Source organism: Candidatus Omnitrophota bacterium, from assembly GCA_023227985.1.
Taxonomy (GTDB): Bacteria; Omnitrophota; Gorgyraeia; order Gygaellales; family Profunditerraquicolaceae; genus JALOCB01.
Window position 1 is genome coordinate 1 of sequence record JALOCB010000004.1, and the last position, 57,529, is coordinate 57,529.

General features: G+C 49.4%; 60 protein-coding genes, 1 tRNA gene and 1 riboswitch (1 of these 62 cut by a window edge). Of the genes, 1 reads left to right on the forward strand and 60 read right to left on the reverse strand.

What is annotated here, in order from left to right; translation table 11 throughout:
* Window positions 1–96 precede the first annotated feature (96 nt).
* The 49 genes from M0R35_01275 to budA all read right to left on the reverse strand — a co-directional run bounded on the left by M0R35_01275 (window position 97) and on the right by budA (window position 44,884).
* Window positions 97–168, reverse strand: a tRNA-Phe gene (locus tag M0R35_01275).
* 75 nt (window positions 169–243) lie between these two features.
* Window positions 244–663: a DUF3568 domain-containing protein gene (locus M0R35_01280; GenBank protein MCK9594292.1), complete on the reverse strand. Its 420-nt coding sequence runs from the start codon at window positions 661–663 to the stop codon at window positions 244–246.
* Window positions 664–760: 97 nt separating this feature from the next.
* A complete protein-coding gene (locus tag M0R35_01285) occupies window positions 761–2,323 on the reverse strand; it encodes a sodium-dependent transporter (GenBank protein ID MCK9594293.1) in 1,563 nt (520 codons plus the stop codon).
* Between the two features lie 263 nt (window positions 2,324–2,586).
* A complete protein-coding gene (locus M0R35_01290; GenBank protein ID MCK9594294.1) occupies window positions 2,587–3,246 on the reverse strand; it encodes an NAD(P)H-hydrate epimerase in 660 nt (219 codons plus the stop codon).
* Window positions 3,243–3,704 (reverse strand): hypothetical protein, encoded by a 462-nt coding sequence (locus M0R35_01295; protein ID MCK9594295.1) that lies wholly within the window; start codon window positions 3,702–3,704, stop codon window positions 3,243–3,245. Before M0R35_01295 ends, M0R35_01290 begins: the two co-directional genes overlap by 4 nt.
* A 77-nt stretch (window positions 3,705–3,781) precedes the next feature.
* A complete protein-coding gene (locus M0R35_01300; protein MCK9594296.1) occupies window positions 3,782–5,842 on the reverse strand; it encodes a patatin-like phospholipase family protein in 2,061 nt (686 codons plus the stop codon).
* On the reverse strand, window positions 5,778–7,010 hold the full coding sequence (locus M0R35_01305; protein MCK9594297.1) for a glycoside hydrolase family 1 protein: 1,233 nt from the start codon (window positions 7,008–7,010) through the stop codon (window positions 5,778–5,780). The genes M0R35_01300 and M0R35_01305 overlap by 65 nt, the downstream gene beginning before the upstream one ends.
* Window positions 7,011–7,103: 93 nt before the next feature.
* A riboswitch (cyclic di-GMP riboswitch) is annotated at window positions 7,104–7,283 on the reverse strand.
* Window positions 7,284–7,331: 48 nt separating this feature from the next.
* On the reverse strand, window positions 7,332–7,802 hold the full coding sequence (locus M0R35_01310) for a peptidoglycan-binding protein (protein ID MCK9594298.1): 471 nt from the start codon (window positions 7,800–7,802) through the stop codon (window positions 7,332–7,334).
* Between the two features lie 67 nt (window positions 7,803–7,869).
* Window positions 7,870–8,325: a GatB/YqeY domain-containing protein gene (locus M0R35_01315; protein ID MCK9594299.1), complete on the reverse strand. Its 456-nt coding sequence runs from the start codon at window positions 8,323–8,325 to the stop codon at window positions 7,870–7,872.
* A gap of 283 nt (window positions 8,326–8,608) precedes the next feature.
* Window positions 8,609–9,508 carry a PfkB family carbohydrate kinase gene (locus tag M0R35_01320; GenBank protein MCK9594300.1) on the reverse strand — a complete coding sequence of 300 codons (900 nt, stop codon included), beginning with the start codon at window positions 9,506–9,508 and terminating at the stop codon, window positions 8,609–8,611.
* Between the two features lie 18 nt (window positions 9,509–9,526).
* The gene (locus M0R35_01325; GenBank protein ID MCK9594301.1) at window positions 9,527–10,273 is read right to left on the reverse strand and encodes an undecaprenyl-diphosphate phosphatase; all 747 of its coding nucleotides are present in this window, start codon (window positions 10,271–10,273) and stop codon (window positions 9,527–9,529) included.
* Window positions 10,274–10,291: 18 nt separating this feature from the next.
* The gene (locus M0R35_01330; protein MCK9594302.1) at window positions 10,292–12,103 is read right to left on the reverse strand and encodes a CPBP family intramembrane metalloprotease; all 1,812 of its coding nucleotides are present in this window, start codon (window positions 12,101–12,103) and stop codon (window positions 10,292–10,294) included.
* A gap of 4 nt (window positions 12,104–12,107) precedes the next feature.
* The gene (locus M0R35_01335) at window positions 12,108–12,731 is read right to left on the reverse strand and encodes an RluA family pseudouridine synthase (protein ID MCK9594303.1); all 624 of its coding nucleotides are present in this window, start codon (window positions 12,729–12,731) and stop codon (window positions 12,108–12,110) included.
* 19 nt (window positions 12,732–12,750) lie between these two features.
* Window positions 12,751–13,674 carry a quinolinate synthase NadA gene (gene nadA, locus M0R35_01340; GenBank protein MCK9594304.1) on the reverse strand — a complete coding sequence of 308 codons (924 nt, stop codon included), beginning with the start codon at window positions 13,672–13,674 and terminating at the stop codon, window positions 12,751–12,753.
* 61 nt (window positions 13,675–13,735) lie between these two features.
* Window positions 13,736–14,521 (reverse strand): DUF3108 domain-containing protein, encoded by a 786-nt coding sequence (locus M0R35_01345; GenBank protein ID MCK9594305.1) that lies wholly within the window; start codon window positions 14,519–14,521, stop codon window positions 13,736–13,738.
* Window positions 14,522–14,528: 7 nt separating this feature from the next.
* Entirely contained in the window at window positions 14,529–14,972 is a 444-nt protein-coding gene (locus M0R35_01350) for a DUF296 domain-containing protein (GenBank protein MCK9594306.1), read from the reverse strand.
* 11 nt (window positions 14,973–14,983) lie between these two features.
* Window positions 14,984–15,940 (reverse strand): biotin--[acetyl-CoA-carboxylase] ligase, encoded by a 957-nt coding sequence (locus tag M0R35_01355; GenBank protein ID MCK9594307.1) that lies wholly within the window; start codon window positions 15,938–15,940, stop codon window positions 14,984–14,986.
* 58 nt (window positions 15,941–15,998) lie between these two features.
* Window positions 15,999–16,406 (reverse strand): 4Fe-4S binding protein, encoded by a 408-nt coding sequence (locus M0R35_01360; GenBank protein MCK9594308.1) that lies wholly within the window; start codon window positions 16,404–16,406, stop codon window positions 15,999–16,001.
* A complete protein-coding gene (locus M0R35_01365) occupies window positions 16,403–16,624 on the reverse strand; it encodes a NifU family protein (GenBank protein ID MCK9594309.1) in 222 nt (73 codons plus the stop codon). Before M0R35_01365 ends, M0R35_01360 begins: the two co-directional genes overlap by 4 nt.
* Before the next feature lie 52 nt (window positions 16,625–16,676).
* Window positions 16,677–17,879: a homocysteine biosynthesis protein gene (locus M0R35_01370; GenBank protein ID MCK9594310.1), complete on the reverse strand. Its 1,203-nt coding sequence runs from the start codon at window positions 17,877–17,879 to the stop codon at window positions 16,677–16,679.
* A gap of 132 nt (window positions 17,880–18,011) precedes the next feature.
* Entirely contained in the window at window positions 18,012–20,129 is a 2,118-nt protein-coding gene (locus tag M0R35_01375; GenBank protein ID MCK9594311.1) for a sodium-translocating pyrophosphatase, read from the reverse strand.
* Window positions 20,130–20,256: 127 nt separating this feature from the next.
* Complete coding sequence (fusA, locus tag M0R35_01380) at window positions 20,257–22,359, reverse strand: elongation factor G (protein ID MCK9594312.1); 2,103 nt, start codon at window positions 22,357–22,359, stop codon at window positions 20,257–20,259.
* Window positions 22,360–23,512: 1,153 nt separating this feature from the next.
* The gene (locus M0R35_01385; GenBank protein ID MCK9594313.1) at window positions 23,513–23,989 is read right to left on the reverse strand and encodes a glycine zipper domain-containing protein; all 477 of its coding nucleotides are present in this window, start codon (window positions 23,987–23,989) and stop codon (window positions 23,513–23,515) included.
* 20 nt (window positions 23,990–24,009) lie between these two features.
* Window positions 24,010–25,113: a SufD family Fe-S cluster assembly protein gene (locus M0R35_01390; protein ID MCK9594314.1), complete on the reverse strand. Its 1,104-nt coding sequence runs from the start codon at window positions 25,111–25,113 to the stop codon at window positions 24,010–24,012.
* A complete protein-coding gene (locus tag M0R35_01395; protein MCK9594315.1) occupies window positions 25,091–25,816 on the reverse strand; it encodes an ATP-binding cassette domain-containing protein in 726 nt (241 codons plus the stop codon). Before M0R35_01395 ends, M0R35_01390 begins: the two co-directional genes overlap by 23 nt.
* Window positions 25,817–25,889: 73 nt before the next feature.
* The gene (gene lgt / locus M0R35_01400) at window positions 25,890–26,690 is read right to left on the reverse strand and encodes a prolipoprotein diacylglyceryl transferase (GenBank protein ID MCK9594316.1); all 801 of its coding nucleotides are present in this window, start codon (window positions 26,688–26,690) and stop codon (window positions 25,890–25,892) included.
* Between the two features lie 3 nt (window positions 26,691–26,693).
* Window positions 26,694–26,930: a glutathione S-transferase N-terminal domain-containing protein gene (locus tag M0R35_01405; protein MCK9594317.1), complete on the reverse strand. Its 237-nt coding sequence runs from the start codon at window positions 26,928–26,930 to the stop codon at window positions 26,694–26,696.
* A 14-nt stretch (window positions 26,931–26,944) separates the two neighbouring features.
* Window positions 26,945–27,445, reverse strand: a complete 501-nt coding sequence (locus M0R35_01410; protein ID MCK9594318.1) for a pyridoxamine 5'-phosphate oxidase family protein — start codon at window positions 27,443–27,445, stop codon at window positions 26,945–26,947.
* The gene (locus tag M0R35_01415) at window positions 27,412–27,807 is read right to left on the reverse strand and encodes a class II SORL domain-containing protein (protein ID MCK9594319.1); all 396 of its coding nucleotides are present in this window, start codon (window positions 27,805–27,807) and stop codon (window positions 27,412–27,414) included. Before M0R35_01415 ends, M0R35_01410 begins: the two co-directional genes overlap by 34 nt.
* Before the next feature lie 152 nt (window positions 27,808–27,959).
* Window positions 27,960–28,118 carry a rubredoxin gene (locus M0R35_01420; GenBank protein ID MCK9594320.1) on the reverse strand — a complete coding sequence of 53 codons (159 nt, stop codon included), beginning with the start codon at window positions 28,116–28,118 and terminating at the stop codon, window positions 27,960–27,962.
* 9 nt (window positions 28,119–28,127) lie between these two features.
* The gene (locus M0R35_01425) at window positions 28,128–29,312 is read right to left on the reverse strand and encodes a flavodoxin domain-containing protein (GenBank protein ID MCK9594321.1); all 1,185 of its coding nucleotides are present in this window, start codon (window positions 29,310–29,312) and stop codon (window positions 28,128–28,130) included.
* 1 nt (window position 29,313) lies between these two features.
* Entirely contained in the window at window positions 29,314–30,006 is a 693-nt protein-coding gene (locus M0R35_01430) for a rubredoxin (protein MCK9594322.1), read from the reverse strand.
* A 14-nt stretch (window positions 30,007–30,020) separates the two neighbouring features.
* Window positions 30,021–30,977 carry an L-lactate dehydrogenase gene (locus tag M0R35_01435; GenBank protein MCK9594323.1) on the reverse strand — a complete coding sequence of 319 codons (957 nt, stop codon included), beginning with the start codon at window positions 30,975–30,977 and terminating at the stop codon, window positions 30,021–30,023.
* 14 nt (window positions 30,978–30,991) lie between these two features.
* Window positions 30,992–31,876 (reverse strand): VIT1/CCC1 transporter family protein, encoded by an 885-nt coding sequence (locus tag M0R35_01440; protein ID MCK9594324.1) that lies wholly within the window; start codon window positions 31,874–31,876, stop codon window positions 30,992–30,994.
* Window positions 31,855–34,572 (reverse strand): calcium-transporting P-type ATPase, PMR1-type, encoded by a 2,718-nt coding sequence (locus M0R35_01445; GenBank protein ID MCK9594325.1) that lies wholly within the window; start codon window positions 34,570–34,572, stop codon window positions 31,855–31,857. The genes M0R35_01440 and M0R35_01445 overlap by 22 nt, the downstream gene beginning before the upstream one ends.
* Before the next feature lie 71 nt (window positions 34,573–34,643).
* Window positions 34,644–35,654 (reverse strand): AmmeMemoRadiSam system radical SAM enzyme, encoded by a 1,011-nt coding sequence (amrS, locus tag M0R35_01450; GenBank protein MCK9594326.1) that lies wholly within the window; start codon window positions 35,652–35,654, stop codon window positions 34,644–34,646.
* Window positions 35,655–35,800: 146 nt separating this feature from the next.
* Entirely contained in the window at window positions 35,801–36,055 is a 255-nt protein-coding gene (locus M0R35_01455) for a Smr/MutS family protein (protein MCK9594327.1), read from the reverse strand.
* On the reverse strand, window positions 36,042–36,515 hold the full coding sequence (locus tag M0R35_01460; protein MCK9594328.1) for a hypothetical protein: 474 nt from the start codon (window positions 36,513–36,515) through the stop codon (window positions 36,042–36,044). The genes M0R35_01455 and M0R35_01460 overlap by 14 nt, the downstream gene beginning before the upstream one ends.
* Before the next feature lie 201 nt (window positions 36,516–36,716).
* Window positions 36,717–37,712, reverse strand: coding sequence for a tRNA 4-thiouridine(8) synthase ThiI (locus tag M0R35_01465; GenBank protein ID MCK9594329.1), 996 nt, complete (start codon window positions 37,710–37,712; stop codon window positions 36,717–36,719).
* Between the two features lie 29 nt (window positions 37,713–37,741).
* A complete protein-coding gene (locus M0R35_01470; protein MCK9594330.1) occupies window positions 37,742–38,485 on the reverse strand; it encodes a ZIP family metal transporter in 744 nt (247 codons plus the stop codon).
* 148 nt (window positions 38,486–38,633) lie between these two features.
* Window positions 38,634–39,380, reverse strand: coding sequence for a hypothetical protein (locus M0R35_01475; GenBank protein ID MCK9594331.1), 747 nt, complete (start codon window positions 39,378–39,380; stop codon window positions 38,634–38,636).
* Between the two features lie 11 nt (window positions 39,381–39,391).
* Entirely contained in the window at window positions 39,392–40,000 is a 609-nt protein-coding gene (locus M0R35_01480) for a hypothetical protein (GenBank protein ID MCK9594332.1), read from the reverse strand.
* Window positions 40,001–40,033: 33 nt separating this feature from the next.
* Window positions 40,034–40,681 carry an HAD family hydrolase gene (locus tag M0R35_01485; protein ID MCK9594333.1) on the reverse strand — a complete coding sequence of 216 codons (648 nt, stop codon included), beginning with the start codon at window positions 40,679–40,681 and terminating at the stop codon, window positions 40,034–40,036.
* A gap of 97 nt (window positions 40,682–40,778) precedes the next feature.
* A complete protein-coding gene (locus M0R35_01490; GenBank protein MCK9594334.1) occupies window positions 40,779–41,429 on the reverse strand; it encodes a hypothetical protein in 651 nt (216 codons plus the stop codon).
* A 92-nt stretch (window positions 41,430–41,521) separates the two neighbouring features.
* Window positions 41,522–42,088, reverse strand: coding sequence for a biotin transporter BioY (locus M0R35_01495; protein ID MCK9594335.1), 567 nt, complete (start codon window positions 42,086–42,088; stop codon window positions 41,522–41,524).
* Window positions 42,089–42,259: 171 nt separating this feature from the next.
* Window positions 42,260–42,472, reverse strand: a complete 213-nt coding sequence (locus tag M0R35_01500) for a hypothetical protein (protein MCK9594336.1) — start codon at window positions 42,470–42,472, stop codon at window positions 42,260–42,262.
* Window positions 42,473–42,619: 147 nt separating this feature from the next.
* Window positions 42,620–43,537 (reverse strand): lysophospholipid acyltransferase family protein, encoded by a 918-nt coding sequence (locus M0R35_01505; protein MCK9594337.1) that lies wholly within the window; start codon window positions 43,535–43,537, stop codon window positions 42,620–42,622.
* Between the two features lie 15 nt (window positions 43,538–43,552).
* Window positions 43,553–44,038, reverse strand: a complete 486-nt coding sequence (locus M0R35_01510; protein ID MCK9594338.1) for an adenosine-specific kinase — start codon at window positions 44,036–44,038, stop codon at window positions 43,553–43,555.
* Window positions 44,039–44,101: 63 nt separating this feature from the next.
* Window positions 44,102–44,884, reverse strand: a complete 783-nt coding sequence (budA, locus tag M0R35_01515) for an acetolactate decarboxylase (protein ID MCK9594339.1) — start codon at window positions 44,882–44,884, stop codon at window positions 44,102–44,104.
* 143 nt (window positions 44,885–45,027) lie between these two features.
* Here budA and M0R35_01520 point away from each other — a divergent pair, with 143 nt between their 5' ends.
* The gene (locus M0R35_01520; GenBank protein ID MCK9594340.1) at window positions 45,028–45,918 is read left to right on the forward strand and encodes a cation diffusion facilitator family transporter; all 891 of its coding nucleotides are present in this window, start codon (window positions 45,028–45,030) and stop codon (window positions 45,916–45,918) included.
* Here M0R35_01520 and M0R35_01525 read toward each other — a convergent pair.
* The 11 genes from M0R35_01525 to murJ all read right to left on the reverse strand — a co-directional run.
* Complete coding sequence (locus M0R35_01525; GenBank protein ID MCK9594341.1) at window positions 45,915–47,057, reverse strand: MFS transporter; 1,143 nt, start codon at window positions 47,055–47,057, stop codon at window positions 45,915–45,917. The genes M0R35_01520 and M0R35_01525 overlap by 4 nt on opposite strands.
* Window positions 47,050–48,624, reverse strand: coding sequence for an apolipoprotein N-acyltransferase (gene lnt, locus M0R35_01530; protein MCK9594342.1), 1,575 nt, complete (start codon window positions 48,622–48,624; stop codon window positions 47,050–47,052). Before lnt ends, M0R35_01525 begins: the two co-directional genes overlap by 8 nt.
* A complete protein-coding gene (gene secA, locus M0R35_01535; protein MCK9594343.1) occupies window positions 48,609–51,467 on the reverse strand; it encodes a preprotein translocase subunit SecA in 2,859 nt (952 codons plus the stop codon). Before secA ends, lnt begins: the two co-directional genes overlap by 16 nt.
* A 105-nt stretch (window positions 51,468–51,572) precedes the next feature.
* A protein-coding gene (gene prfB / locus M0R35_01540; GenBank protein ID MCK9594344.1) for a peptide chain release factor 2 occupies window positions 51,573–52,683 on the reverse strand; the annotation gives its coding sequence in 2 pieces (ribosomal slippage) (window positions 51,573–52,622 and window positions 52,624–52,683; 1,110 coding nt in all).
* 12 nt (window positions 52,684–52,695) lie between these two features.
* Window positions 52,696–53,769, reverse strand: a complete 1,074-nt coding sequence (locus M0R35_01545; GenBank protein ID MCK9594345.1) for a PilT/PilU family type 4a pilus ATPase — start codon at window positions 53,767–53,769, stop codon at window positions 52,696–52,698.
* 100 nt (window positions 53,770–53,869) lie between these two features.
* Entirely contained in the window at window positions 53,870–54,151 is a 282-nt protein-coding gene (locus tag M0R35_01550; GenBank protein ID MCK9594346.1) for an MGMT family protein, read from the reverse strand.
* Between the two features lies 1 nt (window position 54,152).
* The gene (locus M0R35_01555) at window positions 54,153–55,397 is read right to left on the reverse strand and encodes an excinuclease ABC subunit UvrC (GenBank protein ID MCK9594347.1); all 1,245 of its coding nucleotides are present in this window, start codon (window positions 55,395–55,397) and stop codon (window positions 54,153–54,155) included.
* 16 nt (window positions 55,398–55,413) lie between these two features.
* On the reverse strand, window positions 55,414–55,713 hold the full coding sequence (locus tag M0R35_01560) for a zinc ribbon domain-containing protein (GenBank protein MCK9594348.1): 300 nt from the start codon (window positions 55,711–55,713) through the stop codon (window positions 55,414–55,416).
* The gene (locus tag M0R35_01565) at window positions 55,710–56,285 is read right to left on the reverse strand and encodes a flavodoxin family protein (protein MCK9594349.1); all 576 of its coding nucleotides are present in this window, start codon (window positions 56,283–56,285) and stop codon (window positions 55,710–55,712) included. The genes M0R35_01560 and M0R35_01565 overlap by 4 nt, the downstream gene beginning before the upstream one ends.
* Before the next feature lie 12 nt (window positions 56,286–56,297).
* Window positions 56,298–57,011: a hypothetical protein gene (locus M0R35_01570; GenBank protein MCK9594350.1), complete on the reverse strand. Its 714-nt coding sequence runs from the start codon at window positions 57,009–57,011 to the stop codon at window positions 56,298–56,300.
* Window positions 57,012–57,141: 130 nt separating this feature from the next.
* Window positions 57,142–57,529, reverse strand: the final stretch of a protein-coding gene (murJ, locus tag M0R35_01575) for a murein biosynthesis integral membrane protein MurJ (protein ID MCK9594351.1). 1,196 nt of this gene lie beyond the right edge of the window; only the last 388 of its 1,584 coding nucleotides appear in the window; its start codon lies off the right edge, out of view; the stop codon is at window positions 57,142–57,144.

A 57,529-nucleotide genomic window follows, 5' to 3' on the forward strand; every position in this document is an offset into this window, starting at 1 on the left:
CACGCGGAGGAAATCTTCCCCCGCGCCCCTTTCGGCGTGGGGGGACGACGCCCCTCTAAATGAAAAAGCCCCGAACAATGTTCGAGGCTAAAAAAATGCCGAGGGAGGGAATCGAACCCCCCACGCCGGCCTTTTCAGGGCCGCGCTCTACCAATGAGCTACCTCGGCGATAAAAATTCAGGAATTAACTCGTGTTATATAATAACATAAAACGCCTAAAAAGCAAACCAGAATATTCGCCTCTTACCTGACCGGCTCTACCGCTGGAGATGTTTTTGCTTCTTCCAGTATCTTGATCAGCATATCCTGGGCCAGGTTTATATTAGGCATATGCAGCTTATTGCGGCTGGAGACCCTGATCCGTGTAGTAGCCGCGGTCAACTTGCTGAATCTTACCCAGACCTTTGAACCGGAAACTTCGACTTCAATATTCCCGCCGCCGTAGTTATCCTGCTTGATCGTGCCTTTTATCCTGCACACCCTTATAGCCGCGTCCCAGAGTTGGTCATATGCGGTATCCGTATCCCCTTGGATAGTATCCTTGCCGGCCGCGTACATACCGACCCCACCCGCAGCCACACCCAGCAATAAAGTCTCCACGCATCCCGCGGCGCTTACCGACAGAACAACCAGAACCAGCCCTGTTAACCACTTACTCTTCATTTAAGCTCCTTTTTTGAAAATACCTTCATGAAACAAAAGGTTGCTAATATTATTATGATGCCCCAGGTAACACCAAATAACAGCCAACCGCCCGCGTTCATACCTTACTTTCTGCCTGGCGCTTTTTCTTTTTCCAAGCGATCTTTATCAAAACCGCTAAAACCGCGATAATTAAAAAGATCCCGATCCTAACAGCTAAAACAAACGGCCGGTCAACCGCATTTACTTTCTGCATGGATATGATCGGGATCCATTCCTGCCATAACCAAGCCCCCAGTATCGCCAATAAAAATAACGGAGTAATGTACTTGATGATAAACTTGTATATCCTGGGGATATTCAGGTCCGCCCCCTTATGTATTTCGTCCCAGGCCTTATCCATGCCAAAGACCCAGACAAAAAGCACTGTTTCTATGGCGGCGCATAATACCAGGAAGAATGTCCCGCCCCAGAAATCCAGTTCATCCACCACCCCGTTCTTCAGAAAAAATATTGCCGGCTGGCAGAGGATGAATGTGACCACGCCGAATATCACCACAGCCTTCTTCCGGCTTATATTGAATTCATCTTCCAGGAATGTAACTGCCGGCTGGGCCAGAGACACGGCGGAAGTGATCCCGGCCAGGAATAATAAAAAGAACCAGATAAAACCGAATATCGCGGGCCAAGGCAGTTTATTCAAAACAAGCGGCATTGTCACAAACCCCAGGTTGAACACCCCGGACCTGGCTATAGACTGGATATCCCCCGGGCCGAAGAAAACAAAAGCCGCGGGAATAATAATACTGCCGCCCAGAATAACCTCGGCTATTTCATTAGTGCTGGCCGCGGTCAACCCGGATAATACCACATCGTCGCCTTTCGACAGATAACTGGCGTACGTAAGTATAACACCTATGCCTACGCTTAAGGTGAAGAATATCTGCCCTGCAGCCTCCAGCCAGACCTTGGCCGAGAATAGCGCCGAGAAATCGGGGTTCCACATAAATCCCAGGCCGTTATAGATATTCCAATCCGGCTTTGCCGGATCAGGCGCGCCCAGAGTAAAGACCCGCAGCAACAAAACCACGCCGCAGATGAACAAAAGCGGCATTGCCCATTTGCAGAACCGTTCTATCCCGCCTTTGATCCCGTTATAAATGACCCATATGTTCAGGGCAAAAGTAATGACAAAGAACAGATACGCCGGGCCCAGGCCGTTAAAATATTGGTTATGCTCGATCCCCTGAAAACCCCTTAAGAAACTCTGCATCCCGGCCTGATCTGCCAACCCGCTGTATCTGCCGGTCAAGGAAAAAACGCTGTAAGCCAGGGTCCAGGATTCAATGAAGGCGTAATAGGTGAATATCACCAGCGGTCCGAATATACCGATCACGCCGAAATATTTAATGAACCTGTTTTTTTGCAGAAGATTATGGAATATTCCCGGGGCAGTGCCGTGGCCGAACCCGCCGCCGAATCTGCCCAGCGTCCATTCGATCCATATCAACGGAATGCCCAAAAGGAACAAAGCTACCAGATACGGGATCATGAACGCGCCGCCGCCGTTGGAAGCGGCCTTGGCAGGGAATCGCAGAAAATTACCCAGGCCTATGGCAGAGCCGGCTACAGCCATAATTATACCTAAACGCGAACCCCAGTTTTCCCTTTTCTGCGCCATCTCCCCTCTTAACTGTCTCGCTTCATTATATATACCAACTTCTGTTTTTTCAAGCACTTAATAAACCAGCCCTGAATCTACGGTCATACCAAACAACACCCGGAACAGTTTCGCTATAGTGACCAGCCCTTTCTGGTCCCCTACCCTAACAAGACCCGCAAATCTTGCTTATAGATAGTCAACGGGGTTGTGCGGCGTGTTTTGAGCGGCACATAAGGAAATCAAGCGATGACGCGAGAAATATGCCGCCAACCCCTTAATTTTTATAAAGGCACTCCTATATCCGCGACCACAATCTTTCCGCAATAACGCGGCCCGGCGCCAATGGTCATCCCGCGCTTCATGGCCGCAAAAGTAATGGTCTTATCCGCCTTAACGCATGAACCGAGGACTTTCCCGGTTGTCGCGTCCAGGCCGGAAGGGATATCAACGGAAAGGATGTAAGCCTTGGAAAAATTTATCAGATCGATCAACTCTTTGTATATGCCCCGCGCTTCACCGGACAACCCCACGCCCAACAACGCGTCAATAACCGATCCGTAATCAAAAAACCCGCGCTTTATTAAACGCAGGTCCCTGGCGCCGACTTCGACAACCTTCTGTTTCAGCCTTATGAGTATATCCAGATTGGTTCTTGCCTGGCCGGCAACATCGTCGATCTTCCCGGCCAGGAATACCGTTGGCTTTATCCCAAGCGATAGAAGATGCCTGACAGCGACGAACCCGTCACCGCCGTTATTCCCCTTACCGCAGACAACCGCGATCTTCCCTTTAGAAAATTTACCCGCCTCAACCGCTACCGCCCTGCCGGCATTCTCCATCAGGGTCAAAGTGGATATGCCCAGATCCATCTGCGCCCTGCGGTCTATCTCTTTAGACTGCCTGGCAGTAAGCAACCGTTGCCCGGATTTGTTCACGCTCATTTCTTTAAAGTATCCGCGGATCCTTCTTCCACCCTCTTAAGCTCCACATCAACCTTTTTTGCCTTTAGCGATTTGTCCAAAGCCCCGAATAATTTAGCCGAGAACGATTCCCTGGCAAATGTGCTTGGGGAGCTAACCTCGATCTTTGTCCTGCCTGAAGATGCCGATGTTAAGAACAACCCCACAGGGGTAGTATCGGTAGAAGTGACATAAACAGCGATAAAACTCCTGTTTTTATCCTTGGCGTACACATACGCTTTCATATCTTCCAATATAGACATCACCTTTTTATAACAAACAGGGTGATCATAGGCGAATTCTTTTGCCACAGCCTTGGGCCTGCCTTCCTCGAGCACCTTAGTGGAAGTGCCGGCAAACCCTCTCCAGACTTCTTTAGGGCTGGCGCATCCGCTAAAAATAAATACCCCGAAAAACATTACCAGCGCAAATCTTTTCATTTAAGACTCCTCAAATTTGAGTTGTGACAACAACAAGAATTTTACTCCGGGTCCGCCAACGGACGAGGAGTCCATCATTACTCCCCGATCAATTTCCATATCTTATCCAGTTTAGCTCTGGTTTCTTCTTCGCCCCTTTGGGCGAATTCAGCCGAACGATGCAATTCCAGCCAATGCAGGCCGGCAGTATCCGGATGCAGGACAAGATCGGCGAATTGCGCCTCTTTCAAAGCCACCTCTGACTGCATTATCTCGAAACTGCTGAAGATTATATCCAGGATATTGTTCTTCAGCTTTTCCTTCAGGAAATTCTTCAGATTGAACCAATCTTTCGGGATAACGCCTTCCGGGCTGGCCACCTTTGATTTCAATTGTTCATACTGCCTCAGAATATCTTCCCGCGAAGGGGTAACATTAACAGCAATGATCTTCTTGACCCCCATCTCAAAAAGCGGCTCGGTAGGCAACGGGTTGATCACGCCTCCGTCAAAGAGCATTTCTTCCTTCATCTTAAAAGGAGCGAAGACCCCGGGCATAGAGCAACTGGCCATAAGTGCGTCCACAAGAGACCCTTTGTCAAAAACCCGCGGCTCTTTCCTTTTCACGTCGCTGGCGATTATCTTCAACGGGACCCGGACATCATAGAACGTCTTGCCCCCCAGATGCCGTTTCAGGAAATTATATAATTTATTCCCCTTGATGAACCCCAACAGAGGGAAGGTGAAATCCAGCAGGCTCCAGATATATTTTGGCTCCCGGAATTCCCGGGTTATTTCCAGGATCTCCCCGCTGGACTTTCCGATAGCCCAAAGGCTGGCGATGACCGCGCCCATACTTGCCCCGGAGATCACATCAATAGGGATCTTTTCATCCTCGATAACTTTAAATACGCCGATATGACAGAAGCCGTAAGCGACTCCCACGCCCAAAGCCAGGCCTACCAGGCAGTCGCCTTCCTGCCTGGAAATACGGCGGATCACCTTGGAATACTCAAAATCCGGCTTTTCCAATACCAGCCTGCCGGAAACACGACACTCTATTTTGGGGAGGCTGGCGAAGATATCATGCCCCAGCAGAACGGATTTTTCGTCGCAGACGCTCTTCGACGGGCTGTTCCGGTTAATGATCACTTTTATCTTTTCCGCCGGGAAGTAAAAATCCGCCTGCAGGCGTTTTATCAGTTTTGCGCTGCTTTTCAGGTCAGGGGCCCTCGGGCTGGTCAGGATATGGATTATATCCGCCTGGTTCAATACCGCCAAAACCCCTTTTTCCCTTGAACAAGGCAAATCCAGGATAACATAATGGTAATCATTGACCAGAAGACTCAATATATCTATAACAGCCCCGGCGTTAAGCTCTTTTTGCTTATCATAGGCCAGATAAACCAGGTCGATACCGAACTTGTCCTTTAATATGTAATCCTTTATGTCTCTCGGGCGGGCCGACCTGCCGGATAAATTAAAAACGCGGTAATCAGGAGGGGTCTTTAAAAGCCTGGGCATGCGATGGCACTTGTCCTGCGGACAGATATCCACTATTACCACGGACTTATGCGCCTCCCTGGCAATGCTGAACGCGAGGTTAGAAGCATAGATGGTCTTTCCGGCATGAGGATACGAGCTTAGCGCGGCGATAATAGTGCTTTCGAAGATCTTTTTCTGGTGCAGGTCCTTGCGTTTGAGCCTGCGGGAAAGGGTCTTGCTAAGGTCGATCCCAAGACGGGGTATCCTTTTCATAAACCCTTCAAAATCTTTTCTGGAAATGGTCAACAACAGGCAATCGTTCAAAGCCCGGGCAGTGACCGAATGCGCCTCCGCCGTCAATACGGATATTATGCCGAAATATTTGCCCCGGTGCAGGTATTCCAGTACCGTCTGTTTGCCATAATGGTCCTGCGAAGAGATGACCACCCGGCCGCGGATGATAAAATAAAGATACCCGGCGGCAGAGCCCTCCTTATAAATGACCTGGCCTTTCTTGAATTCAACTACCCCGGACTTCATCCGGATGACCCTGCGCTCCTGGCGGCTAAGCCCGGAAAAAAGAGGCAGCTCTTTTATCACATAATCAAGATTAACCCTTTTCATCATCCAGCCTTCCTGAGGCGCAAACCTGCGCAAAACTTTTCGCGCTTTCACGAACCGAGCGTTGCTGGTCCCGGTAATCCACGGCGATCAACCCGAAACGCGGAGCAAATCCTTTATCCCATTCAAAGTTATCCATCAACGCCCAGTAGATATACCCTCTGACCTGAACACCCGCGCTGATCGCCCGGGAAACGCTGGTCAAATGTTCCCGTATATATTCCCATCGCAAAGTATCGTCCTCGGTACAAATGCCGTTCTCTAAGATAAATACCGGGAGTTTATGCCTGCGTAAAGATAAAAGGAGATAGAACAATCCACGAGGATATATCTCCCACCCCAATGAATTCTTTTTGAGACTGTCGTGCCCCCGGTCACAGACACTGCTTAGCAGATCATCCACGGTCCAGGCCCGGGTATCCACCAGCTGCCTGGTGTAATAATTAATCCCTATGAAATCAAGCGATCTGCAGCGGATCAGTTTATTGATGAAACAATGATTAAAGAAATAATTCCTCAGATGAGCCCCCAATCTGTCCCGTATACTCCTGCTGCAGGGAACAAACGCGATCATATTATGGGCTATACTAACCATGGGAGAAGTAAGGCCATTCTTGAGGTAAAGCTTGTGGATCAACCGAAATGCGCGGATATGGCTTTCAGCGAGGTTGGTTTTGACCTTCCGGGCCTTGGCATAGGATCTCTCCTGGGGGGGCCAGTCGCCTTTGATGTAGGAAAAATAGGTATAAACCATCGGCTCGTTTATGGTAACCCAGAATCTCACCTCTGAAGCCAGACGGGCGACTACATATTCAACGTAATGCAGGAAGTATTCAACGGCTTTCTTATTCTCCCAGCCGCCCAGGCGCAGAAACCATATAGGATTGGTAAAATGATGCAAGGTGACTATCGGCTCTATATTGCGCTTTTTTAAAGCACAGATCACCTGGCGGTAATGTTCTAACGCCTCCTCGCTGAATTCCCCCTCGGCAGGCTGGATCCGGCTCCATTCAATGGAAAAACGATGGCAGTTGTGATTCAGGCTTTCAGCCAGATCGAAATCCTGTTCATAATACTGATAATGCCGGCAAGCGTCTCCGGAAAGGCCTTTCCCTCCGCCAGCCTCTTCCCATTGCCACCAGTCGCAGTTCTTGTTACCGCCTTCAACCTGGTGAGCCGAGGTAGCCGCGCCCCAGAAAAAATCTTTTGGGAATTCGATCATAGGTTTTATTATAACACGGGCCAAAAAAAATCCCAACATTTCTGTTGGGATTGTTTTAAAATAAGCCGATAAAGGCATTGCTGCCTTATCTGTAGCGGTAACCCAGCCACCATATTAACCGCCCGCCAAAAACAGCGGGGATAACTTAGGTCTGTGGCTTTGCCCCCGGAGCGGAAGAAACGGATCGCGCCGCTCCAGGAGTCCCGACGATATGTTCAACCATCGCCTCGATCGGGACGCCCCCCGGTTTCCCAGGGTTTGCCTTTATCGGCATATTAAATATAACATAGAACTGCCGGTTTTTCAAGCCCCCGAGGGTTTTTATTCGCCGCCCTGAGCATCACTTTCCGCTGAAGCCTTGTCCATATACTGGCTCAGTACGCTCCAGGTCTTAGGGCCGACCTTTCCGTCTACCGTAAGACTGTTAGCGGCCTGAAATTCTTCGATGGCTTTTTTGCTCTTCGGACCGAGTTTTCCGTCTATAGAACCGCCGTAATAACCTGCGCTCCTGAGCGCGGACTGGATCTCTTTAGCCGCCGGCTTGTATGGCCCGGACGGGGGCAAAGATCCCATTTTGGCTTCAGTAGTAGATATCACCGAAGCTACGGGCTGCGCCTCTTGGAAGGCGTCCGCGGAAGAATCTGTTACTGCGATGGTCTCGGTTTTAAGCCTGTTCAGGTCCTCGGGAGACATCGGTTGCTGTAATTCTTCAAGGGTAGGCTCATTTTTAGAGCAACCGCCAAGCGAAATACCCAGGGCTAAAACTAAAATAATAAATCCGTATTTTCTCATCTTTTCTTTATTCCCCCTTTCTGATAATTCATTTTAATGCCTGTCTTGAAAAAATCAAGGTAAAATATTACGCGGCCGGGCCGGCCAGCCTCTGCCTGACCAGTTCGCTGACCAGTTTACCGTCAGCGCTACCCGCGATCCTGGCAAGGACTTCTTTCATCACCCTGCCCATATCCTTTATCCCTGACGCCCCTAAAGACGCCGCTGTTTCCTCGACGATCTTCTTTACCGCCTCAGCGGAAAGCTCCTCAGGCAAATAGGCCTTTAATATATCCAGTTCTTTTTTTTCTTTCTCCGCCAGTTCGGGGCGGCCTCCGGAGGTAAATTGTTCAATGGAATCCTGGTGCTGTTTGATCATTTTTTTCACCACTGCCAGCGATTCCGCATCCTCCAGCTTGTCCTTCTTCTTTTCCAGCGCCGCATAGCTTATCTGGGCGCGCAGAAAACTCAAGGTTGAAACAGCCAAAGCATTCTTGTTCTTCAACGCATTCTTATAATCGATCATTAACTTTTCTTCAAGCATAGTCATCTCCTTGAGCACGGGCTCAACACCGACTTTTCCGATAAAGTCGGGTGTAAAATACCTCGTACTTAACACCAACCTTTCCAATCAGGTTGGGTGTAAATACCTTTGACTCAACACCGACTTTTCCGATAAAGTCGGGTGTAAAATACCTCGTACTTAACACCAACCTTTTCAATCAGGCTGGGTGTAAAATACCTTTGACTTAACACCAACCTTTTCCCGCAAAGGCGGGATACTGGCGTAACCATTTACGCCAGGTGCCAATTAGGCCGGGTGTATATTAGAATAACACCAGCTCGCGGAAGGCCCTCAGCCTTTTTTCCAGGTCATTGAGCCGTAACCTCGCGGTCTTTTCCACCCCAAACCCTTCCACATTGAATGAGGCGGCGATCGTCCCGTATCCCAGGGCCCGTTTAATGCTCATACGATCAAGCTTCTTCCTGGTCGAAAGGTAGCCGATGAACCCGCCGGCAAAGGTATCTCCCGCGCCGGTAGGATCGATCACTTTATCCACAGGATAAGCCGGCAGGCAGAAAACAGAACTGCCGCCGCAAAAAATCACCCCGTGCTCCCCCTTTTTTATCAGAACCATCTTAGGCCCGAGCTTTTCCAGACAGCGCCCCGCTTTTATCAGGTTACTCTCCCCGGTCAGATCCCGGGCTTCCTGATCATTAGCCACATAGATATCCACGCGCTTAAACAGCTTTAAAAGGGCCTGTTTCTTGTTATGTATCCAAAAATTCATGCTGTCCAAACCGATCAGCCGGCTATCAGGCATATAATCCAAGAGCCTGGACTGGATATCCGGATCCACATTGGCCAGGAAAATATTTTTTATCTTGCTCTGCCTCGGCTCGATCCTTGGGGAAAAACCCAGAAGCACCCCTAACTGCGTATCTTTGGTCAAGGCACAATTCAGGTCGCCTTCATACTCCCCCTCCCATTTAAAGGTCTTGCCGCTTGAACGGATCAGCGAATCCAGGATCACGCCTTTTCTTCTCAAGAATTCGATATGCCTGGCAGGGAAATCTTTTCCGACTATAGCCGACAAATGCACGTCGGTAAAAAGCCTGGCGGACATTGAAAAATGCACCGCCGAACCACCGAGCATATGTTTGCGCAGGCCATGCGGGGTTTTGACCGTATCCAGAGCCACTGTTCCTAAAACCAGAATGCTCATTATCTTCTCCTAAACAGATCAATGAATGAATAAAAAAACCGCCAGAGAGACCGCGATACAGTAATAGCCGAAATAATGAAACCCGGCTTTATCCATAACCTTCTTCAATAACGCCAAAGCCAATAGCCCGGATAGAAAACTGACCGTAAAACCGATAGCCATAACCAACAGGTTCCCTTTTAAGACGGACCCGATATCCTTTGCCTCTAAGATCCCTGCTCCTAAGATCACCGGCAATCCTACTATGAATGAAAGAACAAAGCTGGCGGACCGATCCAGCTTGCGGAATAACAGCGTGGATATGGTCACCCCTGAACGCGAGATCCCGGGGATGATCGCGATAGCCTGGGTAAAGCCCAGCACGGTCGCGTCTTTAAGATTGATCTCTTTTCTCTTTCCATCCATTGCTTTCTTGGTAAATAAAAGCAACAGCCCGGTGGCGAACCAGGCCAAGGCAACCGCCCGGGGGCTGGAAAACAAACCTTCAAAAAACTCTTTCCCTAATAAACCCGCCGCCCCGGTAATGAACGTCGCCAGCAAGATCAATAATATCAATCTGGCATTACTGAACGCCTTCAAGATCTCCCGAAAAAAGAAAACCAATATCGCCAGCAATGTGCCTATGTGCAGGATCACGGATAAAGCCACTTCTTGCCCGCTCAAACCTAAAAGCCGCTGGCAGATCACCAGATGCCCGGAGCTGCTTACCGGCAAGAACTCGGTCAACCCCTGAATCAAACCTAAAATAATGAATTTAAAGACCATCTCTCGGATAATAGGATTTTATATCTGGCTCATTGCTATTTCTACCAGGCCGGGATCCCAGCCATGGCCGACCAATTCAGCCTCTATCTGGCGAAGCTCCATCCCTTGTTCTTTCTTGCGGGAAATAAACACCGCTAAAACAGTAAGATTGTACCTCTGGTTGGCGTTCAAAGCCAGTCTTATTTCTTGGGCTTTTTCCGGGCGGTTAAGCAGGTAAGCAATTACCGCAAATCCCAGCGGGATAAGCATCAGCGTTAAAGATCCCCAAAATAGATACCCCGGGCTTTTCCCCAATATATACGCGGCGGCGGCCCAGAATACGTCAAAAAGGTAATGCGCGACGATCAGGGGAATAAGCCCGTATTTGATAAAAATAAACCCGAGAAATAACCCGATCAGGGTAACCTCTATTCCCCTGAACCATACGGGGAATATCGCGTATTGCGTGTGGCCAAACCCCCAGATCGCCGCGCTCACGCATACGGCGATCAGGGTGCTGCGCAGGTATTTCCTGAGCCAGGTTATTCCGAAGAGCCGAAAGACTATCTCTTCGGTAAAGCTGGCGGTCAGGCCGATCGCCAACGCGCTCAAAAAGGGTATATACGCCGAAGAAAACTGGGTTAATTTCAGCCATTGCTTCCAGACCCCGAAATACTTCTGCCCTATGAAGAATAAACCGGCCTGCAAACCGATCATTATCAGGAATATCAGATAACCCAAGGCGATATTCCCCGCCATGCCCCTGCCCCAAAAAGTAGACCGTATAAAATAAAAAAACGTGTTCCCCTGGCGCAAGCCCGGCGCGTCCTGATGCAAGGACTCCCCCGCCATCCCCGGAATGATAAAGATCACGCTTATGAACAGGACATTCATCAAAGAACGCAGGAAATATATGCCCAGGTATGAAGACAAAGATACGCTGGTAGAGTAATTGCTGAACACGGCCTGGAGATTATTGAAGGCCGCAGCGATATTTACTGCTGCCAGAAAAAACGCCAGATAAATAAACCATTTTCTGGAAGTGGCTATCACTATGCCCGAAAGCCTGGTGATAGTATGGATTATTGCCATAACCACCAAAGCGATGAACATAATATAAGAAAAATTAAAAACGTATTCGCCCACCGCCAGTTGCCGGTCAAGATAACGGTAAAATTTCTCCGGGATATCCAGTATATTGCGATAGAACGACCTTACCTCATCGCCCGAAACAACAGCCCCGATAATTACTTTTGCCCCGCCCTCATTCTGGCCCCAGGGCAGATAAACGCCCTTCTTCTCCCAGGAAAAGCTGTAATCAACGCGATTATCCAGCTTCTTCGCTTTTTCCTCGTTAAAGTCATAATCCCGGGGATTAAGCCCGCAATTCGTCTTAAGGAAATCTTCGGCTATCGCCCTGGCGTTCTCTTTGCCGTTATCCGGCCTTGATTCTATATCATCGATTCTGTGCTCAAAAAAGAAGACATCCCCGCTTTTCGGGCTGATCTCCAGGGTATATTCTTCTTTTTGCAATTGCCGGAAGAACCTTACCCGCCAAAAGAACAATTCGCCGCCGTGTTCCCTGAGGAATTTCTCCTCGTTTTCCGGGCCGACGGTCTTCTGCAAATAAGTATCCGCCCAGTCATTGGCCAGGAATATCACGGACCTAAGATAACCCCGGCAAACCACGCCTTTGCCGTTCAAATATTTTTCCGCCCTGGCCAGGGCTTGCTTCTTATCGATCGACAGGTCAACGAATGAAAATTCCGGGTAAGCGCACTTTAGCCACACCGCCAGGCCCAAGGCCGCGATTACCGAGAACAAGGCCCACTCTTTGAAGGAGATCTTCATATTTTTATTTGCGGGACGCCAGGAATCTATCCAGGTCCTCCGGCAGGTCCGCCTGAAGCCGTAAGCATTTGCCCGTTACCGGGTGTGTAAAATCCAGGGAAAACGCGTGCAGGCACAGCCGCTTATGTCTCAATGCGTAATCCTTGCGAAAAGCGAACTTGGTTTCGCCGACGATAGGATGCCCTATTCCTTTAAAATGTATGCGTATCTGATTTGTCCTTCCGGTTTCCGGGCTGACCTTGACCACGCTGAAATCCCCGCGTCTTTCCAGCACCTCGAACCTGGTAACCGCCTGTTTGCCTTCAATCGGAACGCGGATATTTCCGCCGGGCTGGTTTATTCTTTTCTGGACAAAGGCGATATAGGTCTTTTTTACTTTATGCCGGCGAAAAAGGTCCATAATCTGGTCCTGGATCGGCCGGGATTTGGCGTAGATTATCAAGCCGGATGTTTCGCGGTCCAGGCGATGGCAGGGATAAAACCGGTTTTTTCCGGAGGCCTGGCTCTCTTCATTCAATATGCTGGTCAGCGTGCGGGATTCGTTCTTGGGGGTAGGTACGGTAAGAAGCCCGGCAGGTTTATCCAGAATGATCAACCAATCATCTTCATATACAACCGGGATATTCATTAATTAACGTGTATAAAACCTAGATTATCTCAAGCATCTTGTCGATAGCATGCCTGGCGCGCTTGCGGATATCATCACAGACGCGCACCTCCATCTGCATGTTCTGCAGGGCCCAGAGTATCTTCTCCTGGGTGGTGCGTTTCATATTCGGGCAGACCGCTCTTTCCGAAGCCGGATAAAATTCCTTATCCGGGTTATCCTGCTTCAGCCGGTAAACCACCCCGACCTCTGTACCGACAATAAACTCTTTTGCGTCGTTTTCCGCGGCAAACTTTCCCATCTGGCTTGTGGATAACACGGCATCGGCCATGGCTACCGCTTCAGGCAGGCATTCCGGATGCACCAGGACCTTGGCCTGGGGATGGAATTTCTTTTCTCTCTTTATGTCTTCCGGGAGTATCTTTACATGCGTGGGGCAAAACCCATTCCAGGTTATCAGTTTTCTGCCGGTTTTCTTGGCCACAAAATCACCCAGGTATTTATCCGGGACGAAGATTATCTCTTCTTTGTCTTTAAAGGCGTTGACCACTGCTACGGCATTGGTCGAAGTACAACAGACATCCAGCTCCGCTTTTACCTCGGCGGATGTATTCACATAACCGACCACTACGGCTTTAGGATGGTGCTTTTTGAGCTTCTTCAGGTCCTCAGCGGTCATCATATTAGCCATAGGACAGCCGGCAAGGACATCCGGAACAATGACTTTTTTGTCCGGGCAGAGTATCGAAGAGGTTTCCGCCATAAAATGCACCCCGCACAACACGATCACCTTAGCCGGGCTCTTAGCGGCAATACGGGCCAACTCCAACGAATCCCCGCGGAAATCCGCCACCTCCTGCACCTCCGGAAGCTGATAATTATGCGCCAGGATCACCGCATTATGCTTTTTCTTTAATTCAGCGATAGCCTTGCTGAAATCGGCTTTGAATTTTTTTTCTGTCATCTTGATCTAATCCTTTTGCTTATGATTATACCGTATCATTACCACGGCCGCAATCCCCTTATTAAGACAAGGGCATTTTATCAAAAATATATTCCCGCATCAACAGCACATAACCTATCCCGCCCGATCCTTTTATCTTCAAAGGGATCTTGCGCTGATCGGCGCTGATCCATATTTCAAACCGGCTGGGTGAGCTCTGAAAATGATAGGATTTGAATGTGCCTGCGGGAACAGTCACATCTTCCATGCCGGTGAACTGTATTTCAAAACTCTGAGTGGGCAGGTTAGCCTTGAATGTCCAACCCTGCTCCAATTTAGCCATTCGCCTTACGCAATATGGCAATAATATGGCGTTCTGAATCGGGCCGTTTCGCTGGATCTCAGTCTGCTGCGGTTTATTCTTGCCGACGAATTTAGTTATGACCAGATGATATTTTTGCTGGTCATAATCCTCGATGATCTGTTCCTTTTTAGGCCAGGATAAAATATCCCGGACTACCTTCAAAGGCAGGTACGTATCCGGGTCTCCGTAGATCATCTCCTGGTCGACAAAATGAAAAAGCTCGGTTTTAAAGCTGATCTGATTTACGGTTTTGCCGTTAAGCTCTACCTTTGCCAAGTGATGGAATTCCGCCTTGCCCAGCCGGACATTGCCCATTTTAACGTCATAAATGATCTTCTCGCCGACGCGTTCGGGGAATTCCTGCTTTTTTGTTTCCGTTTTTTTCACCGGCGCTGCCCCTGCGGGGCCATGCCGGACTGCCTTCTCCAGCACCAGTATGATCAGGACCGCAAACAGGGCTATTAAAAGTAATACAGTGTATTTACGCATCATTAATTGCGGCATATCCGGGTCATTTCCCGAGTATCCTTAAAAGATTAAGCCCGGTCTTAGGATCGATCCCTTTGGTCGCCTTAAGTCCCTTAAGCTCAAAAACAACCGCCTCGATCACCAGGAAGATGCGAGAATCCTTGCGCACGCATCCGGTAAGGGACTTCGCCTTCTTGCCAATTGAACTGTGGATATGTATTTGCGGGCCCGCGGCATTGGTATAAACCGTGCCGATGCCCATAGCCTCCCAACCATCTTTGAAATTCACCCAGTTGGGCTGCGGTGGGATAACCGGTTTTTTCGGCCCGGTGACCAGGTTGCCTTTTTTGAGCGCACCCAGAAAAACGAATACGCAGGTCTTGACCTTCTCACGGCGGCAGAATCTTTCGACTTCCTTAAGCATTACATCATCATCGCTGAATTTCAAAAGGAATATTCTGCCCAACTTGCCCTTGGTATATTCCATCAAATCCTCCGCTATCTCAGATGCACGATGTCCCCGGCCATGAATTTCTCCACTATCCCGGAATCCCTGCGCACCAAAAGCCCTCCGTCCGAATCAATATCCAAGGCCTGGCCTTCCAGATGTTCTTTACGACAGGCCAGTTTTATCCTGCGGCCAAGGGTAATATTATACCCGCGCCATTTATCCAATATTGTCGCGCTGCCTTTTTTGGCAAAGATACCGTAGTTCTCCTCGACCCTGCGCAGGATCTCTTTTAAAAGCTCCTGCCGGTTGACCTCTTCTTTCTTCTCTTCTTTCAATGAAACGGCCCCCGGGACCAATTCTTCCCGGCTGTTATTCACGTTCAGGCCGAAACCGATTATCACAAAATTAGCCGCATCGATCTCGCCTTTAAGCTCGGTCAATATCCCGCCTAATTTCTTTCCGTTGGCCAGGATATCATTCGGCCATTTTATCTGTGTTGTAACCCCGGCATACTCTTTTATCCCTTCACAGATACTTACCGCGGTCATTAAGGTAAGCACGGGTATCTGGCTGGACGGTATATCCGGCCTTAATATAAATGTGCAATAGATGCCTTTGTATCTCGTGGATACCCAACTGCGGCCCAGCCTGCCTCTGCCTTTGGTCTGATATTCCGCGATAACCGCGGTGCCTTCGGCAACGCCCTGGCTGCATAATTCCATTGCCGCGTCCATTGTAGAAGGCAAATGGTCGTAATAATGGATCTTGCGGCCGATAAATTTTGTTCCCAGGCCTTCGGCTATTTCCGCGGGATACAATCTGTCCGGGCAGGATAAGATACGGTACCCCAAATGCGGGATCGCGACTATATCATAACCGTCATCCCTCAGTTCCTGGATGTGTTTCCACAAAGCCTGCCGGGTCACTCCCAGGTGCCGGCTTATATCTTCCCCGGAAATATATTCGGTTTTTTTTCGTAAAAGCCCGAGTATCTTATCCTGCATATGGCCTCAAAGATTATCCTGTTGTCAGCTGTTTATTCAACCGGAGGGCAAGAAAGATCTAAAAATGCAGTTCCATGGCATGCGTGGGACAAACCTTTACGCAGAGCTCGCAGGCAATGCATTTCTTCTCATGGAAGAGTATTTTACGGGTCTGGGGATCGACCACCAGCGCCTGGGCCGGACAAATAGGCACGCATAAACCGCAATCCGTGCATTTAGCGGTATTACGGATAATATCCTCTCCCAAAGGCTGCATCTTTACTCCGGATGAATTCAGGTATTCCAGGCCTTTCTTGAAATCATCGGACTGTCCGATCAATTCCAGGACCATCAACCCTTCTTCCTGTGGAGTAACGTAAGCCTTAAGGATATTAAATTTGAGGTTATAATCCTTCACTAACTTGTAAACTATCGGCTGGTCAACCAGGCGATGCGGGAAATGAAGGACTATTCGTTTTGTGGTCATACGGCGACTACCTCTTTTACCTCCGGGACCTCTTGTTTTAGTATGCGTTCTATGCCCATTTTCAGGGTCATCTGGCTCATCGGACAACAGCCGCATGCCCCGGTCAACCTTACCTTGACTATGCCTTCAGGCGTAACTTCTACCAGATCGACATTGCCGCCTTCAACAGCCAGCATCTCTCTTACTTTATCCAAAGCCTTCTCTACTTTTACTTTCATTTAAGCTCCTTAATGACCCGAGGCAACCGGATGTCGGCTGTCCGGATAGTTTTTACTCTATCGGTCTTTCTTTCAGCGGTTTAAAGGTATACCCGGAATCCTTGCCGGGTAAAGGGCTTACTGCCTCACTGAGCAGAAAATCCCCTTTTTTGATCCAGGCCTTTAATTCTTCGGCAATCTCTTTAGCCTTGGAATAACTGGAAAGAGCTCCAGTAGGAACATCCTTGCCCTCAATGCTGATCTTGCCGGATTTCAGCTTTTTATAACTTACCTCGCCCAAAGAACCCGGAACCAACTGGGGATAGGCTTGGGAATAATCCACTATCTGGGTATAGATATCCTCATCCTTTATCGCGGCATAAGCTGCGATCTCTTCGTTCAATATAGGTATAGGCACTCCTATACCCACGGTCAGGGTCGCGCCATAGCCCAGCATGCTCGTCCCTCTTAGCCATTCGGCCTTCATTTGTTTCAGGTCGCCGATGACCGCAATAGTCCCCGCCCCTGCGGTCGGCGTGCCGTTATTCTTACGCTGAACGCCAGGATTGTGCTGGGTCCCGTGCCAGGCGATATACCCCACTCCGCCGCCCAGGAATATCCTGGTGCCCACGCCTATGGTCTTATAACACGGGTCTTTCAATAAAGGCGAAAGCTGGCCGGACGAGGAATAATTGGCATTGCCCATATTCGGCTTTAACGCGCCCATATAGGTGTAGATCATTTTATCCGAAAGATTTACCGCCACATTATAATTCTGGTAACAATTGCGTATATTAAAAAGCACTGCCTCATTAAGGTCCTTGAGGTTGATCCAGGTCTCCAGCTTCCTGCGCGGATAACAATCAGTTCCGTAGGCAGACGCCTCCAGCCGCAGGTCTTTTCCCTCCAGCAATTCCTGAAGCACATGTCCGCCGCCGTATTTGAACTCGCCGGGATATACCTTGTTGCGGGGATCATCATCCGGCAAAGCAGCCGCCCCCAGATAAACATCCGCTGCGGCGAACCCGGTATAAGCCGGCACGTCATTGAGCTTGCAGACGCCGGCGCCCAGCTTTATCCTGGGTTTTGAGTGGCCTATATTAAAATAAGCTCCGGAAGAACACATCGGCCCGAAAGTGCCGGTAGTAACCACGTCCACTTCCTGGCTGGCCTTCTTAAGCCCTTTTTTATCCACCAGATCTATGATCTCTTCGGCGGTAACCACCACTACTTCGCCGGTCTTGATCTTCTGGTTTATTTCAGCAATAGTCTTCATTTATCTTGCGCCTCCTATAAACCTTTAATTAACCAATATTATACCAAATTAATGGCTTTTAAACAAATAAAAACAAAAAAGGCAGGGCGTTCGCTCAGCCCTGCCTTTTCCGTTAGGAATAAACAGTTTTATCTATTTAAACAACGAGTTAGAGATGATGAACGCCGAGAAAACGATCGACACCATAGACATCAGCTTGATCAGGATGTTCAAAGACGGCCCGGAGGTATCTTTGAACGGGTCGCCCACGGTATCCCCTACTACGCCGGCTTTATGGGCCTGAGAGCCTTTTCCGCCGTGGTGGCCTTCCTCTATATATTTCTTGGCATTGTCCCAGGCGCCGCCGGAATTAGCCATCATTATCGCCAACACGAAACCGGTGACCGTGGCTCCGCACAAAAGCCCGGCAACCGCGTTAACCCCTGCCAATAACCCCACGATGATCGGGGCAGTGATAGCCAATAAAGACGGCAGGATCATTTCCTGCTGCGCGGCAGCGGTGGCGATATCCACACACCGGGCATAATCCGGCTTGGCTTTGCCTTCCATCAAACCGACTATCTCCTTGAACTGCCGGCGGACCTCTACGACTATTTTCCCGGCTGCCCTGCCTACCGCGCGCATTGTCATCGAACAAAAAAGGAACGGCATCATTGCGCCGACGAACAACCCAATCAACACATTGGGGTTCATCAGGCTAAGATCCAGGTTGAAGTCGATGCCTCTTTGCTGCACGGTCATAATAACCTGGTCCCGATATGCGGCGATCAAAGCCAAAGCGGTCAAAGCAGCTGAGCCGATGGCAAACCCTTTGCCTGTGGCGGCTGTGGTATTTCCTAATGAATCCAGGGCATCGGTCCTTTTCCTTACTTCAGGAGGAAGATGCGACATCTCGGCGTTACCGCCGGCATTATCCGCGACCGGGCCATAGGCGTCAGTGGCTAAGGTGATCCCCAGCGTGGACAGCATGCCTACAGCCGAGATCGCTATGCCGTAAAGGCCGATGTTGAAATCCTGCGCGCCGCCTGATAAAAAGAAACTAGCCATTATAGCAATACAAACCACTAATACCGGTATAGCTGTAGACATCATACCCACCGCCAAACCGCTGATTATTACAGTAGCCGGCCCGGTTAGCGCTGAATCGGCGATAGTTTGGGTCGGTTTAAAACCGCTGGATGTATAGTATTCAGTGACCAAGCCGATGATCACCCCGGCGATCAAGCCGGAAAGAACCGACCAGTAAACCCCTATATGCTCCGCCCCCAAAATATGCCTGATCAGGAAATAAGAGATTATTGCCACGATCAAAGAGCTGGTGAACACGCCTTTCCTCAAAGCGGCCAACAACACTGACTGACTGGCGTTTTCCTTGCTCTGGACGAAGAAAGTCCCGATTATCGAAGCGATAACCCCTACTGCCGCCATAACCAGGGGCACGGTGACCCCGGCAAGGCCCAATCCCGCGGCAACGCCTAAAGCTGAAGTGGCGACTATGGAACCGACATAAGATTCGTAAAGATCGGCGCCCATACCGGCAACGTCGCCGACATTATCGCCGACATTATCCGCTATAACCGCGGGATTTCTCGGGTCATCTTCCGGTATGCCTGCTTCCACCTTGCCTACCAGATCGGCTCCGACGTCAGCCGCCTTGGTGAAGATACCGCCGCCAACGCGGGCAAAAAGCGCCTGAGAGCTTGCGCCCATGCCGAAACAAAGCATTGTAGAGGTGATCGCGGCGATCTTATCCATTCCAATAACAACCGGGTGGGCCGTATAATACCAATCAAGAAAATAATACCAGATACTCAAATCCAACAGCCCCAAACCTACCACGGTCATTCCCATTACCGCGCCGCTGGAAAACGCGCAACGCAGGCCGGCGTTCAGGCTCTTTGTTGCAGCGGCAGCTGTGCGGTTTGAAGCCTTAGTGGCTATGGTCATGCCGATAAAACCGGAAAGCCCGGAAAAGAACCCGCCGGTCAAAAAAGCGAACGGGACGAACATAACCAGGTACTTCATATACGCCAAGGCAAGCAGTATGAAAAAAACTACAAAAAAGAACACGGCTACGCCTATGTATTGCCTCTTCAGATAGGCCTGCGCGCCTATCCGGACCGCCAAGGCGATCTCTTTCATTTTATCCGTGCCTTCATCCATCCTCAATAAAGATACCGCCAAATAGAAAGCAAATCCCAGAGCTAGAATCGAACCCACAGGGGCAAGCAACAACAGATCAAAATGCATACTTTCCTCCATTAGTTAATGAAATTTGAGCCTCTAAATTAACACAAAACGTTATATTAGTCAATGGAATTTAAGGATAGGTTATATTATAAGAAAAGATGCTGAAGTGGACTGGATGTATCCGGAACTACGCTTGGGCTTCTTTTTGCTTCTGCTTCTCTTCGAGTATCTTCGCGGCTACCTCAGCAGGGACTTGCGCGTATTTATCGAATTCCATGGAGGCATTGGCCCTGCCGCTGGAAAGCGAACGGAACCCGGTGGCATAACCGAACATCTCGGAAAGCGGGGCTTCCGCGTCAACGACCTTCTGATTGCCTTTCATCTCCATCCCCAGCACCTTTCCTCTGCGGGAACAGATATAGCTGATCACGCCGTTGACGTATTCCTCAGGGGTAGTGACCTCCAAAGACATTGACGGTTCAAGCAGCACAGGGCTGGCTTTCATGAACACCTTCTTAAAACAAGCTATTGCCGCCAGTTTAAAAGCCAGTTCCGAGGAATCCACGTCGTGGAACGAACCATCCAGGAGGTTGATCTTTATATCCACAACAGGATACCCCGCGTAAACACCGTTTTTCATCGCCTCAACAACGCCCTTTTCTATTGCAGGGAAGAACGAGCGGGGAATAGCCCCGCCTTTTATGCTGTTGATGAATTCAAACCCTTTGCCCGGCTCATTGGGGGATATCTCAAAAACCACATGGCCGTATTGGCCGCGCCCGCCGGATTGCTTTATATGCTTATACTCATCCTTAGCGATGGCCTGGATAGTTTCGCGGTAAGCCACCTTGGGTTTTCCTACTACCGCGTCCACTCCAAACTCGTTCTTCAGCCGGTCAACGATGATCTCCAGGTGCAATTCGCCCATACCGGTAAGCACTGTCTCTTGGGTCTCCTGATCGGATTGCACGATAAATGTCGGGTCTTCTTCAGTAAGCTTGGCCAGACCTTTACCAAGCTTATCCTGGTCAGCCCTGCTTTTCGGCACGATACTTAAAGAAACCACAGGCACCGGGAACTGGATCGTCTCTAACAAAACCGGGCTGTCCATATCGCTGAGCGTATCCCCGGTCACGGTATTTCCCAGGCCGATCACCGCCACGATATCTCCGGCAAAGGCATGCTCTTTTGGTTCGCGCTGATTCGCGTGCATCTGCAGGATGCGGCCGATCCTTTCTCTTTTGTTCTTGGTCACATTCAAGACATAAGTGCTGTTGTCCAACCTTCCCGAATAAACCCGCACATAAACCAGTTTACCCATATGCGGGTCGGTCTGGACCTTGAAAGCCAGACCGCAAAAAGGCTCATTGCTGTCAGGTTTACGCTCTATCGAGTTTTCCGTATTATCAGGGCTGGTCGCCTTGACCGCAGGGACATCCAGCGGAGACGGCAGGAACATATTTACCGCATCCAGAAGCTTTTGCACTCCCTTATTCTTAAAAGACGCCCCGCAAAGCACCGGAACAAGTTTATTCGCCACAGTCCCCTTACGGATAACTCTTACCAGTTCTTCTGTAGTCACGGAATCCGGCGATTCCAGGTACTTTTTCATCAACTCATCGTCGAAAGCCACTGCCCTCTCCAGCAGGATATGCCGGTATTTAGCGGCGCTTTCCTTATATCCCTCGGGGATATCTTCGATCTTATATTCCTTGCCCATTGTTTCATCGTCGTAAATATAGGACTTCATTTCGATCAAGTCGATCACCCCGCGGAATTTATCCTCGGCGCCCAAAGGTATCTCCAAGGCTGCCGCGTTAGCTCCCAATATTTTTTCGATCCCGGTCAATACAGCGAAAAAATCCGCTCCGGTGCGGTCCATCTTATTCACAAAGGCGATCTTGGCTACATTGTATTTATTCGACTGTCTCCAGACTGTTTCCGACTGCGGCTCAACCCCGCCTACAGCGCAAAAAAGCGCAACCGCGCCGTCAAGCACGCGCAAACTGCGCTCCACCTCAACAGTAAAATCCACATGGCCCGGTGTATCAATGATATTGATCCGACAGTCTTTCCAGAAACAGGTAGTGGCTGCCGAAGTAATGGTGATCCCTCTTTCCTGCTCCTGCTTCATCCAGTCCATCTGGGCCTTGCCGTCATGAACCTCGCCGATCTTATATGATTTCCCGGTGTAATACAGTATACGCTCTGTGGTGGTGGTTTTCCCGGCGTCGATATGCGCCATAATCCCGATATTCCTTACTTTCTGCAGTTCTATTTCCGGGGCAATGAATACTTTAGGCTTTGCTTCTACGGCCTCGGCGGGCGCTTCTTCCAAAACAGGCTCGGCCGCAGGGTCCGGGATATCCGGCGCGGCTTCCGGAACAGATTCCGGAATAACAGGAATCTCTCCTGCCGGTTGAACTAACGGCTTCTCATCTTCTGCGGGAGCGATTGGTTGAGGTTCAGGCACAGATTCCGCAAGGACTTGGGGGATCTCCGTCCTTACTTCTTCAACTTTAACCGGGGACGGAACGGACTGGCGCTGGACCTGGGCGTATAAATCCTTGATCATCGCTTCTTTTCTTTCCAGCGCCTTGTCTTTTTCCCCTAATTCCTCTTCCAACTTGCTGTATTCTTCATTAAGACTGTTAAAATCTTTCTTGGAGATCCATTCGCTTTCCTCCAGGTCTTTCCTCATCTTCCGCACGGTACGAGAAAGCTCCTTGGCTTCATCGGCCTTAGCCTCCAGGTCTTTCAACAGACGGGCTATCTGATGGCGCATCTTCTCCATCTCTTCGGCCTTGGCCTTGTTCTCATCTTCAAGCTTGCTGTACCTCTCAGCGGCTGCCCGCAAATCCCGGTTCAGATCCACGTTCTTGGAATATTCCAACACCAGTTCTTTTTCTTTCTGAAAAAGCACGTCCTTGTTCTCTATCGCCTCTCTTTTTATTTTATTGGCATCCTCTTCATTGCGATCAAACCATTCTTTGCGCTTGAGCAGCTCTTCCTTAAACCCTGCCTCGGATTTCCTGGCGGCATCCAGGTTTTTCTGCAACTCAACGCGATCGGCATTTATTTTTTCCAATTCAGCGCTAAGACCGGCAGCCTGTTCCTGCAGTTTGGTTATCCGCGGATCCTGAACCGGGGCCTTTTTCTTGTTTTTATCATCAGCTGCCGGGATAGTCATAAAATACCATCCCAGGCCGATAACTATAAAAAGAGCCAATATCCCGATCAACATGTAAGTCATAATGCTTCTCCGGACTTATATATAGGAATAGAAAATACTTTCTTTAAATATACTACATTAACCGTTTACTTTCAAGGGGTTAGCGCAGGATATCTGAAAACGCTTTCCTCCCCCAAACAACAAGGCCGGATCTCCCAACCTATTGACGCGCAATCAGTTGTAAGACCCGGCCTTGATAATGGGCTGGCTATTATAACCCCTGCATAACCTTAATTACTTTCTCGTTTACCTTGTTTTGCTGGAGATAAGTAACATCTTCCGGGGTAAGGCTGAATTTGGAATTGCTCAGCCTGATGCGATCAATAATCACATCCTCATGAATATCCTGTTGAGTCAGGTCCACGATCTGCTGCAAGCTCATCTGGTTGGGATTTAACGCTGCCTGGGCCTGCTGCTGGGATTGAACGGACTGCTGCTGGGCCGGCTGCTTTTGTATCTGGCTGCCCACCAATGCCCCGCCTAAAGCCCCCAGCGCTCCTCCGATCAACGCGCCTTCGCCCCGGCCTTTGCCCCTGTCTCGGCCCTGGTTCCCAATGATCATCCCGGCGCCGGCGCCGACCAAGCCCCCGATAACCGCGCCTTCGCCTGCCCGGTTAGGCGAATTCTGACACCCGATAATGGAAAAAACCATTGCCGCCGATAAAAAAACAACTGTGATCTTTTTCATTGCTTCCTCCTTAATATTGATCAAAAACTGGCCGTTAAAGTCTTTTCCTCAAGCCCGGCTATTTCTTGCTGAAGCGCCGCGGGAAGGCCAAGTATATTCACATCCATAAACCCACGCACGATTATCGACTGCGCCTCCACAGCGCTGAAACCCCGGGAACACAGGTATTCTATTTCATCTTTACTGATCTTGCCGATAGCCGCTTCATGCGAAAGCTCCACGTCCCGATAATCGGTTTCCATCTCCGGTATCGCGTGGATATGGCCTTTCTCCGAAAGGATCAGGCCGCGGCATTCCAGGTGGCCTTTGACATTAGGAGTCTCGGCTTTCACGTGGCCGCGGGATATGACATTCCCTCCCAGGCTTACCGCCCTGACGATCATCTCGCTTTGCGTATTTTTCCCGCGCATTATAGCCCTGGACCCTATATCATGCAGGCATCCGGGATGAGAAAGTATCAACGAATTGAAACTTGCCCGTGAATTATCCCCGGAAAGCACGGCAGTCGGATACATAACGATTTCCTTGACCGGCTTAAGGCAGATATAATTGGATACGTAAACAGAATCCTCTTCAAGCAAAGCGATCCCCACGGGCTTTACGGAAACATCCTCCCGCCAGGAATGGATCATAGTGAAATTAAGATAAGCGCCTTTTTTAAGAAAGAACTCGGATAATCCCAGGTGGAACCCCTCTTTAGCGGAATCAGCCGCGGAACAGCCGGTGATCAAATATACCTTTGCGCCCTCTTCCACTACCACTACATTATGCACCTTTTGCTTAAACCCCTGAGATTTCAAAAAAAGACAGGCCTGAATGGGCATCTGCACAACTGCGCCTTTTTTGATCCGGATAAAATACCCGCCTTCTGTGTCTTTAGGATACTCGCGCCCCAGCCGGTCGAATGCCTGGCCTAAATACTCCCGGGCCTGAGGCTCCTTTTCCAGGGCCTCTCTAATATCCAATATATCCACGTCCTTGGTAAGGCTACGGGAGAACATCACCCTGCCGTCTTTCTGAAGAAAACTGGCGGAACGGGTATCTTCCGAGGCATCCAATCCGGATGAGGCAAGCGCCTCATTCTCCCCCGGTTCAATATGTTTAGCTAACTCTTCCCTGGACATGCAAACACTCCTTGCATTTTTCGTATCCGAATTTCCTTATGCTCACGAACATCTCCTTGGGATTGCCAACGCACCATAGCCTGCCGTCGATCATTACGCAGCCGTTCTGGGCCTTGACATAATCCAGGATATAACCGGTATGGGTGATCATCAAAGCCGATTTGCCCGGGCGGGAAAGATACTCGTTCAAGGCATTCCCCATAATAGATATGTTTTCCAGATCCACCCCTGACTCCGGCTCATCCAAAAGCAAAAGGTCGGGATCCTGCAATACTATCTGAAAAAGTTCCGAACGTTTCATCTCTCCTCCGGAAAAACCCATATTTATATCCCGGGGCAGATGATCGGACAAAGAAAGCCTTTCGGCTAATTCATTGACCGCCTTTTCGTCTTTCGATAAGAACCCGGCTATCTGAGAAAGCTTAACCCCGGTGATGCTCGGCGGATGCTGGTACATTATCCCCAAGCCGAGCTTGACCCGCTCTTCTATGGAAAGGCCGTTTATTTTCTTGCCCTTAAAGACTATATCGCCTTTTTTGACAGCGTACCCGGAAAAACCCATAACCGTCTTTAAAAGCGTGCTTTTACCGCTGCCATTGGGCCCAAAAAGCACAGCCGGCCGGTCTTTCTTGATGGAAAAATTAATACCCTCAAGTATCGGCTTGCCCGCCACCTCGACTGAAAGATCTATCACTTCCAACATCTCTATACGCCCTCTTTGGTTAATTCCGGATATTCTAACACAAAAGGGATTTATAGGCAATAAACCCTTTGTATTACACCCTGCGGCGGTATCCGACAATAATGGCTGCCGCGGAGATCGCCATCAACAGCAGGCTGATCCATTGAGACACACTGATCCCGGATAAAATAAAATTAGCGTCGTAATAACGCAGGCTCTCGATTATAAACCTGGTAAAAGAATAAAACAGTATAAAAACCCAGAATAAGAAACCGGGGAAATTCCTGCGTTGTTCAAGCCGCCATAAAAAAAAGAAGATAACCAAACAGGCTGCGGATAAATAAAGCTGCGTGGGCAGGACAGGCAAAGAACACCGGGCATTCCCGGATATTAATCCGTCTGCCACCTGTTGAGAGAAAGCAGGAGGGTCGCCCAAAGCCGGGTAACTCACGCCGAAACGCGGGGATATCTTGCCGTAGCAGCACCCGTTCAGAAAACAGCCGATCCTGCCGATAGCAATACCCAATGCCAGCGGTGCGGCGAAAATATCCAGGACCTTCATAATCGATAGCTTGTTCTTAATGAGAAAAAATACCGCAACAATAAAAGCGCAGATCAACCCGCCGTAAAACACCAGGCCGCCTTCCCAGAGCTTGACCATCTCCAGCGGATTGGCCATATAATAATTCCAGTTCATTACCACGAACATTATTCTCGCCCCCAATATAGACGAGATGGCGATATACAGGCTTAAGTCCATTATCTTATTCTTGTCTATGCCCTGCTTATGGCCGCGCACAGCAGCCAGAAGCGTCCCGCAGACAAAGGCCAAAGCCAGCAGAGCCCCGTAAGAATAAATATTGAACCCGCCTAATTTGAACAATACCCTGAACATAACCTATAACCCCAGTGTCTTTTTTATCGTTTCTTTGTCAAATCCGATAATGATCTTTCCGTCAATATCAATTACCGGCACGCCCATTTGCCCGGACTTGGAGACCATCTCATCGGCCTTTTGTTCATCAGCTCCGACGTCATAACTTTCATAAGGTATTTTATTCTCGTTCAGGAATTGTTTCGCGCGCACGCAGTAAGGGCAGGTAGCTGTGCTGTAAACCAGGACTTTCTTGGCCATTTTCGCCTCCCTGTTCATTTCAAATGACGCGGGGTAAGGTCGACCGCCTCTTCGACCTCCATTACTATCATATACTGCGGCTTGGGGAACGCCGCCTCCGGATGCCGGCCGGCGCTTTTTTCTTCCCGGAGATCCCGGATTATCCGCTGGCTTATCTTTACCGCCACCTTTTCCTCCCAAAGCCTGGTAATATTCTCCGGGAGCTGGTTTATTTTGACCACCCTGGCTTTTCCTTTAAGGCAATATCCCTGGAAGGAATGCTCATCAGCGGCAGTGATGTTCATCCGGGGATTCTTCTTCAGGTTGACGAAAGTATGCTTTAAGTAAAGATCCAAAAGATATACCCTGCCGGATTTATCCAGCTTGACTATGCTCTTGCAGGAGCTATTGACCCCGCCATTGTGATCAATGGTCGAAACGATCACAAAACTCTGTTTCTTAAAGAAATCGACTACTTCCTCGGAAAGGGCGCGCATATCTTTTATTTCACTTCCAGCCGTTGCGAATTCTGCCAAAGGCCGTGGATGTTGCAATACGAAGAAACCAGGATCGTTCCCGGTTTATCGCTTAAAAAACTAAAGGCGAATTCCGGCCGGGAATAAACAGTGGAGGCATTCGGCCCCTGGGCGGATTCACCATGGCTGCAGGCCTCGAACCTGGCTATCTGGACCGGGAACTTTTCCCCGTCCGCGAGAAAATACGCCTCGATCCAGCGGATATGATGCTCTGTGGTGTTAGGATGCGGGATCTCTTTGCCTACGCTGAGTTTTACCTGCACTGCTTCGCCTTTTTTAGCTTCTGTCGCAGCCTCAATGACCGGGACGTGCTTTTCTTTCTTCCAATCCGCGTTCTGGAATAAATCCTTTAATTCAGCCATTTTCCACCTCTTGTGTAGAGACACAATACCAGCGCAATTCCGATTAGCGCTGGGTACAAATTACTATCTCAACACCCGCGCAATTCCGAATAGCGCGGGGTGTCAATTATTACCCCAACACCAACGCTATACCAATTAGCGCCGGGTGCTAATTACACCTTCTCGAACATATCCTTGCCCACTCCACATTCCGGACATACCCAGGTATCCGGAATATTCTCAAAAGCGGTACCAGGCTTGATCCCCGCCGCGGGATCGCCAACCGCCGGATCATAAATATAACCGCAGACAGTGCAGCGATATTTTGCCATAGCCCCTCCTTAGATTTTCCCGGCGAATGATCTGCCGAATTCATAGCACGCGTTCAATTCATCAGTGTCCGGGACGAATTTAGCCGAAATAGAAGGCACTGCCAGCTCTATCCCTGAAAGCTTCACCACGTCTTCTATCTCTTTAACCGCGCCGCCTGCCCAGCCGAAAGACCCGAATACGCCGGCGATCCTGTTCTTGGCTTTAAAACCTTTGACCAGTTCCAGAAAACCGGAGATCTGCGGGAGCATATCATTGTCGTGCGTGGATGAGCCGAAAAGAAAACCCCGGGCATCGAGCATTTCAGTGATCACCTCGGTCCGGTCAGCCTGGTTTATATCAAAAAGCTGCACTTCCATCCCGGAATCGATCAACCCCCTGGATATGGCTTTGGCCATTTTCCCGGTCGATCCCCACATGGTTTCATAGACTATCACTGTTTTGGCCGATGGCTTCTGGCCGGCCCAACCAAGGTAAGCTTTGATTATCTGAGCGGGATCGCTGCGCCAGATAAGCCCATGGCTGGGGGCGATCATTTTTATCGGAATGTTCATCTTCTGCACTTCTTCGATCTTGCGCAAAACCAATCCGCTTAAAGGCCAGAGGATATTGGCGTAATATTTCCTGGCTTCCTCCATTAAAACAGATTGATCCACCTGGTCGTTAAACCTGGCGGAAGTGGCGTAATGCTGGCCAAAGGCGTCGTTGGGCATAAGCATCTCGTCTTCCGGGATATAAGTGAACATGCTGTCCGGCCAATGCAGCATTGGAGCTTCCAGGAAAACAAGCCTGCGGCTGCCTAATTTTATCCCGTCGCCGCTTTTAACCGCCTGAAAATCCCAGTCAGCGTAATAATGCTTATACAGGCCTTCTTTGCATTTCTGCGTTCCCAGCACTTTGGCCCCGGGGCATAATTTCATCAACTCCGGCATTGCCCCGGAATGATCGGTTTCCACATGATTGGCTATAACATAATCTATCTTTGCCGGATCGATCACTTCTTTGATCCTGGCGATGAATTCCGGAGCGAAAGCGGGCAGGACAGTGTCGATCAGCGCGATTTTGTCATCAACAATAAGATAAGAATTATAGGTTGTCCCTCTTTTAGTGGTGTAGGTATGGCCGTGGAAATTGCGCACGTTCCAATCCACCACGCCGACCCAATAGATCCCTTTCTTTATCTCCTGCGGTTTCATATCAGGGCTCCTTTACAAATTGGCTCTTATCCGCCCCGCACACCGGACAACGCCAGCTATCAGGAATATCCTCAAACAGCGTGCCTGGAACTATCCCGGAATCCGGGTCACCCAGCGCGGGATCATATATATAATTACATACTTCGCAGCGGTATTTCTGCCCGGCCCCGGGGATCTCCTGCTTATCCTCGCCCTTAATAAAAGTCGGGGCTGACTGCGGGGTTGTCCCGCGCTTGACCTTATGGTAATAATCATAGGTCATGGGCACGGCTTCCTTCAACAATTTCGATGCGGTTATCTCCCCCAGAAAAAGGGTATGCGTGCCGCAATCCAATTCCTTGACCACCTTTGCTTCAAGATATGCCAGGGTATGCTCTAAAACAACCGGGCATCCGGAATCCAGCGCGGAGAACTGCACATTCTCAAATTTATTTATTTCGCGCCCGCTCTTAAAGCCGAACTTGCCGATAAGGTCCAAAGGGCAGTTTTGGGTAAGCACTGATACCGTGAACCTGCGGCTTTCCCGGATGAACTCGTGGGTAAGATTATTCTTATTGATGCTTACCGCTATAGTCGCGGGCTCGCTGGTGATCTGAAATACGGTATTGGCGACCTGGCCATTAGTCCGGCCATTTTTATAAGAACAGACTATATACATCCCGTAACTAATATTATGCAGGACGCTAAGATCCATATAACGCTCTCCTTTTACAGCCCGACATCCTTAATTACTTTTTTTACCGCCTCTGCCGAATTCCTGAACGCCTTTTGCTCGGACTCGTCCATATCCAATTCCAAGACCTGCCGGACCCCGCTTTTGTTGACTACCGCCGGAAGGCTCAGGTATACATCTTTAACCCCAAGATATCCGTTGATCAGAGAAGAAACCGGCAAAATGGCGTTTTCATCATTGATGACCGCCTGGGTGATCCTGACCAGCGCAAGGCCTATGCCGTAAGAGGTTTCGCCTTTGCGCTCGATTATCTTATACGCCGAATCCCTTACCTCGGCGAAGATGGAATTGAATTCGTCCTCAGGGCGGCAGATATGGTTATTCGAACATACCGAACAATAATTCTTAAATAGCGCCCCGCCGATCATCGCCTTGCTCCAGACCGCGAATTCGCTGTCCCCGTGCTCTCCCAGGATATAGGCGTGGATATTATGCGGATCCACCCCGCAATGTTTGCTTAACAGGAAACGAAAACGCGCGGTATCTAAAACCGTGCCGGAACTCATCACCTGGCCGGCAGGCTTTCCGGAGATCTTATAAGCGGCGTAAGCCAGGATATCCACGGGATTAGTTACTACAAGTAAAAGGGCGTTCGGCGCGTGCTTTATGATCTCCGGGATCATCCGCTTAAACAGGCCCGCGTTATCCCTGACCAGATCGATCCGGGATTGTCCGGGCTTTTGTTTGCTGCCCGCGGTTATAACCACAATGTCGGAATTCCTGATATCCGGGTAATCGCCCGCGATCACTTCTACCGCCGGTATATACGGAGCGCCGTGGGAAAGGTCCATTACCTCGCCTTCCAGCCTCTTGCGGTCCAGGTCCACTATCACGATCTGCCTGGCCAGCGCCCTGCTCATTAAAGCATACGCATAGCGCATGCCTACGTTGCCGCATCCGATTATCGAAACCTTGGGTCTAAGATCATCCATAACGCCCTCTTTCTCTAAACATCCACGCCTATCCATTTACGTATCGCCAGCCCGATCAGGAAGTTTATACCGGCGATCCCCAAACTTATACCTGCCATTTCCATAAATCGCGCCTTGAATTTCAAACCTTTCGCTACCGAGATATAAAAAGTAAAAATAAAGATCGCCAGCAGCGCGAAAAGAACAACCAGGCTTAAACAAACAAATATATTCTTGAAAATCAAATACGGCGAGATCAATAAAGCCACGGTAAAACAATAGGCGATCCCGGTATAAATACTGGCCTTTAAGGGATCCTTCTTTGTTTCCTCCTGCTTGGTGGAAAGGTATTCCGAAGCAGCCATAGATAGAGCCGCGGCGATCCCGGTGATCAATCCGACTATAGCAACCAGGCGGGTTTTCTGCAATGCCAGGCTGAAACCCACCAGCGCGCCGGTCAATTCCACTAACGCGTCATTTAGCCCGAGAACCACGGAACTAACATACATCAGGCCTTCTTCGTCTACCAGGTCGATAAGTTCTTTTTCATGCGCTTCCTCATCATCGATGAGCCGGGAGACCGCAGGTGATACGTCCCTTAATTTAACATAGAAATCCTGAGCCAGGGCCTCTGCGTTCTCTAAAAGTTTCAAGCCAAAGGTGATCCCGAAGATCCTGGCTACCCAGACATAAAATAATATCTTTAACCGGTCCGGCTCGACATCCTCGCCGGAAATACCTTTCCAGAATTCATAGTGCGACAATTCATCCCGGGATATCTTTTCCAGGATGGCTGCCCGCCCTTTATCCTTCAGCGTTTGCCCAACTTGATGATAAATAAAATACTCGGTTATTTCATTTCTCTGGGCCTTCAGGACATTCTTTTTTAATTCCTGCGTCAGCATGTTCCTTTTTGGCATTTTCGCCGGCTAAAGAACTTGTATAATTCCATTGCCCATAACGGGAACGAGGAGATCGCGATCACCAGGAACCAATCAAATAAGCCGAGGGCTTCAGTCTTGAATACTGTCTGCAGGAACGGCATATACACTACAGCCATCTGCAGAAAGAATGAAACCAGGCAGGCCAGGATAAGTTTTTTGTTGGTGAATATGCCTATTTTAAAAAGCGACTCGGTCATGCTCCGGCAATTGAACGAATGGAATAACTGGCTGCAAGAGAGCACCACAAAAGCCGCTGTCCGGGCCCTGGCCAGGCCTTCTTTTTCCAGGTAGAGCACCAGGCAAAAAGCCAGCAAACTGCAAAAAGCTATAAAACTTCCCTGGACCAACATAATTATTCCCCGGGACCGGTTAACCACCGGCTCGTTGGGCTTTCTGGGCATGCGTTGCATCACCTTGGGTTCGACAGGATCAACCCCCAAAGCAAGCGCGGGAAATCCGTCGGTGACCAGGTTCACCCAGAGTATGTGTATGGGCAAAAGCGGAACAGGCATGCCTAAAAGCGAAGATACAAACATCACTAATATTTCTCCGGCATTGCAGGACAAAAGATAATGGATGAATTTCTTTATATTATCATATATGCCCCGTCCCTCTTCCACTGCCGCGACTATAGAGGCGAAATTATCGTCGGTGATAACCATATCCGACACTTCTTTGGTCACATCCGTACCGGTGATCCCCATGGCTACGCCGATATCCGCCTCTTTTACCGCCGGGGCGTCATTAACCCCGTCGCCGGTCATGGCCACGACCTCTCCCCTTCTGCGCCAGGCTCGCACTATCCTTAATTTATGCTCCGGGGATACCCGGGCGTAAACCGGTATGCGCTCGATCTCTTTTTCTAGCTGCGCATCGCTCAAGCGGTCAAGCTCCTCTCCGCTCAAAGCCCAGGATCCGCCTTTAAAGAATCCCAGGTCCTGGGCAATAGCCACAGCGGTATTCTTATGGTCTCCGGTTATCATCACTGTCTTGATCCCCGCGCTCTTGCAGATATTGACCGCCGCCCTTACTTCCTCCCGGGGCGGGTCGATCATTGCCGCTAGCCCCAAAAATATCAGATCCTTCTCGATATCCGCCGCTTCATATTCTTTAGTCTGGGCATCCAGGGGCCGGAAAGCGACAGCCAGGACGCGCATGGCCTGGTTAGCCAGATCGATATTGCTCTTGCTGATCCTTTCCCTATCCGCCGCGGTCAATTGCCGGATATCCCCGTTATCCTGTATATAGGAACAGTCATTCAATAATATGTCCGGAGCGCCTTTAACAAAGGCGCGCATCTTCTGATCCTTTGCCTGACGGACAACGCTCATCTTCTTGCGCACTGAATCAAAAGGGATCTCCTCAATAAACTGAAATTCACCTTCTGCGCGATCTTTATAAATACCCGCCTTTGCCGCCGCGGTCAACAAAGATGCCTCGGTCGGGTCTCCGAATATCCGGTAACCTTTTTCGCCTTTGGTCAACTGCGCACTATTGCATAATACCGCGGACAAAAGCATTTGTTTCAGGTCCGGAAAATCAGCCGGATTTATTTTTGTTCCGTCAGAACTGAATTCCCCCGCAGGTTCATAGCCGATACCGCTTACCTTGAATAACCGGTTACCGCTATAAACCGCCTGCACGGTCATTTCGTTCTTGGTAAGAGTCCCGGTTTTATCCGAGCAGATCACCGTAGCGCAGCCCAGGGTTTCCACTGACGGGAGCTTGCGGATAAGGGCATTGCGTTTGACCATGCGCTGCACGCCTAAAGCCAGGGCAATCGTCACTACCGCCGGCAGGCCCTCGGGGATAGCAGCGACCGCCAAACTTACTGCGGTCAAAAACATCGCTATCAAATTATCCCGGTTGAACCCTCCCCGGAACAACCCCAGAAGAAAAACCATCCCGACCAAAACAAAGCACACATAAACTATCCACTTGCCGAATTCCTCTAATTTTTTCTGTAAAGGAGTATCCTCCTGCTTTATATCCTGGATCATCCCGGCGATCTTGCCTAATTCTGTGCTCATCCCGGTGCTGATAACTACCGCCCGGGCCTTGCCTGACGCTACTGATGTGCCCAGGTAAACCATATTCGCCCGTTCAGCCAAAGGCACTTCTTTTTCCGGCAAAGCCTGCTGGGTCTTATCCACAGGCGTGGATTCCCCGGTAAGCGATGCTTCCAGGGTCGAGAAATTCGAACTGACCCAGAATAAACGGCTATCCGCGGGCACATGGTCCCCCGCTTCAAGCTCGATTATATCTCCGGGGACAATTTCCGCGGAAGGGATCACCTTGGGCTGGCCGTCACGAAAAACCTTGGAATTCGGGCTGGACAGTTTCTTCAGAGCGGCCAGGGATTTTTCCGCGCGGTATTCCTGGATAAAACCCATTAAGGCGTTCAGGATGACAATGCCGATGATCGCCAGGGCATCGATCCATTCCCGCAAGAAGCCCGAAACCAGGGCCGCAGCGATCAATATCCAGATAATAAAATCATTGAATTGTTCCAGGAATTTGACCAGCAGGCTTACCGGCTTCTTTTCCTTCAACGAGTTAGGCCCGTATTTAACCTTGCGGGCTGCGGCTTCCTGCTGAGTAAGCCCCTTATTCAAGCTGGTATCCAGCGTTTTTTCTATTTCGTGTATCTCCGACTGCCAAGCTGCTTTCATTACCCTTCCTTTTTGAGGTTATTTATTACCTATATTATCGCACAATCATTGTTTTACGGCAAGTTTGACCGCTATTTAAATACTCCCGGGATAGGATGGCTGCAGAACTTGCATTTGGACTTCTCTATATTGTTCTCCCGGATATCATAGACTTTTCTTTTGACCAGCGTCTTCTGGCAATTAGGGCAAAGGCTGTCATTTCCCCAGCTGTAAACATTACCTACATATACATATCTTAGGCCCGCGTCATAGCCCAGCTTCATAGCCAGTTTTAAGGTTTCTTCGGGCGTAGGATCCTGGGAAGTGAATTTATAATTCGGATAGAACCTGGATATATGCCAGGGGATATCCTTGTCCACTCCAGCCAGGAACTCCGCTATACTCTTTAACTCCTCAGGGGAATCATTGCTACCCGGGACAACCAGCGTAGTTACTTCAACCCATATATCCGATTTGCGCAAAAGCCTGATCGAATCCAGGACCGGATCAAGACTTCCACCGCAAAATCTCCTGTATGAACTTTCATTAAAGAATTTAAGGTCAACATTCGCCGCACTAAGATAGGGCTTAAGCATCCTGACCGCCTCAGCGCTCATATAACCATTGGTGACAAAGATATTGTGGAGCCCTTTAGCCCGGGCGAACTTGGCAATCTCCAGGGCATATTCAAAGAAAACAGTCGGCTCGGTATAGGTATAGGATATACTCTGGCAATTTTGCTTTATCGCGCTGGCCGCTATATCTTCCGGAGCAAACTCCTGGCCCCAGGGCACTGAGCCGTCTTTCAGCGAAACCTGGGATATCTCCCAGTTCTGGCAGAAGCTGCAGCGGAAATTACATCCGATAGCGGCAATAGAAAGACTTTTGGATCCGGGCAAGAAATGATAAAGCGGTTTTTTCTCGATTGGATCGACATTGGCGGCGATCACCTTGCCGTAAACATGGGTATAAAGCGTGCCGTCCAGATTCTGCCTGACCCCGCAGAAACCGAATTTCTGGTCAGGGATATTACACTGGTGGCTGCAGAGAAAACAATGGGCCTGCTTATTCTTTAATTTCTCATAGAGCAGCGCTTCTTTCATTTTTGCACCTCATCAAAATTTGCGGATCCTGTCATAGCATTAGGTCAGTGAGGACTGTGTCAGTCGCTCGAACAGTCCTCGACCTTCGGTCTGCGGAACTCGCTTGGTGACACAGTCCTCACTATCTTTATGGCAGCATCTCCTTATTATTTTCGGAAGTGCACAAAAACTCTGCCGAAATTCTTATCGTCTTTTTCTATTCGATGATACAGCAGTTTTATCTCCGGCTGCTGTAAGAAACGCAAAACGTGTTTCTTCAATTGCCCGCTGCCCTTGCCGGGGATGATCTCAACTAAAGTGATGCCTTTTCGCACCGCTTCTTCAATGACACGCTTAAGCTCAACATCAATTGCCCTTCCTTTATTAAAGATATCGTGCAGATCCAGCTTAATTTTTGCCATTATTCTTTACGCGCCTCTCCCCGAATATCCCAACCGCCCAGGCAACAAAACGGATAAGCAATAAAGTTAAATAAAGAATGAATATTTTAAAAATAAACGGTTTATTTAAAAAGCGAACGAATAGTCTAGACCGATAAATCGCCCCGGGATTTACACAACGCGATCCTTTTAAAGTAGCTTTAATGCCTGCCGTATCCATAAATTCCTTTATCCGTTTCTTAATAAGTTTTGGCGCTGGATTAAGCGCTTCTTCCATAAGCTCTTTAGAATTATAACCGCTGCGGATCTCCGGATATATATTTATAGTGCAAGTTTGCCCGTTAACAAACGCCAATCGATACTTTGGGAACACAATGGGTATTTGCGTAAAAACCCGCAGCAGTAAATACAACGCGATGCCCAGCCCTATAATTATCAATCCCTCTTTCGCGATTATCCGATTGATCTGTTTTTTATCCATTCGTCTCCTCTATTCCAAGACCCGGTCTTGCAAGCCATTGACGCCTAACAGTTTATCAATCAGAATTCATTTTATCCGAACTTATCACAATTTCTGATAAGTTCGGGGATCAAACAAATCTCCACTCAAATTTTGCGGAGTCCTGCTTATCGGCAGACAGGACCCGCAAAACTTTCATTGCGAGAAACCCGACAGATACATTTATAATCTATACTTCACCGATTCTTCATCGGGTATTGGCGCGGAGGATAGGATGCGCTCTTCTTTAAGCGGAAATTTACGGCAAATGATATCTATGGTCTCTTTTCCATTAAGATCGCAATAGCGGGCATTGATCCCGGCGCAAAGCTTGATCTGCTCTTCGGTCAATTCGCCCCTGGCTAATGCCGTCGGCCCACCGATATCCAAAGGCGGAAAAAATAAATGATCGCCTTCCTGGGCCAGCTTTTCGATCTCCTCATTATCCCGGATATCCCTGCCCACGACCAGCTTGACGCTATCGCTGATCCGGTAATGCCTGCCTAATTTCAGAAGCGCGACATTATCCAGATCATATTTACCGCGCTTAAACAGATCGCGCAGTCTCACCGCGAAACGCGGCTCGGTCAACAGGCATCCGCCTGCGGCATTAGGATAGTCGATCACCCCGATCATCACCGCCAGGTCGATCTGGGGCTTGCGCGACCTGCCGTTGAAATCAAATAATTTATCCCGGTCCACCCAGCCTTTTTGCTCGGGGAGGCTCGGCTCAAGCACTTTAGCGGATAACGGTCTGAGGATACAATCCTTTACCCCGGCATCCTCGGCGATCAAATTCAAGGCGCGGACGTGCTGAGACATCGGCCGCTGGCCCAAAACCTCTCCGGTGATCAGGAATGAAGCGCCCAGCTCCTGCATAAGCTCTTTGGCTTTCTTGAGCATAAGTATCTTGCAGTCAATGCACGGATTGACGTTGGCGCCGTGGCCGTGTTTAGGATGCCGGACGATCTGCAGGAATTCATCTCCCAACACTATGGTCTTCATCTCTATGCCCGAGGCGCTGGTAAGCGCTTCGGCAAAACTGGGGCCGGGCTTTTTCTGGCGCAAAGCAAAAGGTATTTTAAAATAAACCCCGATAACTTCAATACCCAGGTCCTTGACCACTTTTGCCGCCAGGATGCTGTCCAGTCCGCCGGAAATCAACGCAATAGCTTTCATTGTATTTTAAGTTATCGGTTATTTATTAGTTAGAATGCCAGGAACTTCTTGGTCAATGCCATAAAGGCAATACCGGCCAGGAAAGAAATGAACGCCAGGTTGGCTTTTTTAGTGTCCCGCTCTTTGTGCAGCTCCGGAATCAGATCGGAAGTAGCGATATAAATAAAGCCGCCTGCGGTCAGAGGCAGGATAAAACTGGAGAAGTGCGCTACTTTATCGGCTAAGAAATACCCGGCTAAAGCGCCTACCATTGCCGCCAAGGCGGATATAAAATTAAAAAGCAAGGCCTTAGCCTTGCTGAAACCACCGTAAACCAATACCCCAAAGTCCCCCAACTCTTGCGGAATCTCATGAAAAATCACCGCCAGAGTGGTGACAATTCCTATCTTTATAGAAACTGTAAAGCTGGCCGCGATGATCATCCCGTCCAGGAAATTATGGAACCCGTCTCCGACGAGATTAAGATAAGTGAAGCTGTGGACCTTGCAGACCCCGTGCTCGTGGCAATGCCGCCAGAAAAAGTACCTCTCCATCAGGAAGAAAATGATTATCCCGAGTATAACACCGTAAAAAACAGGAGTGCTCGGAGTTTCCTCCAGGACTTCAGGCAGTATATGCAGGAACGCGCCGCCGATAAGGGCCCCGGCGGAAAACCCGATCAGGTAGAACAGGATCTTTTGCAGCAGGTTTTCTTTTATTAAGAGGCTGAATATGCCTATAAGAGAAATAAGGCTGACTACTAATGTGCTTGCAAGTATCCAGATTAAAAGCATGGAAGGAACCTTCAGGCTGACAGACGCTAAACCTTTTTAAATAAAAGATTTACCCTAAATTGGGCTTTCTGCCTTTATTGGCTTTCTTGGAGCGCCAGTTAAGCTTTCCTCTGCGTTTTCTTTTACCCATCTTTAGTTTCCTTTTTAATTAATATTTGTAATAATTAGCCGGTATGGTCTGTGAAATATACCGGATCGCCTCAATGATACAAATGCGTATAGCTTTTTCCATCGGCGTATTCGCGTAAGACGACAACCCTCCGCCCAAAGCCCATCCGCCGAAAAACCCGGCCATAAAACCTCCCGAGACATCCGTAGCCTGGCCCTGCACCCGGGTAGCTGCCAGAACCTCAGAAGTCGCGGTGTCCACTATACGGATATCCAAGGCCATATGCGCTTTGTTCATCGAAGCGCCAAGCAGCCCTCCAAGAATACCGCTGCCTACTCCGCCGCCGCCGCCGATCCCGGCGCTTCCGCCGGACGCCTCAGGCTCGAACTCGGTCACCGCTGCGGTAATTATCAGATCCGCGGTTTTGATCTGGCCTCTTTGCGGACCGGCCCCCTGCTGGGCCGCGCCTGAAATTGATAATTCCTGTTCTTTCATTATCGCGTCCAAGACCTGCCGCTCGACTACCCGAAAACGATTACTGTTGACCAGCGCGGTTACTGTCATCTCTTTCAACCCCGAACCGATCTCGCCGGTAGCCTTGGCGGCCTTTACATCGAAATCAGCCACGGCAATGCGCGCCCGCGGACCGGAATAAGGAGGCAAAGGCTCAGCGCCCGCGTTATTATCCACTCTCGCGCTGGGCTGGGTCAACTGCTGCAATGTTTCACAGCCGGAGATCCCGGCAGTCAGGAAGATGCAAAATATAAAACCTAATATCCTCTTCATTATTAAACCCCCTATTGGGCCGGCTTTTGGTAAACTGCGGGATCGTCCAAATCAACAGGCTGCTTATTCAATATCATTATCACCTTGGGAGCCAGGTTTGAGGCGGCGCTGACCAGAGCTTCTTTCCCTCCGGTGATCACATCCAGATGAGCTGAATTGCCCGAAGCATCCAGATAAGCCATTATTCTTTTGTCTTTAACCCGAATAAGTTTAGCGGACAGATTGGCGAAACACGAGCGCATAGATGATTCAGGGACATTGCCTCCCGCGGAAGCCACTGCTTTGCCCAGCACTATGTAATCCGCTTTAGAATTGCTGCCTAACTTGACCGAAGCTTTATCCGACAGATCGACCATGCGAAAGGCGCGGTCCTTCTGTATGAACGATTCAAGCTCAGAAGGCTCTATTATGTCATAACCCTCTTCGATAAGCTTTGAAGCTATAACCGCTTCCGTAGCCGAAAGATCCACTTCACTCGCCCACCATCCGGTCCTGGGACCGTTTATATTCTGTTCGGCGATCATAAGTATGATCTTCGCCTTACCCTCTGCGGCAAACACAGAAGACAGGGAGAAACCGAAAATAACCGCAAAAATAAAAGAAATTATGGGTTTTTTCATTTTATCCTCCAGTTTTTATATTATAAGCTGCTTTCAGTTTATGTCAAGCAGATTGGGTATTTTCGACAGATCGGCAGCCCGGGGAATTATACGAAACGGTTTTTCGCGACTAAGCTCCTTGCGGCTGCTGGAACCGGTAGTTACCATAACAGTCTTGACCCCGGCCCTTGCCCCGGCCTGGCTATCGATCGCCATATCCCCTACATAAAGGCATTCTCCAGGGGTCAATGAAGCCCGTTTGATGATCTTATTAAGAATATCCGGATAAGGTTTTCCGCGCTTAAGCTTATCCGCGCAAAGCACCTGATCGAAATACTGCCTGATCTTAAGGTGCTTCATTAAAATAAGTGAAAAAGCGGTCGGCCGATTGCTGGCTACTGCCAGCATATAACCCTTTGCTTTGATCTTCTTCAAAAGCCGGAGCACTCCGGGAAAAAGCCGGCTTTGGATGATAAGGCTTTTTTTATGATGCCTGCGGTAAACCAATAACGCCTTCTCCAGAACTGGCTCCGGAACAAACGGTGCAAGCAGGTTCTTATCTCCCCAGCCTACTGCCTTACGGATAACGCCGGTTTTCTGGACAGGACAATTAAAACGCCGCATAGTGTGATTGAAACTGGAGTTAATGGCGGGATAGGCGTCGATCAATGTCCCATCCAGGTCAAATATAACAAGTTTCATCCCTCTATCAACCATCTTTCATCCCCATAAAAACAAAGACAGGATATTCTCCTGCCTTTGTTGTAATTCTGTGGTCTCAGGGCGCTGCGCCCTGGCGTTAATCTTCTTCGATATACTCCTCAGATTCTTCTTCAACAACCGGAGCCGAGGCAATAGTCGGGCTAACCGGGCCGACCGCGCTTACCTGGCCTTCGCTCGCCGGGGCCTCGATTACCGGAACAGCAGTGGCGTCGGAATCTACGGGGCTGGCCGGCCCTACCGCGCTTATGTCGCCGGGTCCGTCAACAACCCCTGCTGCCGGAGCCGGGGCATCAAAACTAGCCGGGCTGATCGGGCCTGTGCCCACTTTTTCCGGTATCAACTCCTGCTCTTCCACATCGCCGATATCCTCGATCTTTTCCACGCTGATATTCCGGGCGGAATTCCTACCGTCAGCGCCGATAACATAATCGATGCTTACCGTATCCTGAATCTTGATCTCCGCCAAAGACTCGCTGTTCTCAAACACCGTCTTATCATCAACGGACATAGTCATCTGTTTTTCCATATCCGTATCATAATCAAGGTATTTCACCGCAAATGACTTGGCATCCTGGTCTATGGAAACAACCTCTCCCCATATCCACTGTATCTCGGCCGCGGCATCCTGCGCGGAAAGTTGCTCCTGTTGAGCAAAAACAAAGCCCGTATTTAAAGATATTAAAAGACCGGTTATTACTGTTAAGATAACACCTGTTCTCTTATACATCACAGCCTCCTTTTGGATTTTTTGCAGTGTATCATACTTTACCATCGGTGTCAATCCAAAACAAGCGGTCAGTAACTTCGTTTATGCCATTCTTAAAAAATATTTTTAACGCGTGCTTGTATCCGGGAATAGATCCCTGCCGCGGCAAGTATCTTTACTGTCTCTCCGGCGGCAAAAGGCGCAACGCCGAGAATAAACGCCTGTAAAAAACTGTATCCGAAAAGCAGTTTAAGCCATAAGGCGCCGCAAAAAAATAAGACGGCGTCTCCCAGTAAGAATATCCCTGCTGTCGCCAAAAGGCTCATCCGCCCCGGTTTTAACGCCTTTCCGATAAATGCCGCGGCCAGGATAAACCCCAAGATGTATCCTCCGGTAGGCCCGGCCAGATAAAACAAACCGCTGCCTGTACCGGTAAACGCCGCCGCGCCGGCCACCCCCAGGACCAAGTAAGCTAACTGGCTCACCGCTCCCAGGCCCGGGCCCAGACACGCCCCGGATAATAGAACAAAAAATGTCTGCAAAGTTATTGGCACAGGCGTAAATGGCAGAGGTATGCGCACAAAAGAGGCTAAGCTCATCAAAACCACAAAAGCCCCCACGCCAAGCGCCCTATTCAAGTTCTTGCTTAATGACACTTCCCTGTTCAATGATATGTCCATTCCCCCTCCATAATTCATATTATATACCGATCAAAAAACGCTCATTTAGCCATCATTATTATACATACAAAAACCGGATAGTAAAGTATGAATACAAAAGGGCTGATAACCGCGCGTTTTAAAACGCATTGCGCCTGGTCATCAGCCCCATATGCCGCTACTGTCTGAATATTATTCCTTGGCTATAGCCAGGGTGATCACGCCAACCAGAATAAAGAACAACCCGACGCAACCCTTGATCAAAGCCAATAGATAAAAGCGGCCTTTTAAAGTAAGGTACGCGCCGAGGGCTAAGAACGCAAGGCCTAAAATCACCTTGAATGCCATAGCCGCCGCCTTCTTGCACCCGCATTCCTTTTTCCCCTGTTTTGCCTCGTCAGCCATCCCACCCTCCTTGTGTAGAGACACAACACCGACGCATATTCCGATTGCGTCGGGTGTCAGTTCTCATTACAACACCGACGCATATTCTCCGCCACGGGGCGGATACCGGCTTATTCCTATAAAGCCGGGTGCCGATTGCGCCGGGTGTCAATTCTCTTTCGGTCTGCTTTTCCATCTCCGGTGTATCCAGCTCCATTCCTGAGGATACCTGCGGATATAGGACTCGATTATTTTCGTTATCCTTTGAATATTGTTCACTATCGTCTCCGCCTCATCTTTGCCCTTGAGCAGATCTAAAGCCGGCTCGAACACTATCCGGTGCGTATCATCTTTCTGCCTGATAATAAAACACGGCAGGATCGCCGCGCCTGTTCTCTGGGCAAGGACCACCGGGCCGGTGGCAGTAGCCGCTTTTCTGCCGAAGAAATCCACGTATACGCCCGATGTCCCGAAATTCTGGTCAAGGGGGATCAACAAAAGCCTGTTCTCCCGCAAAGCCTTTATGGTATTCGCGACGCAGGCTGTACGGGGAATACTGCTTATGGTATTTATATCCAATTTCGCCCGGTCAGTTTCAAAAAGTCCCTCTATTTGACGGTTCTTCAGCGGACGCATGATCACGCTGGTCTTATATCCATCAATACTGAGTTTTGCCAGCATTAACACAAAATTACCGAAATGGCCGCTGACCAATATCACCCCTTTACCCTTTGCCAGCGCCTGATCAAGATGCTCTTGGCCTTCAATAGTGGAACTTGACCTTATAAACCCCGGCCTGCCTATGACAAAAGCCAGCTCTGAGGAGGACTTGGCCATATAAATAAAACAATCCCTGGCAATCTTTTTGATCTCTGCCGGGCTTTTAGTCTTTCCAAAAGCATGGCTAAGCCCCTCAAAAGCCACCCGTCTATGCCTGGCCAAGAGCCAATATCCAACAGTCCCAAGTTTCTCAGCGAACAAATACAGGTTTTTCCGGGATATATGCCGTATTATCAATGAGCAGGCGATTAACGCAATACTGCTGAGTATATTAGCGAAAACTCTTTTTATTTTCTTAAGGATCATCTTCTTATATGGGAATTACAATTTATAACCGATTTTGCGCAGAAGATCTTTACGCCAGGCCTTATCTTCAGGTGATTCCAGCCCGTCCGGCTTGCTGCCGTCCACTACCCCCAGGATACCCCGGCCCAAGGATGTCTCCGCCAGGATCACCTCAACCGTATTCGCGCTGGCGCAATAAATATTGCAGACCTCCGGAACATTCTTAATGGCATTCAATACATTTATAGGATAGGCGTCTTTGATCAGTATAATAAAGCTGTGCCCCGCTCCCAAGGCCAGGCAGTTTTCCCCGGCCAGCTGCTTCATTTGTTCGTCATTGCCTTCTATCCTGACTTTGCAACTGCCCGAAGCCTCGGAAAAAGCCAAACCGAATTTTATCCCCGGGACGCTGTTGACCATAGCTTCATACAAATCTTCAGCGCTTTTGATAAAATGACACTGCCCCAGTATGACATTAACGGTTTCCGGTTTGTTTATCCTGACTGTCTTTAATTCAAGCATTATCCTCTCCGCTTTTCCCCTATTTTACCACACAAATATCCCGGGTCAACTGCTTAAGACCGGCTATTGCCCGGATCTTTCCGCTTTTTCCATATCCTGCGACCGGTCCAGGCTTAAATCAATCCGGCTGAACAGGCTTTCGCCCGAAGGGAGTACAAGAAAGAATTTGTTGCAGGTATCGATAAAAACTTCGGCATTATCAAGTTCGAGATCCAGGATATGGCCTCCGGATGCGGCATCATTGGATAGAAAATGAAAATGATAACCAGGCATATTAACGCCTTTGACGTATTCCGGCATCCTAAAACCCACAATAGTCCCTGATGCCGACGCCAGGTCAAAAACCGGCTGGGTCTTGGTCACCTCCGCCAACGGCGGATAAGGTTTCTGTTGAACGGGGACACTGCGCGTTTTTACTCTGGAAAAATCGCCTTTTATCTTTATCGCGCAGAAGATATTTTTGTTGTGGATCTGCCCGTCTATTGCTTTTTCAAGGGCGGTAAGATCTGTTTTTCTGTTCAACGAAAAAACGACATCCGGCTTGAATTTAACCACCGAGGCGAACGGGCTGCGCAGACAGGCTCGCGGACGATAAACCTTGCCGTCCGCCTTTACCTGGTAAATCTTGCCGTCCAACAGGACCATTTCCCCATCCAGGCCTTCAAAAGTCCCTATCCCCAGGTCTCCCCGGCCGATCAACTCCTTACAACTGACCTGGCCGTCATAAGCTCCGGCAAGCAGGGCATCCAATGTAGAGAACTGGATAACAGTATTCCTGGGCAAACCACAGCAACCACAAAATCCGGCCGCCATAAAGAATAATATCAGGATCCCGTATCTACGCATATTTTCACCTCAAATAAATACACAACACCAATCCATACATCAACTTCCAGCTTGATTATACCTCTTCCGCGCTGTTTTTACAACGGGGAATTAGAGCCAAAAAAAACATTGCCAATACGGCCAAACGGCCTATAATCTGTTTTATGAACGGTTGCGATACCCCTGATACGCACTACCGCAGGATCCGAACTATCCTGATCTGGATACTGGCCCTTAATTGGCTGGTGGCCTTGGCCAAGATCATTTACGGGTTATTCAGCCGCTTCAGCAGTATGACCGCCGACGGGTTCCATTCCCTCGCTGACGGCACCTCAAATATAATCTGCCTGATCGGCATACATTTTGCCAGCCAGCCGACAGATAAAGACCACCCTTACGGCCATAAGAAATACGAAACACTGTTCTCCCTGGTAATAGCCGGCTTGCTTTTTTTCGTCTGTTTCAACCTGTTCAAAGAAGGCGTCGCTAAACTGCGCCATCCGGCTTATCCCGATATAAACCCGGTTAGTTTCTGCGTAATGCTCGTTACCCTTGGAGTGAATTTATGGGTAATGCGCTATGAATATAAAAAAGGCCGGGAACTGAAAAGCGACCTGCTCATATCCGACTCTTTGCATACCAAAGCAGATATCTTTATTTCGCTTTCGGTAATCGCCGCGCTGGTCGTCATGGCGTTAAAAGGCCCGGCGATAATCGACCCGGTCATAACCATCATGATCTCCCTGTTCATCGCCCACGTCGGATTCAAGATAGCCAGAGAAAGCGCGAGCATCCTATGCGATACGGCGGTGATAATGGATGACCGCAAGATATCCGATGTAGTGCTGAAGATAAAAGGAGTAAAAACCTGCCATAATATCCGCACCCGCGGCAGGCTTGACGACATACATGTCGATATGCACGTCCAAGTAAACCCGCACATGCATATAGACGACGCCCACAAGATAAGCGACACCATCGAAGAGGTTTTAAAAAAAGCTATCCCCGGGGTAACTGATGTGGTCGTGCATATGGAACCTTTGGAAAAACATTAAATACCCTTCAAGATGAACCACAGCCCGCAGCTGGCTACCAGCCCCATGATCCCGCCGAAATAAAACGTCGCCGCGGGCCCAAAGAATTTCCAAAGAAGCCCGGCCAATAAAGAAGCCGGCAAAAGCCCGATCCCCACCAATGTCGCGTGCAGGCCCATAGTAGTGGCTTTAAGGTCCTGCGGAGATATATCCGTTACCAGGGCTTTCTCCACGCCCTCTGTAAATCCCATATACATCCCGTAAACGCCGAAAAGCACCCAGAACATCAGCATAGACGTATTCAAAGCAAACCCCAGATAAACCGCCGCGTACATCAGGTAACCCAGGACCAGCACCTTCTTGCGGCCGATCTTATCGGAAAGCCGGGAAGCAGGATAAGTAAAAAGCACACGGGAGATATTGTAAACAAGGTAAAGCAGGATCACCGCGGGCAAGGGATTGCCCGCGTCTTTGGCTCTAAGTAAAAGGAACTGATTGGAAGAATTGCCCAGAGTAAATATAAAAGTAAATATCAGAAAAAGTTTTAACCTTTTATCCAAACTTTTCCACTGGAATTTTATCTTCGGCCTGGCGTTCTCTTTTACCCCGCCTTTTTCCTTTACCAGGAATAAAAACGCGACGCCCAGGAAAGCCGGTATCAAAGAAAGCAGGAATATATTACGGACATTCCCTTTATAATACACCACGAAAAAATATGCCAGGATAACCCCGCCTACCGCGCCTAACGCGTCCAGGCTGCGATGCAGTCCGAACGCCGCCCCCCTTTTTCCGGAACCCGTAGATTCGGCGATCAACGCGTCCCGCGGAGAGGTACGCACCCCCTTACCGAACCGTTCGATCATCCTGCCAGCCATGACTAAGCCCCAACTGCCGGCAAAATACAGGAATAATTTCCCGGCCGCGGAATTGGCATAACCGAAAATAGTGAACGGCTTGCGCTTCTTCAGTTTATCCGACCAATACCCGGAAAAAACTTTCAAAATGCTGGCGACGCTCTCGGCGATACCTTCGATCAAACCCAGGATAGCCGGGCTTGCGCCCAAAGTGCTGACCAAAAATACCGGAAGTATCGGATAGATCATCTCGCTGGAGACATCGGTCAAGAAACTGGTAATCCCCAGGATGATGATATTAAACATTCTTCCTCCTGTTTCTTAATACCACCGCTCCCAATAAACCCGCCAGGATCAGGATAAAGATATCGCCGTAACGCGTATAAAAAGTCAAACCATAACCCCCTGTCGATAAAAGCGCGGTTTTATGGCCATCAATGAAGATATTTCTTCCCCGGCCATCCCGGATAACATTAAATGCCTTCCCTTTTGGCGCAATAAATTCGGATATCCCGGTGTTCGCGCAGCGCGCCACAGGCACCCTGTTCTCTACTGCCCGGAACACAGCGCAAAGGCTGTGCTGAAAGGAAGCGGGTGTATGCATATACCAGGCGTCATTAGTAATATTCACCAGGAAACCGGCGCCCGCGCGGACAAAATTACGGGATAATTCCGGGAAAACATCCTCAAAACAAATCAATACCCCGAATTTGCTTTTTGCTTTGTTCGCGCCGGCGATGTCAAACAAGGTATATTCCCTCCCGAAAGATATCTCGCCGATGGGCACTATCGTATCCAAGAACGGCAGGACTTTGCGTAAAGGGATGTATTCGCCGAACGGCACAAGATGCAGTTTATCATACCTCTGTTCCAATATGCCTTGCCGGGAGGTCAAGACAGCGCTGTTATAATAAGAATTGCCCCGGAGAGTTACCGCGCCTAAAAGCAGCGGCAGGCTGTTTTCGCGGCAGAACTGCCGGACTATCTCATAATAAACCGGGTCTGCTTCCAATATCACCGGCAAAGCCGCTTCCGGCCAGACAACTACGTCGGGATTGTCCCGGACTGCCTTACGGGTGATATCCAGGTATTTATTGATTATGAAATCCTTGGTGCCACTGCTCCATTTCAATTCCTGGGGAATGTTGCCTTGGATGATCGCGACCTTAAATGAGTTAATATTTAACGGCTGGGGGCCGCGGTTTAATTTGTAGAAACCGTACGCGAATGCGGCTATCAGGCATAATATCGGAACAGATAATCCCTTGATCCTCGCGCTAACCGGCAGCCGCTCGCTTCCGGCAGACGCCCGCTTAACGCATACCGCGTAAATAGCGACGTTCGCCGTCAATATCAGGAATGAAACGCCCCATACCCCGGTAATATCCGCGATCTGGATGATCGGCAGGTTTAAGCATTGGCTGTACCCGGTCAATGCCCAGCCGAACCCGGTCAAAAGGTCGCTGCGCAGGTATTCCAAAATCACCCAGAAACCAGGGACCAGAAGTATTGCCGAATTCCGATGTTTAGAAAAGAAATACGCGCAGGCGGCTCCGAATACCCCCTGGTATAAAGCCAGGTACAAAAGCATAAGCGCAAGGCCAAGCCCGGTTACATAAGCCAGCCAGTAAACGGTCGCCAGCCAGAAAATAATCCCGCCGGCATAGGCGATCAAAAAAGCCTTAACCGGGGCTTTCCCGTCTATCGCAACAAATAAAGGAATAAAACCGAACCAGGAGACGAGCCAGAATATCCCGTTAAAAAATGGCAGGCAAAGCAGTATTGCGGAAAAAGAAGACAGAACAAAAGGATTAAAGACAAATCTTTTTATCACCGGCCGATAAACCAGCTGTTTTTCTAAGCGCCGCAGCATTTTTTATATTTCTTGCCGGATCCGCAAGGGCAAGGGTCATTTCTGCCCACCCGGGCTTGCGTCTTTTTTGCAGGAGCGTGCTTTTGCTGCAAACTATCCGGAGAAAAGTCGGCATTACCCGGGGGTTGGTCCTGGCGGGGATCCGCCGGACGGCCGGCTTCCGGATGAATCATCTCCTGGCCGCCGGAATCAAAAACGCCTTTGAACCTCGCGGTCCTGGCAGGCTGGAGTTTGAAGATCATCTCCAGGGACTCCTCTTCTATCCCGGCGATCATTTCGCTGAAACCCGTAAAGGCCTCGTTCTTGTATTCGATCAAGGGGTCCCGATTCCCGTAAGCGCGCAGGCCTATGCCCTCGCGTAATTTATCCATCGCGTAAAGATGATCTTTCCACTTGCCGTCGATCATCTGCAGAAAGACCATCCGTTCCATATCCCGCATTATATCCGAGCCTACCGCCTTTTCTTTTCCTTCGTAAGCCAGCATAACCGCCTTGAGCAGATCTTCTTTTATATCGGACTTCTTGTCCTCTTTAAAAATTTTCTGGTCCAGGGACAGGCCGAATTTCTGCTGCACTCCTTCGATTATACCGGAAAGATCCTCGTCTTTTATTTCAACCGCGTCTTCTTTGATATACTGATCGACTACCGCCGCGATGACCCTTTGGGCCATTCCTGAAATATCCTCTTTGAGCGAGATGCCTCCCAGCACAGCCCGGCGCTGCCCGTAAATCACCTCTCTCTGTTTATTCATCACGTTGTCGTATTCCAGAAGCTGTTTGCGGATCTCGAAGTTATGCTGTTCGACCCGGTGCTGGGCGGTTTCGATGGACTTGGAGATCATCCTGGCCATATGCCCATCTTTCAGGGTCAAAGGCTGGCCTTCGGTATCAAGGCCATCCAAAAGCTTCATTATCCATTCCGGGGCGAACAAACGCATCAGTTCATCGGAAAAAGAAACATAGAACCTGGACGATCCCGGGTCGCCCTGACGGCCGCAGCGGCCGCGCAGCTGATTGTCGATACGCCGGGCCTCATGCCGCTCCGTGCCCAGCACATGCAATCCGCCCAGCGAAACTACTTTTTCATGCTCCTGGCTGGTCTGAGCCTTATAACCGGCGAGGGTCTTTTTGTATTCATCGTAATAAAGAGGGTCTTCCGCGCCGAATTTCTGCCTGGCTATGCTCTTGGCGATGAATTCGGCGTTGCCGCCCAATAAAATATCCGTGCCTCTTCCTGCCATATTGGTGGCGATGGTCACGGCCTTATGCCTTCCGGCCTGGGCCACGATCTGGGCTTCCATTTCATGATATTTGGCGTTAAGCACCTGATGGGGGATGCCGCGTCTTTTAAGCATCCCGGAAAGCCTTTCCGACTTTTCTATGGAAATAGTCCCAACCAGGACAGGCTTGCCTTTGTTATAATTATCGGCGATCTCTTCGACCACGGCGTTGAATTTTTCCTCTTCGGTCTTATAAACGCAATCATGGTAATTAGCCCTGATCAGGGGCCGGTTGGTAGGGATGACTACCACGTCCAGCTTGTATATGGACTTGAATTCATTAGCCTCGGTATAAGCCGTTCCGGTCATACCCGAAAGTTTCTCATACATCCGGAAATAATTCTGGAAGGTGATCGTGGCCAAGGTCTGATTCTCCTGCTCGATCTTAAGCCCTTCTTTTGATTCTATAGCCTGATGCAGGCCGTCGGACCAGCGCCTGCCGGGCATCAGCCTGCCGGTGAATTCGTCAACTATTATCACCTGGCCATCCTTGACTATATATTCGGTATCCAGCTTGAAATATTCCTTGGCCCGCAGCGCCTGAATGGTATGGTGCTTGCATTCCATGGTCTCAATGCTGTGCAGGTCAGCCACGCCCCAAAGCCGGCCTGCCTTGGATTCGCCTTCTTCCGTAAGCGAAATAGAATGTGAATTTTCATCCGCCTCGTAATCATAACCCTTAGAAAGATCCTCGCCTTTATATTTAGCGTTGATCTTCTGGGTTTCGGTGATCCGCACGCCTTTTAACTGGTCGGCGATGCGCTTGGCGGTATAATATTTATCGGTTGATTCTTCGGTAGCCCCGGAGATGATCAAAGGGGTCCTGGCTTCGTCTATTAGTATGGAGTCCACTTCGTCGACTATCGCGAAATAGAATTCCCGCTGGACCATATCCTGGATCCGGTATTTCATATTGTCGCGAAGGTAATCAAAGCCGAATTCGTTGTTCGTCCCGTAGGTTATATCGCATCCGTAAGCCGCCTGCCTCTGCTGATCATCCAGGTCATGCTGGATAACCCCGACGCTCAGGCCCAGGAATTCAAAAACCGGGCCCATCCATTCGCTGTCCCTTTTCGCCAGGTAATCGTTGACCGTCACGATATGCACGCCTTTGCCCATAAGCGCGTTAAGATACGCCGGAAGAGTGGCCACCAGGGTCTTTCCTTCTCCGGTGGACATCTCGGATATCCTGCCTTCATGAAGCATTAATCCTCCGGCGATCTGGACGTCGAAATGCCGAAGGCCGATAGTCCTGCGGCTGGCCTCCCTGACCACGGCAAACGCCTCGGCGAGTATTTCTTCAAAGGCCTTGTTCCTGGTGAATTTAAGTTTATCCTTTAACCTGTCCCTCTCCTCCGGGATGGATATCTCGCCCAGCATATCCGATATGGAATTTATCTCCGGCTCGATCTGCGCGCTCTTTTTTGTTATATGCCCCTTGAACTTCGCGGTCATCGCTTTAAGTTCCTGGTCCGAAAGCCGCTCTATTTTCGGTTCCAGCCGGTTAACCATATCCACGGTCCTGGCCACCCGGGCCATCATATTCATCGAAGATATCGGCATATCCGGATGAAGGGTTATACTCACACCGGGATAATTTCTCTTGATCGCGTTCTGCTTGCTGTTCAGGCTTATTTTTCGGATAAATCCTAACATTGGAATGCCTTTTTATTTACCGGCGATCGGCGACTTCTGGCTTTTTAAGTATGCCTGGATGAACTCATCTATTTTGCCGTCCATCACCGCGTTAACGTTGCCGGTTTCATGTTCAGTACGGTGGTCTTTTACCATGGTATAGGGCTGCATGACATAAGAACGTATCTGGCTGCCCCATTCTATCTTCTTTTTTTCAGTCGCGTGTTTGGCCAGTTCCCGCTCTTTCTGCTGCTCTTTCAATTCATAAAGCCGAGCCTTTAATATCTTTAAAGCGGTCTGTTTATTCTGATGCTGCGAACGCTCATTCTGGCACTGGGCCACAAGCCCGGTGGGGGTATGCGTGATCCTCACCGCAGTGTCCGATTTCTGCATATGCTGCCCGCCGGCGCCCTGGGCACGGAACGTCTCAATAGCCAGGTCTTTCTCGTCGATCTCTATCAGGCTTTCTTCCCCCAGGTCCGGGCTGACATCTACCGAGGCAAAAGAGGTATGCCTGCGTTTATTTGAATCAAAAGGGGATATCCTGACCAGGCGATGAACGCCTCTTTCCGCCTTCAAATAACCATATACATAATCGCCCTGGATAAGGATGGTCGCGTTCTTTACCCCGGCCTCTTCTCCTTCCAGGAAATCTGCGGTTTTTACCTTGTAACCTTTATCCTCGGCCCAGCGGGTATACATCCTCAACAGCATGCTTGCCCAGTCGCAGGCCTCGGTCCCCCCTGCACCTGCATTAATGCTCAAAAATGCGCTGTTCCTGTCGCACTCGCCATTAAGCAAGGCGTAAAATTCTATCCCCGCTACTTCCTTCTCCAGAGCGTCGACGCCCTTGTTCAATTCATCGCATAACTGCAGGTCATCAGGCTTGAGGATATCCAAAAGCTCCTTAAGCTCTTCATACCGCTTGAATGCGTTTTCCCAGGGTTCAATCCCGGACTTCAGCGCTTTTAATTCTTTGACTGTTCGGGAGGAGTTAGAATCGTCGTTCCAGAAATCGGGACTGGACATTTTTGCGGACAGTTCGTCGATCTGTTTCTTCTTGTTATCCCTGTCAAAGATAACCTCTTAGATTCTGGATATCCCCGTATATAGCCGCAAGCCTTGCTTTCAAATCATCTAACATTTATTCCTCCGTTTATCTCGTTTTTATCCCTTTTAAAGCCAGGGCGAAATCATCTTTATTATCGGCGAAGCTTACTGCTTGTTCCTCGGTGATCTTACCGGCATTGACCATTTTTACCAGCGCCTGTTCAAAAGACTGCATACCGAAAACCTCGCCCTCTTCAATATATTTAGCCATATTCACCGCTTTGTTCTCGCGGATAAGCCGGCTTATGGTCGGGGTAAGCAGCATAACCTCCGCGGCGGGGACCCTGCCCGAGCCGTCCTTTAACGGGATCAACCGCAGGGATATCACCCCTTTTAAAAGCGAAGCCAGTTGGGAACAAACCTGGGGCTGTTGATGCGGGGGGAAAAAGTTAACGATCCTTTCCACTGTCTGAGAGGCGTTCACCGTGTGCAGAGTGCTCAACACCAGCACGCCTGTCTCGGCGATCGTGATAGCCGCCGCCATTGTCTCGGTATCGCGGATGTTGCCTATATATATCACATCCGGGCTTTGCAGGGTGAATGAACGCAAGGCCGTGGGATAAGACATCACATCCTTGCCGATTTCCCGCTGATTGACTATGGAATTCTTATCCTGGAACGTGCATTCTATCGGCTCTTCCAGGGTAAGTATATGCTTATGGCTGTTTATATTGATGTACTCAATAATACTGGCGATGGTAGTGGACTTTCCCGAGCCCATGGTCCCGGTCAAAAGGATCAGTCCCCGGCGCTCCATTACCAGTTTCTTAAGCACCTCCGCCGGGAGATTCAGGTCCTCCAGCCCTTTTATCACCGAAGGGATGCTGCGGATAACGATCGACGGCCAATTGCGCTGGCGAAAGATGCTCACGCGAAAACGGTGTTTTAATTCCGGGCAATAATAAGCGAATTCCAGGTCGAGATTTTTCTTGAAAAATTCCCGGAATTCCTCGGAAATAAGCTTCTGGAAGGTAAGGTCGATATCATCCACTGAAACGACCTGATCGGTAGCATTGACCACCTGTCCGTGAATGCGCATGCGCACAGTGCCCCCGGCGCGGTAAAACATATCCGAGGCGCCCTTCTCAATCATCATCTTCAAATAATCTATTATATCCAAAAACACCCCCCTGTTGTTTTTTATTATACCACTCCGCGGCTTTTTTCAGTAGGGAAAAATTCCATGTGCCTGACAAACATCAGCCTGGCCTGCGCGTCCGTTAATATCTTCTGTTCCCTATGCACTTTAACAGCGCCTTTTCTGAAGCCAAAAGCGCTCTTTTGCGTTCCCTGCCCAGGGCATAACCTCCCGGGCTATTGTCGCTTTTTATTACCCGGTGGCAGGGGATAATCAGTAGATACGGATTGTTTTTAAGCGCCTGCCCTGCGGCCCTGGCTGCACCCGGTTTCCCCGCCCTGGCAGCCACCCATTTGTATGTGCGCACCTGGCCGAAAGGGATACCCATTATTATTTTGCATACTTTCCAGGCCCAGGCGGTCATATTATTCCAGGATTTTTTTCTTATGCAAAAGGTGGTGGTATTTCAAGGCGAACCTATGCGCCTCATCCCTCACCCTGCGGATAAGGTTAAGTCCGGGGCTGTCCAATCTCATCTTTAGGACCTCTGAACCTCGCTTAGTATAAATGTTCTCTTCTTTTTTCGCTATGCTTATCAGCGCGAGGTCCAGCCCAAGCTTTCTTAACTCGTCTTCAGCAGCCAGAAAATGTTGTTTCCCGCCGTCAATCAGGACCAGGTCGGGCAAATCCCTTTTTTCCTCTTTTAACCGGCTGTACCTGCGCCGGACCGCTTCCCGGAGCATGCTGTAATCATCTATTCCAGAAACAGTTTTGATCCTGAACCTGCGGTAATTATCTTTATCCGGGGAGCCCTTATAGAAACTGACCATTGAGCCGCAGGCCTCTTTGCCTGAGATATTGGATATGTCGAAACCCTCTATGCGCAAGGGCAGATCCTTGATCCCGGATATTTTCTTCAGATCCTCCATCTCTTCATTCCCCGGGGCGAAGCCGCCTTTAGCAATTGCGCTCAAGGCGGAAATCTGGTCGCGGATCCGGCCGGCATCCTCGAACTTTCTTTCTTTTGAAAAGCGCTCCATTTTCAAAGCTAGGTTATATATCAGTTTTTCATACCGGGAATCCAAAAACATGCGGATATCTTCAATGATACCTTGGTAATCTTTTCGGCTGACCTTATCCGCGCAGGGCCCGGGGCAAAGTTTCAGCCGGTAATAAAGACAGGGGATTTTCGGCATACTCTTGCAGGAACGGAAACCGAATACCTGGCGGATGACCTTTAACGCCTGGCGCAAGAGCTGGGCGCTGGTATACGGGCCGAAGTACGAAGCGCTATCATTATCAGCCCGGGATTTCTGCCGGCAGATGGAGACCACCGGAAAATCCTCGCCTGATATCCGGATCAAAGGGAATGACTTGTCGTCTTTAAGGCTGATATTATACTGCGGCTGTTTCTCCTTTATCAACGCCGCTTCCAACAACTGCGCCTGTGATTCAGTGGGAGTAAGGATATGCTCCAAGCCGGCTATTTTGGCGACCATTGCCTGGGTCTTGGCGGAAAGAAAACGGCTAAAATAAGACTGCACCCTTTTTTTTAGGGATTTGGCTTTGCCGATATAAATAATCTCTCCGGCGGCGTCCTTGTAAATATAAACCCCGGGGAGGTCCGGCAAAGAATCGACTTTCGCTCTCAGGTTGCCTTTATCGTTCATGGCCGATTTACCAGTCCTAAGTCAGGTTCTGATAATAATTCATTATCGATCCCAGCGAGTTCTTTACCTGGATCGTCAGATAAAAGCTGATCAGGGCCACGATCACGCTGATAATTATTTTTTTATTCCGGCTGATGCGCGGGTTAAGCCAGAGTAACGGCAAGGCCAGAGGTCCGACGCACAAAAATGCCATTACCAGCGCGGCCGGCTTGAAATACCATTTTTCAGGCTGCTTCTTCACCAGCATCTCCTGACAATGTTTACACTTGATCGCCTCATCTTGGATCTCTTCCGCGCAAAAAGGGCATTTCTTCATCCGGCTACCTTCTTTCCAAAAGCCATTGTCTTTTCCCGGATACCCGGGATTTTCTTTACCTCTCCGGACTCGCCCGCATCAGCCACCAGCAGCGATTCGAATTTCATACTGCTATAATCCGCGGTTATAGCGAAAGGTTTCTCCAGGCTATCTAAACCTACGTCCTCAAAAGCGCTGGCAATCAAAGCCAGGGTCTTGCCTTTCAAAGGGGTTTCCATGGTATCCGCTTTATTGTCCCATTTGTATAACGAGAACATCCGGTCCATTATCAGTTTAAGCTGGGCGCTGGGTCCGTAAAAATAAAGCGGGGTTGCCATAATGATCGCGTCAACTTCCGCCATTTTTGCCAGCACCGGCCCGGCTTCATCATCGATAACGCATCGGTATTCTTTTATCTTTTGGCATCTTCTGCAAGAAACACAGCCGGTGGATTTATATTTCAGGAAAGCGGCATTAACAACCTCGACTTGCGCGCCTTTTTCCCGGGCGCCTTCGCAAAACCAATTAACCAGCATTGAGGTGTTCCCGTTCTTCACCGGGCTTGCGTTAATTACCAGCATCTTTTTAATCATACCCACCCCTATTCAGAAATTACAATTCAACAGGACCATGAACGGGATATTTTCCGAGTCGCCGTTATAATTTACCAGTCCTATCTGCAAACCCTTCAAAGAATCGGTCATATTTATAGCCCCGATCTGAACGCCGCTCACCCCCCGGGAATAATTGAACACCCCGATCTGCAATCCCGTCATTACCCCTTCGACATGATTGACGGCGCCGGTTTGAAATCCTGAAAAATTATCCTTGATCATATTCAATAAGCCGTCCTGATAACCAATGAAGCCTTCGCTTACATTGTTGATCGCTCCTAATTGCGCGCCGTGGACAAAACCATGGTCAAAATTAAACGCGCCTAATTGCACGCCGGTAAGATCGCCTTTCACGATATTGACCAACCCGATACCCGAGCCGACAAACCGATCTCCCGTATAATTAAGCAACCCGGCCTCCCAGCCGAATGACGAGCCGTCTACCCAATCCACCACTCCCAATTGCAAACCCGTCATATTCGATCCGGTCCTGGTCCAGCCGCTGGATAAAGAAAGCCCGGCCACCTCATTATCGTCATTAGTGAAAATAAGATTGACCCTTAATCCGTAAATAGGATCTCTTGCGGCAACCAATTGAATGGGGCTGAAAAGGCCTAACTGGACCGGCTTAGGCCCGTCCGCGAACGCCGCATTCCCCGTCCCGCACAAGATCACAAAACCCAGCAAAAATATTCTCCTGATCATGCTTTCTCCTTCTTATTTTACTTTAATCACTTTTATGTTTTAACAAAAAACTCGCCGGTCAAAAACATTTATTTATAATCCGTTGCCGCGCCGATAGTTGCCGGCAACGTCTACAGGGTGAGGGATAAGATTAAATCGCCGGCTTGCTCCCCTTAACCCAAACCGCCAGCTTGCGCATCTCCTCCACCTTGAGCGCGGAACACAATCCCGCGTAAGCAGCGACTCCGCAGACGATCGGGAACAATAGCTTAAAAGCGCGGTCCAGTAAATGATTATGGATAGCCGGGTCCAAACGCGAGGCAGAATAACAAACCGCGGCCATGCCTATGCTGGCCAGAATGACCTTAAGCGCCACAATGAAGAGAGGCCGGCAGTCAAAACCGTTGATCCTTTTTTGCAGGATGTAAAAAAGCGCGCAGAAACTGGTTATGCCGGAGATCGACGTGGCTAAAGCTATGCCGGATATCTTCATCGGGGATATCAGTATCGCGTTAAGGCCTACATTAATTATTAAAGCC

What these genes read in the sequence shown, in the direction of transcription:
- lgt (MCK9594316.1), bottom strand. Translation starts at nt 26,690, where the DNA reads ATGTTCAGGGTATTGTTCAAATTAGGCGGGTTCAATATTTATTCTTAC.
- secA (MCK9594343.1), bottom strand. Translation starts at nt 51,467, where the DNA reads ATGCCGATATCTTCGATGAATATGATGGCCCGGGTGGCCAGGACCGTG.
- M0R35_01475 (MCK9594331.1), bottom strand. Translation starts at nt 39,380, where the DNA reads ATGAAGAGGATATTAGGTTTTATATTTTGCATCTTCCTGACTGCCGGG.
- M0R35_01330 (MCK9594302.1), bottom strand. Translation starts at nt 12,103, where the DNA reads ATGAAGATCTCCTTCAAAGAGTGGGCCTTGTTCTCGGTAATCGCGGCC.
- M0R35_01360 (MCK9594308.1), bottom strand. Translation starts at nt 16,406, where the DNA reads ATGACCACAAAACGAATAGTCCTTCATTTCCCGCATCGCCTGGTTGAC.
- M0R35_01415 (MCK9594319.1), bottom strand. Translation starts at nt 27,807, where the DNA reads ATGGCTGAATTAAAGGATTTATTCCAGAACGCGGATTGGAAGAAAGAA.
- M0R35_01470 (MCK9594330.1), bottom strand. Translation starts at nt 38,485, where the DNA reads ATGCTTTTAATCTGGATACTTGCAAGCACATTAGTAGTCAGCCTTATT.
- M0R35_01320 (MCK9594300.1), bottom strand. Translation starts at nt 9,508, where the DNA reads ATGAGCATTCTGGTTTTAGGAACAGTGGCTCTGGATACGGTCAAAACC.
- M0R35_01555 (MCK9594347.1), bottom strand. Translation starts at nt 55,397, where the DNA reads ATGAACGATAAAGGCAACCTGAGAGCGAAAGTCGATTCTTTGCCGGAC.
- M0R35_01440 (MCK9594324.1), bottom strand. Translation starts at nt 31,876, where the DNA reads ATGCCAAAAAGGAACATGCTGACGCAGGAATTAAAAAAGAATGTCCTG.
- M0R35_01420 (MCK9594320.1), bottom strand. Translation starts at nt 28,118, where the DNA reads ATGGCAAAATATCGCTGCACTGTCTGCGGTTATATTTATGATCCGGCG.
- M0R35_01430 (MCK9594322.1), bottom strand. Translation starts at nt 30,006, where the DNA reads ATGGATCTTAGCGTCCTGCATAATATTAGTTACGGGATGTATATAGTC.
- M0R35_01500 (MCK9594336.1), bottom strand. Translation starts at nt 42,472, where the DNA reads ATGGCTGACGAGGCAAAACAGGGGAAAAAGGAATGCGGGTGCAAGAAG.
- M0R35_01280 (MCK9594292.1), bottom strand. Translation starts at nt 663, where the DNA reads ATGAAGAGTAAGTGGTTAACAGGGCTGGTTCTGGTTGTTCTGTCGGTA.
- M0R35_01405 (MCK9594317.1), bottom strand. Translation starts at nt 26,930, where the DNA reads ATGGCCAAGAAAGTCCTGGTTTACAGCACAGCTACCTGCCCTTACTGC.
- M0R35_01390 (MCK9594314.1), bottom strand. Translation starts at nt 25,113, where the DNA reads ATGTCCAGGGAAGAGTTAGCTAAACATATTGAACCGGGGGAGAATGAG.
- M0R35_01570 (MCK9594350.1), bottom strand. Translation starts at nt 57,011, where the DNA reads ATGATCAGGAGAATATTTTTGCTGGGTTTTGTGATCTTGTGCGGGACG.
- M0R35_01435 (MCK9594323.1), bottom strand. Translation starts at nt 30,977, where the DNA reads ATGGATGATCTTAGACCCAAGGTTTCGATAATCGGATGCGGCAACGTA.
- M0R35_01395 (MCK9594315.1), bottom strand. Translation starts at nt 25,816, where the DNA reads ATGTTGGAAGTGATAGATCTTTCAGTCGAGGTGGCGGGCAAGCCGATA.
- M0R35_01480 (MCK9594332.1), bottom strand. Translation starts at nt 40,000, where the DNA reads ATGAAAAAACCCATAATTTCTTTTATTTTTGCGGTTATTTTCGGTTTC.
- M0R35_01290 (MCK9594294.1), bottom strand. Translation starts at nt 3,246, where the DNA reads ATGAGCGTGAACAAATCCGGGCAACGGTTGCTTACTGCCAGGCAGTCT.
- M0R35_01560 (MCK9594348.1), bottom strand. Translation starts at nt 55,713, where the DNA reads ATGAAGAAATGCCCTTTTTGCGCGGAAGAGATCCAAGATGAGGCGATC.
- M0R35_01375 (MCK9594311.1), bottom strand. Translation starts at nt 20,129, where the DNA reads ATGCATTTTGATCTGTTGTTGCTTGCCCCTGTGGGTTCGATTCTAGCT.
- M0R35_01295 (MCK9594295.1), bottom strand. Translation starts at nt 3,704, where the DNA reads ATGAAAAGATTTGCGCTGGTAATGTTTTTCGGGGTATTTATTTTTAGC.
- M0R35_01355 (MCK9594307.1), bottom strand. Translation starts at nt 15,940, where the DNA reads ATGCAGGATAAGATACTCGGGCTTTTACGAAAAAAAACCGAATATATT.
- M0R35_01495 (MCK9594335.1), bottom strand. Translation starts at nt 42,088, where the DNA reads ATGGACATATCATTGAACAGGGAAGTGTCATTAAGCAAGAACTTGAAT.
- M0R35_01350 (MCK9594306.1), bottom strand. Translation starts at nt 14,972, where the DNA reads ATGGAATATACCAAGGGCAAGTTGGGCAGAATATTCCTTTTGAAATTC.
- M0R35_01505 (MCK9594337.1), bottom strand. Translation starts at nt 43,537, where the DNA reads ATGATCCTTAAGAAAATAAAAAGAGTTTTCGCTAATATACTCAGCAGT.
- M0R35_01525 (MCK9594341.1), bottom strand. Translation starts at nt 47,057, where the DNA reads ATGTTTAATATCATCATCCTGGGGATTACCAGTTTCTTGACCGATGTC.
- M0R35_01370 (MCK9594310.1), bottom strand. Translation starts at nt 17,879, where the DNA reads ATGAAGACTATTGCTGAAATAAACCAGAAGATCAAGACCGGCGAAGTA.
- M0R35_01305 (MCK9594297.1), bottom strand. Translation starts at nt 7,010, where the DNA reads ATGATCGAATTCCCAAAAGATTTTTTCTGGGGCGCGGCTACCTCGGCT.
- M0R35_01365 (MCK9594309.1), bottom strand. Translation starts at nt 16,624, where the DNA reads ATGAAAGTAAAAGTAGAGAAGGCTTTGGATAAAGTAAGAGAGATGCTG.
- M0R35_01510 (MCK9594338.1), bottom strand. Translation starts at nt 44,038, where the DNA reads ATGCTTGAATTAAAGACAGTCAGGATAAACAAACCGGAAACCGTTAAT.
- lnt (MCK9594342.1), bottom strand. Translation starts at nt 48,624, where the DNA reads ATGCTGCGGCGCTTAGAAAAACAGCTGGTTTATCGGCCGGTGATAAAA.
- M0R35_01520 (MCK9594340.1), top strand. Translation starts at nt 45,028, where the DNA reads ATGAACGGTTGCGATACCCCTGATACGCACTACCGCAGGATCCGAACT.
- M0R35_01565 (MCK9594349.1), bottom strand. Translation starts at nt 56,285, where the DNA reads ATGATTAAAAAGATGCTGGTAATTAACGCAAGCCCGGTGAAGAACGGG.
- M0R35_01465 (MCK9594329.1), bottom strand. Translation starts at nt 37,712, where the DNA reads ATGAAAGCTATTGCGTTGATTTCCGGCGGACTGGACAGCATCCTGGCG.
- M0R35_01455 (MCK9594327.1), bottom strand. Translation starts at nt 36,055, where the DNA reads ATGGCAAAAATTAAGCTGGATCTGCACGATATCTTTAATAAAGGAAGG.
- M0R35_01285 (MCK9594293.1), bottom strand. Translation starts at nt 2,323, where the DNA reads ATGGCGCAGAAAAGGGAAAACTGGGGTTCGCGTTTAGGTATAATTATG.
- M0R35_01460 (MCK9594328.1), bottom strand. Translation starts at nt 36,515, where the DNA reads ATGGATAAAAAACAGATCAATCGGATAATCGCGAAAGAGGGATTGATA.
- M0R35_01325 (MCK9594301.1), bottom strand. Translation starts at nt 10,273, where the DNA reads ATGGTCTTTAAATTCATTATTTTAGGTTTGATTCAGGGGTTGACCGAG.
- M0R35_01335 (MCK9594303.1), bottom strand. Translation starts at nt 12,731, where the DNA reads ATGAATATCCCGGTTGTATATGAAGATGATTGGTTGATCATTCTGGAT.
- M0R35_01315 (MCK9594299.1), bottom strand. Translation starts at nt 8,325, where the DNA reads ATGCTTGAAGAAAAGTTAATGATCGATTATAAGAATGCGTTGAAGAAC.
- M0R35_01490 (MCK9594334.1), bottom strand. Translation starts at nt 41,429, where the DNA reads ATGTATAAGAGAACAGGTGTTATCTTAACAGTAATAACCGGTCTTTTA.
- M0R35_01310 (MCK9594298.1), bottom strand. Translation starts at nt 7,802, where the DNA reads ATGAGAAAATACGGATTTATTATTTTAGTTTTAGCCCTGGGTATTTCG.
- M0R35_01445 (MCK9594325.1), bottom strand. Translation starts at nt 34,572, where the DNA reads ATGAAAGCAGCTTGGCAGTCGGAGATACACGAAATAGAAAAAACGCTG.
- nadA (MCK9594304.1), bottom strand. Translation starts at nt 13,674, where the DNA reads ATGACAGAAAAAAAATTCAAAGCCGATTTCAGCAAGGCTATCGCTGAA.
- amrS (MCK9594326.1), bottom strand. Translation starts at nt 35,654, where the DNA reads ATGAAAGAAGCGCTGCTCTATGAGAAATTAAAGAATAAGCAGGCCCAT.
- M0R35_01485 (MCK9594333.1), bottom strand. Translation starts at nt 40,681, where the DNA reads ATGAAACTTGTTATATTTGACCTGGATGGGACATTGATCGACGCCTAT.
- M0R35_01385 (MCK9594313.1), bottom strand. Translation starts at nt 23,989, where the DNA reads ATGAAAAAGATCACAGTTGTTTTTTTATCGGCGGCAATGGTTTTTTCC.
- M0R35_01425 (MCK9594321.1), bottom strand. Translation starts at nt 29,312, where the DNA reads ATGAAACCGCAGGAGATAAAGAAAGGGATCTATTGGGTCGGCGTGGTG.
- M0R35_01550 (MCK9594346.1), bottom strand. Translation starts at nt 54,151, where the DNA reads ATGACCGCCTGGGCCTGGAAAGTATGCAAAATAATAATGGGTATCCCT.
- M0R35_01345 (MCK9594305.1), bottom strand. Translation starts at nt 14,521, where the DNA reads ATGCCGCAATTAATGATGCGTAAATACACTGTATTACTTTTAATAGCC.
- budA (MCK9594339.1), bottom strand. Translation starts at nt 44,884, where the DNA reads ATGCGTAGATACGGGATCCTGATATTATTCTTTATGGCGGCCGGATTT.